The 57,671-nt window shown below is 72.7% G+C and carries 49 protein-coding genes (1 of these 49 running past the window's edge); 9 read left to right on the top strand and 40 right to left on the bottom strand.

The window, feature by feature from the left end; genetic code table 11:
- Positions 1-2,737 carry the 5' portion of a cellulase family glycosylhydrolase gene (locus FB00_RS21085; protein WP_156186370.1) on the bottom strand. The gene continues 707 nt to the left of window position 1, outside the view, so the window shows 2,737 of its 3,444 coding nt (coding positions 1-2,737); the start codon lies at positions 2,735-2,737; the stop codon falls past the left edge of the window.
- 223 nt (positions 2,738-2,960) lie between these two features.
- Here FB00_RS21085 and FB00_RS22730 point away from each other — a divergent pair, with 223 nt between their 5' ends.
- Both FB00_RS22730 and glgB read left to right on the top strand, forming a co-directional pair.
- Positions 2,961-4,469 (top strand): glycosyl hydrolase, encoded by a 1,509-nt coding sequence (locus tag FB00_RS22730; protein WP_082141223.1) that lies wholly within the window; start codon positions 2,961-2,963, stop codon positions 4,467-4,469.
- A gap of 98 nt (positions 4,470-4,567) precedes the next feature.
- Positions 4,568-6,799 (top strand): 1,4-alpha-glucan branching protein GlgB, encoded by a 2,232-nt coding sequence (gene glgB / locus FB00_RS10795; protein WP_047232924.1) that lies wholly within the window; start codon positions 4,568-4,570, stop codon positions 6,797-6,799.
- A gap of 256 nt (positions 6,800-7,055) precedes the next feature.
- Here glgB and FB00_RS10790 read toward each other — a convergent pair whose 3' ends face one another.
- From FB00_RS10790 to FB00_RS10780, 3 genes are read right to left on the bottom strand one after another with little or no spacing between them, the layout of a single operon-like run.
- Positions 7,056-8,006, bottom strand: a complete 951-nt coding sequence (locus FB00_RS10790; protein ID WP_047232923.1) for a tetratricopeptide repeat protein — start codon at positions 8,004-8,006, stop codon at positions 7,056-7,058.
- 20 nt (positions 8,007-8,026) lie between these two features.
- The gene (locus FB00_RS10785; protein WP_052877589.1) at positions 8,027-9,064 is read right to left on the bottom strand and encodes a hypothetical protein; all 1,038 of its coding nucleotides are present in this window, start codon (positions 9,062-9,064) and stop codon (positions 8,027-8,029) included.
- Entirely contained in the window at positions 9,061-10,299 is a 1,239-nt protein-coding gene (locus tag FB00_RS10780; RefSeq protein ID WP_047232922.1) for a hypothetical protein, read from the bottom strand. The genes FB00_RS10785 and FB00_RS10780 overlap by 4 nt, the downstream gene beginning before the upstream one ends.
- A gap of 376 nt (positions 10,300-10,675) precedes the next feature.
- Between FB00_RS10780 and FB00_RS10775 the strand changes: the two genes are divergently transcribed.
- A complete protein-coding gene (locus FB00_RS10775; RefSeq protein WP_047232921.1) occupies positions 10,676-12,109 on the top strand; it encodes a hypothetical protein in 1,434 nt (477 codons plus the stop codon).
- 3 nt (positions 12,110-12,112) lie between these two features.
- The gene (locus FB00_RS10770) at positions 12,113-12,559 is read left to right on the top strand and encodes a hypothetical protein (RefSeq protein WP_047232920.1); all 447 of its coding nucleotides are present in this window, start codon (positions 12,113-12,115) and stop codon (positions 12,557-12,559) included.
- 39 nt (positions 12,560-12,598) lie between these two features.
- Here FB00_RS10770 and FB00_RS10765 read toward each other — a convergent pair whose 3' ends face one another.
- The 3 genes from FB00_RS10765 to FB00_RS10755 form a co-directional block, all read right to left on the bottom strand.
- Positions 12,599-13,387, bottom strand: a complete 789-nt coding sequence (locus tag FB00_RS10765; RefSeq protein ID WP_052877598.1) for an alpha/beta fold hydrolase — start codon at positions 13,385-13,387, stop codon at positions 12,599-12,601.
- Positions 13,388-13,468: 81 nt separating this feature from the next.
- The gene (locus FB00_RS10760) at positions 13,469-14,326 is read right to left on the bottom strand and encodes an alpha/beta hydrolase (RefSeq protein WP_047232919.1); all 858 of its coding nucleotides are present in this window, start codon (positions 14,324-14,326) and stop codon (positions 13,469-13,471) included.
- Positions 14,327-14,359: 33 nt separating this feature from the next.
- Entirely contained in the window at positions 14,360-14,665 is a 306-nt protein-coding gene (locus FB00_RS10755; protein ID WP_047232918.1) for a hypothetical protein, read from the bottom strand.
- A gap of 249 nt (positions 14,666-14,914) precedes the next feature.
- Between FB00_RS10755 and FB00_RS10750 the strand changes: the two genes are divergently transcribed.
- On the top strand, positions 14,915-15,898 hold the full coding sequence (locus tag FB00_RS10750) for an FKBP-type peptidyl-prolyl cis-trans isomerase (RefSeq protein ID WP_047232917.1): 984 nt from the start codon (positions 14,915-14,917) through the stop codon (positions 15,896-15,898).
- 155 nt (positions 15,899-16,053) lie between these two features.
- Entirely contained in the window at positions 16,054-16,614 is a 561-nt protein-coding gene (locus FB00_RS10745; protein WP_082141222.1) for a phosphoribosyltransferase, read from the top strand.
- Between the two features lie 18 nt (positions 16,615-16,632).
- On the opposite strand, the gene FB00_RS10740 is transcribed toward FB00_RS10745, so the two are convergent.
- From FB00_RS10740 to nrdH, 5 genes are all read right to left on the bottom strand, one after another.
- Positions 16,633-17,502 (bottom strand): fructosamine kinase family protein, encoded by an 870-nt coding sequence (locus FB00_RS10740; RefSeq protein WP_047232916.1) that lies wholly within the window; start codon positions 17,500-17,502, stop codon positions 16,633-16,635.
- A gap of 80 nt (positions 17,503-17,582) precedes the next feature.
- Entirely contained in the window at positions 17,583-18,563 is a 981-nt protein-coding gene (gene nrdF / locus FB00_RS10735) for a class 1b ribonucleoside-diphosphate reductase subunit beta (RefSeq protein WP_047232915.1), read from the bottom strand.
- Between the two features lie 137 nt (positions 18,564-18,700).
- A complete protein-coding gene (gene nrdE / locus FB00_RS10730; RefSeq protein ID WP_389352973.1) occupies positions 18,701-20,905 on the bottom strand; it encodes a class 1b ribonucleoside-diphosphate reductase subunit alpha in 2,205 nt (734 codons plus the stop codon).
- Positions 20,875-21,306, bottom strand: a complete 432-nt coding sequence (gene nrdI / locus FB00_RS10725) for a class Ib ribonucleoside-diphosphate reductase assembly flavoprotein NrdI (protein ID WP_021480850.1) — start codon at positions 21,304-21,306, stop codon at positions 20,875-20,877. The genes nrdE and nrdI overlap by 31 nt, the downstream gene beginning before the upstream one ends.
- A gap of 79 nt (positions 21,307-21,385) precedes the next feature.
- On the bottom strand, positions 21,386-21,631 hold the full coding sequence (gene nrdH, locus FB00_RS10720) for a glutaredoxin-like protein NrdH (protein WP_047232913.1): 246 nt from the start codon (positions 21,629-21,631) through the stop codon (positions 21,386-21,388).
- Positions 21,632-22,341: 710 nt separating this feature from the next.
- On the opposite strand from nrdH, the gene FB00_RS10715 reads away from it, so the two are divergent.
- Positions 22,342-23,823, top strand: coding sequence for an APC family permease (locus tag FB00_RS10715; protein WP_047232912.1), 1,482 nt, complete (start codon positions 22,342-22,344; stop codon positions 23,821-23,823).
- Positions 23,820-24,266, top strand: a complete 447-nt coding sequence (locus FB00_RS10710) for a hypothetical protein (protein ID WP_047232911.1) — start codon at positions 23,820-23,822, stop codon at positions 24,264-24,266. Before FB00_RS10715 ends, FB00_RS10710 begins: the two co-directional genes overlap by 4 nt.
- A gap of 78 nt (positions 24,267-24,344) precedes the next feature.
- On the opposite strand, the gene FB00_RS10705 is transcribed toward FB00_RS10710, so the two are convergent.
- From FB00_RS10705 to FB00_RS10655, 11 genes are all read right to left on the bottom strand, one after another.
- Positions 24,345-25,847, bottom strand: coding sequence for an MFS transporter (locus FB00_RS10705; protein WP_047232910.1), 1,503 nt, complete (start codon positions 25,845-25,847; stop codon positions 24,345-24,347).
- Positions 25,848-25,990: 143 nt separating this feature from the next.
- Entirely contained in the window at positions 25,991-27,481 is a 1,491-nt protein-coding gene (locus FB00_RS10700) for a GH1 family beta-glucosidase (RefSeq protein WP_047232941.1), read from the bottom strand.
- Between the two features lie 160 nt (positions 27,482-27,641).
- Positions 27,642-29,939, bottom strand: coding sequence for an alpha-xylosidase (gene yicI, locus FB00_RS10695; RefSeq protein WP_047232909.1), 2,298 nt, complete (start codon positions 29,937-29,939; stop codon positions 27,642-27,644).
- Between the two features lie 58 nt (positions 29,940-29,997).
- A complete protein-coding gene (locus tag FB00_RS10690) occupies positions 29,998-30,927 on the bottom strand; it encodes a carbohydrate ABC transporter permease (RefSeq protein ID WP_082141220.1) in 930 nt (309 codons plus the stop codon).
- Complete coding sequence (locus FB00_RS10685) at positions 30,927-31,916, bottom strand: carbohydrate ABC transporter permease (RefSeq protein WP_082141219.1); 990 nt, start codon at positions 31,914-31,916, stop codon at positions 30,927-30,929. Before FB00_RS10685 ends, FB00_RS10690 begins: the two co-directional genes overlap by 1 nt.
- A gap of 94 nt (positions 31,917-32,010) precedes the next feature.
- Positions 32,011-33,312, bottom strand: coding sequence for an ABC transporter substrate-binding protein (locus tag FB00_RS10680; protein WP_047232908.1), 1,302 nt, complete (start codon positions 33,310-33,312; stop codon positions 32,011-32,013).
- 71 nt (positions 33,313-33,383) lie between these two features.
- Positions 33,384-34,439: a LacI family DNA-binding transcriptional regulator gene (locus FB00_RS10675; RefSeq protein ID WP_052877588.1), complete on the bottom strand. Its 1,056-nt coding sequence runs from the start codon at positions 34,437-34,439 to the stop codon at positions 33,384-33,386.
- A 380-nt stretch (positions 34,440-34,819) separates the two neighbouring features.
- A complete protein-coding gene (locus FB00_RS10670; protein ID WP_047232907.1) occupies positions 34,820-36,097 on the bottom strand; it encodes an N-acetylglucosamine-6-phosphate deacetylase in 1,278 nt (425 codons plus the stop codon).
- Positions 36,098-36,177: 80 nt separating this feature from the next.
- Entirely contained in the window at positions 36,178-36,699 is a 522-nt protein-coding gene (locus FB00_RS10665; RefSeq protein ID WP_047232906.1) for a DUF1990 family protein, read from the bottom strand.
- The gene (locus FB00_RS10660; protein WP_052877587.1) at positions 36,696-37,712 is read right to left on the bottom strand and encodes a YndJ family protein; all 1,017 of its coding nucleotides are present in this window, start codon (positions 37,710-37,712) and stop codon (positions 36,696-36,698) included. Before FB00_RS10660 ends, FB00_RS10665 begins: the two co-directional genes overlap by 4 nt.
- Positions 37,709-38,440 carry a TetR/AcrR family transcriptional regulator gene (locus tag FB00_RS10655; RefSeq protein WP_082141218.1) on the bottom strand — a complete coding sequence of 244 codons (732 nt, stop codon included), beginning with the start codon at positions 38,438-38,440 and terminating at the stop codon, positions 37,709-37,711. Before FB00_RS10655 ends, FB00_RS10660 begins: the two co-directional genes overlap by 4 nt.
- A gap of 177 nt (positions 38,441-38,617) precedes the next feature.
- On the opposite strand from FB00_RS10655, the gene FB00_RS10650 reads away from it, so the two are divergent.
- Positions 38,618-41,998, top strand: coding sequence for an MGH1-like glycoside hydrolase domain-containing protein (locus FB00_RS10650; protein WP_052877586.1), 3,381 nt, complete (start codon positions 38,618-38,620; stop codon positions 41,996-41,998).
- A 124-nt stretch (positions 41,999-42,122) separates the two neighbouring features.
- On the opposite strand, the gene nucS is transcribed toward FB00_RS10650, so the two are convergent.
- From nucS to rho, 17 genes are all read right to left on the bottom strand, one after another.
- The gene (gene nucS / locus FB00_RS10645) at positions 42,123-42,818 is read right to left on the bottom strand and encodes an endonuclease NucS (RefSeq protein WP_047232905.1); all 696 of its coding nucleotides are present in this window, start codon (positions 42,816-42,818) and stop codon (positions 42,123-42,125) included.
- Between the two features lie 64 nt (positions 42,819-42,882).
- The gene (locus FB00_RS10640; RefSeq protein ID WP_047232904.1) at positions 42,883-43,299 is read right to left on the bottom strand and encodes a DUF2550 domain-containing protein; all 417 of its coding nucleotides are present in this window, start codon (positions 43,297-43,299) and stop codon (positions 42,883-42,885) included.
- A 13-nt stretch (positions 43,300-43,312) separates the two neighbouring features.
- Positions 43,313-43,579 carry a F0F1 ATP synthase subunit epsilon gene (locus FB00_RS10635; RefSeq protein WP_047232903.1) on the bottom strand — a complete coding sequence of 89 codons (267 nt, stop codon included), beginning with the start codon at positions 43,577-43,579 and terminating at the stop codon, positions 43,313-43,315.
- 102 nt (positions 43,580-43,681) lie between these two features.
- On the bottom strand, positions 43,682-45,163 hold the full coding sequence (gene atpD / locus FB00_RS10630) for a F0F1 ATP synthase subunit beta (protein WP_047232902.1): 1,482 nt from the start codon (positions 45,161-45,163) through the stop codon (positions 43,682-43,684).
- Between the two features lie 91 nt (positions 45,164-45,254).
- Positions 45,255-46,151, bottom strand: a complete 897-nt coding sequence (locus FB00_RS10625; RefSeq protein WP_047232901.1) for a F0F1 ATP synthase subunit gamma — start codon at positions 46,149-46,151, stop codon at positions 45,255-45,257.
- A gap of 2 nt (positions 46,152-46,153) precedes the next feature.
- Positions 46,154-47,785, bottom strand: a complete 1,632-nt coding sequence (gene atpA / locus FB00_RS10620; RefSeq protein ID WP_047232900.1) for a F0F1 ATP synthase subunit alpha — start codon at positions 47,783-47,785, stop codon at positions 46,154-46,156.
- Positions 47,786-47,894: 109 nt separating this feature from the next.
- The gene (locus FB00_RS10615; protein ID WP_047232899.1) at positions 47,895-48,710 is read right to left on the bottom strand and encodes a F0F1 ATP synthase subunit delta; all 816 of its coding nucleotides are present in this window, start codon (positions 48,708-48,710) and stop codon (positions 47,895-47,897) included.
- Entirely contained in the window at positions 48,710-49,309 is a 600-nt protein-coding gene (locus tag FB00_RS10610; protein WP_047232898.1) for a F0F1 ATP synthase subunit B, read from the bottom strand. The genes FB00_RS10615 and FB00_RS10610 overlap by 1 nt, the downstream gene beginning before the upstream one ends.
- Entirely contained in the window at positions 49,309-49,545 is a 237-nt protein-coding gene (locus tag FB00_RS10605; RefSeq protein ID WP_047232897.1) for an ATP synthase F0 subunit C, read from the bottom strand. Before FB00_RS10605 ends, FB00_RS10610 begins: the two co-directional genes overlap by 1 nt.
- A 110-nt stretch (positions 49,546-49,655) precedes the next feature.
- The gene (gene atpB / locus FB00_RS10600) at positions 49,656-50,450 is read right to left on the bottom strand and encodes a F0F1 ATP synthase subunit A (protein ID WP_231581804.1); all 795 of its coding nucleotides are present in this window, start codon (positions 50,448-50,450) and stop codon (positions 49,656-49,658) included.
- Between the two features lie 229 nt (positions 50,451-50,679).
- On the bottom strand, positions 50,680-51,174 hold the full coding sequence (locus FB00_RS10595) for a hypothetical protein (protein ID WP_052877585.1): 495 nt from the start codon (positions 51,172-51,174) through the stop codon (positions 50,680-50,682).
- Complete coding sequence (locus tag FB00_RS10590) at positions 51,171-52,427, bottom strand: MraY family glycosyltransferase (RefSeq protein WP_047232895.1); 1,257 nt, start codon at positions 52,425-52,427, stop codon at positions 51,171-51,173. Before FB00_RS10590 ends, FB00_RS10595 begins: the two co-directional genes overlap by 4 nt.
- Complete coding sequence (locus FB00_RS10585) at positions 52,424-53,152, bottom strand: L-threonylcarbamoyladenylate synthase (protein WP_047232894.1); 729 nt, start codon at positions 53,150-53,152, stop codon at positions 52,424-52,426. The genes FB00_RS10590 and FB00_RS10585 overlap by 4 nt, the downstream gene beginning before the upstream one ends.
- A complete protein-coding gene (gene prmC, locus FB00_RS10580) occupies positions 53,149-54,138 on the bottom strand; it encodes a peptide chain release factor N(5)-glutamine methyltransferase (protein ID WP_047232893.1) in 990 nt (329 codons plus the stop codon). The genes FB00_RS10585 and prmC overlap by 4 nt, the downstream gene beginning before the upstream one ends.
- Entirely contained in the window at positions 54,131-55,234 is a 1,104-nt protein-coding gene (gene prfA / locus FB00_RS10575) for a peptide chain release factor 1 (RefSeq protein ID WP_047232892.1), read from the bottom strand. Before prfA ends, prmC begins: the two co-directional genes overlap by 8 nt.
- A gap of 163 nt (positions 55,235-55,397) precedes the next feature.
- The gene (gene rpmE, locus FB00_RS10570) at positions 55,398-55,616 is read right to left on the bottom strand and encodes a 50S ribosomal protein L31 (protein WP_047232891.1); all 219 of its coding nucleotides are present in this window, start codon (positions 55,614-55,616) and stop codon (positions 55,398-55,400) included.
- Positions 55,617-55,782: 166 nt separating this feature from the next.
- On the bottom strand, positions 55,783-57,381 hold the full coding sequence (rho, locus tag FB00_RS10565; RefSeq protein ID WP_231581803.1) for a transcription termination factor Rho: 1,599 nt from the start codon (positions 57,379-57,381) through the stop codon (positions 55,783-55,785).
- Positions 57,382-57,671: the final 290 nt, after the last annotated feature.

The raw sequence follows: 57,671 nt of genomic DNA, 5'->3' as shown, positions 1-57,671 counted from the left end.
TCGCGCGGTGCGCGGCGGTGAGCGCCGCGTCGTCGGCGAAGCCCTCGTAGTCCTCGACCACGAGCGGCTCGGTCGGCAGCGCGTCGGTCGCGAAGCTCCGCGGCCCGCCCGTCATGCCCGTGCTCCCGGCCCCGTTCACGGCCTCGACGTGCCACGTGTACGACGTCGCGGGGTCGAGCTCCACGGCCGGGGCGAGGCTCGTGCCGCGCACCTCCGCGGACACGAGCGGCGTGCCGACGGCGTCGGTCCGGGCGAGCGTCACGCGGTAGGTCGCGGCCTGCGCCGCCGGCTCCCACCGCAGGGTCGGCGTGCCGCGCAGGGCGGGCGCGCCGTCGTCGGGTGAGAGGGCCGCGAACGCGCCGGGAGCGGCGAGCTCCCCGCCCGTGCCGAACAGGCGCACGTCGCCGAGCTGTTGCGCCCACTCGGGCGTCGCGGCAGCGGGCCAGACGGCGCGCACCGCGTCGGTTCCCGCGGGCAGGGGCGCGGTGTACGCGAAGCGACCCCACGCGCCGCCCACGGTCCCCGGAGCGCCGGCGACCCCGACCTCGAGACCGCGCCACGCGCCGTCGACCCGCGCCTCGAACGTCAGGTGCGCCGGATCGGCGTCCGGCCAGTACCACCCCGTCGCCTCGAGCCACGTCAGGCCGTCCGCCTCCCACGCGAGCGAGGCCGCGCCGGGCGCGTCACGCTTGGCCCGTCCGGCGTCCCCGCCGAACAGGCCCGGGTTGCCGGTGTCGATGCCGACCGACCCCTCGACGCTCGCCCCCGCCAGGTCGTCCAGAGCGTCGTCGACCACGGGCAGGTCGGCGGCGCCGCGCAGCGTGACGCGCTCGAGCCGCACCGACGAGCCTGCCGGCCATGTGACGCGGAGCTGCCCGCCGTGCGCCGCCGAGACCGCGACGCGGAAGCGCCCGTCCCCGTCCGGCCCGACGACGGTGCTCGCGGCGGCCCACGTCTCGCCGTCGGCGCTGGTCTCCACGACGAGCGCCGCGACGTCGGCGGCGGTCGCCGCCCGCACGCGCAGCTCCGCGCCCGTGAGGCCGTCGTGGGCCCACGTCGCGTGCGCGGGGTCGTCACCGGCCAGGCCGAGGAGCGCGGCGTCGCCGTCAGGCGTGACGCGGAGCCCGGCATGGTCGACGAGCGGGCGCTGCGTCTCGAGCGGGTCGACGACGACCTGCTCGCCCGCCGCGACGACGACCGGCTCGGAGGCCGGGCCGTCCGCGCCGTCCGCGCCGACCGGGACGACGCGGTAGGCCGCGTCGCCGCCCGCGGACGTGTCGAGATACGGCTCACCCGTGTCTGTGAGGCCCTCGGCGACGGCCTCGAACGCGCCGCTCGGGACGCCGTCGGACACCGCCGCGCGCTCCACCCGGTACGTCGCCGCACCAGCAGCGCCGCGCCACGACACCTCGTGGAAGCCGTAGGTGCTGCCGACCGACGTCACGAACGGCTGCCCCACCTCGACGGGGATCGGAGCGCCCGCGAGCGCCGCCGAAAAGCCGCGGATCGCCGCGACGTTGCCACGCATGCGGTCGTCGGTGCCCGGGTAGTGCAGCGTGAAGCCGTCGTCGTGCGGCACGAGGCCGGACGCGTCATCGTGCCCGAAGAGGGACCAGAACATCATGCCCGTGACGTCGGGCTCGGCCGCGAGCGGCTCGAGCAGCTCGGGCGTCGCGGCGGTCGAGGCGTACTCGCCGGCGACGTACACCTTCCCGGCGTCGGTGATGCGGGCCGCGTCCGCGCGGACGCCGCTCGCCGTCGGCGGGTAGTAGTGCACGTCGACGATGTCGACGAGCGGGGAGGCGAGCGTGTCGTCGTCGATGCCGAATCGCTTGCCCGCCGCGACGAGCTGGCGCGGCGCGCGCTCGGAGATCTCGGTGGCGACGTGCTCGATCCACTCCGGCGTCATGCCCTCGAGCTCGTTGCCGAGCTCCCACGCGAGGACCGTCGGGTCGTCCTTGAGCGCGAGCCCGGTGTACGGGTTCACGTGATCCATGACGTGGCGCACGTAGTCCGTGAAGTCCGCGACGACGCGCGGGTCGGAGTAGAACTCCGCGCACGGCGTGAGCGGCGTCGTCGGCGCGCACAGCCCGTACGGGGCCCCGAAGTCGCGGTGCCCGCCGTGGTAGTACGCCCACTCGTCGGTGAGCGGCAGGATCAGACGGATGCCCTTCGACGCGGCGTACGCGACCGCGTAGTCGACGCTCGCGAAGGCCTCCTCCTGGTAGCCCTCCTCCTTCGAGGGCAGGATCGCGAGCTCCGTACCCGTCGACGCGAGCATGTGCGAGCGCACGACCGTCACGCCCAGGTTCGAGGCCGTGTCGAGCGCGTCGCGGATGCGGAAGGCCGTCGGGTAGTCCACCGTGCCGGGCGGGACGTTCTCGTCGAGGCCGAGCCAGTAGATGTTCGTCCCGTTGAAGCGGAACGTCTCGCCGTCGAGGACGAGGCGCGTGCCGTCGCGCTCGACGAACGAGGTGTTGCGGCTCTCGCCGAGGGGTGCGCTCACGGCGGGGATCTCCTTCGTCGGGGCGGCGGCGGTGCTGGCCGGGCTGCCGTCTGCGCTGCCTGCGGCGGCGCCGACGGGGACGACCGTACCCGCGAGCGCCAGCACGACGGCGGTCGCCAGGCCGAGCGGTCGGCGCCCGGCAGGTGGTCGACGTCCGGCGTGCGGTCGGCCTCGGTGGGTGTCGGCGTCGCCCGCGCGGGGCCTCGCCGCACGCAGTGGTCGTGGGGTCATCGTCCGCTCCTTCGCGTCGGTGGCGCGCCGGCCGCCCGACGCAGGGCGACCGTAGATCGTGACGATGCAGTATGTCAACGCTGTCACGATGATACCGCTCCCACGCTCGAGGCTAGAGATACCAGTGCATTAAGCGGTTCATGACAACGGTAGACAGACCTATCGGCACGGTACTACCGTTGCCGCCCGTCAGGCACCACTCACGCAACGACGCGGAGGACGCATGCGACACCTCACCCCAGCCCACGGCAGACCCGGCAACGCATCCGGGCCTCGACCCGACGCGACGACGACCGCCCGCCCGAGCACCCCACGACGAGCCCTCGCCGCGCTCGCCGCGGGCCTCGCGGCCCTGCTCGTGGCCACGCTCGTCCCGACGGCCCCTGCCGCGCACGCCTTCCCGGCGCGTAACAAGCAGGCCGTGATCGACTACCTGCGGTCCATCACCGGGACCTCGATCGTCTCGGGCCAGCACAACAAGGAGCCGGCCTCGGCACCCGGTCAGTACACGCAGCAGGTCCGCGACATCACCGGCCAGTACCCGGGCCTGTGGGGCGGCGACCTGATGTTCCGCGGCGAGGACCAGGCGAACCGGCAGCGCGTCGTCGACCAGGCGAAGACGGAGTGGGCGAACGGATCGCTCGTCGCGCTCACGTGGCACGCGTGCTCCCCGACCGGCCCGGCGACGTGCGAGTTCGAGGGCGGCGTCAAGACGCAGATCAGCCAGAACCAGTTCGAGCAGGTCGTCACGGGCGGCACCGCGCTCAACCAGACCTGGCGCGCGCGCATGGCCGAGGTCGTGCCGTACCTGCGCCAGCTCAAGGACGCCGGGGTGCCCGTGCTGTGGCGGCCGTTCCACGAGATGAACGAGACGTGGAACTGGTGGGGCGGCCGCGCCGGGGTCAACGGCGGCGCGAAGATCTACCAGCAGATGAAGGACTACTTCGACTCCCAGGGGCTCGACAACCTCATCTGGGTCTGGAACGTCCAGGACAACCCGAACGCGAACTGGTCGAGCTACTACCCCGGCAGCTCGTACGTCGACGTCGTGAGCCTCGACGTCTGGTACAAGAACCACCCCAGCCAGTCCGACTACCAGCAGCTCCAGTCCATCGCCGGGAGCAAGCCCCTTGCGATCGCCGAGATGGGCAAGGTCCCGAACGACGCGCTCCTCACGGCCCAGCCGCGCTGGAGCTACTTCATGGTCTGGTCCGAGCAGCTGCGCGGGAGCAACACGAACGCGGAGATCCAGGCGGCCTACTTCCACCCGCGCGTGCTCAACCAGGGCGAGGTGCAGCTCGGCTCCGGCGGCGGATCACCCGACCCCGGCCCGACGCCCGCGACCGGCGCGATCGTCGGGCTTGCCGGCAAGTGCATCGACGTCGCCGCGTCGGGAACCGCGAACGGGACCGCCGTCCAGCTCTACACGTGCGCGCCGGGCGTCGCGCAGACGTGGGAGGTGCGCTCCGACGGCACGATCCGCAACCCGAACGCGGGCAGGTGCCTGGACGTCGCGGGGCAGGGCACGGCCAACGGCACGGTGGTCCAGATCTGGGACTGCAACGGCTCGGGCGCGCAGCAGTGGGTGTACTCGGCCGCGACGCAGTCCCTGCGCAACCCGCAGGCGAACAAGTGCCTCGACGTCACGGGCCAGTCGTCGGCGGACGGGACGCGGCTCCAGGTCTGGGACTGCACGGGCACCGCGAACCAGCGGTGGACCCTGCCGTCCTGACTCCCCGGTCCGGCTCGCCCGGCGGTCGCGAGCGCCCCCTCGCGATCGCCGGGCGAGCCTGTCAGGTGCGCGGCGAGCCGACGTGGAAAGGTTGCCCCATGACCGGGCCAGCCGACTCCACCACCCCGCCCCCCGTCGTCGTGCCGCCGGACGCGCTCGCCGCCGCGGCGGCGGGCCGCACGTTCGACCCGCACGCCGTGCTCGGCCCGCACCTGGCGCCCGACGCCGGCGACGCGCGCGCCGTCGTCCGGGTCCTGCGCCCGCTCGCCGACGAGGTCGTCGTCGTCACGACCGACGGCGAGCACGCGGCAGCGCACGAGCAGGACGGGGTCTGGGCCGCCGTCGTCCCGGTGCACCAGGACGCTGACGGGACCCGGCACGCCCCGGACTACCGCGTCCGGGCACGCTACGGCCACGAGGCCACGACCGCCGACGACCCCTACCGCTTCCTGCCCACGCTCGGCGAGGTGGACCTGCACCTCATCCGGGAGGGGCGGCACGAGGAGCTGTGGCGCGCGCTCGGCGCCAACCTGCGCACGTACCCCAGCACGCTCGGCGACACCACGGGCACGGCGTTCGCCGTCTGGGCGCCCAACGCGCGCGCGGTCCGCGTCATCGGCGACTTCAACGGCTGGGGCGCGACCCACCCGATGCGCTCGCTCGGCTCGACGGGCGTCTGGGAGCTGTTCGTCCCCGGCGTGGGTGCGGGCGCGCGCTACAAGTACGAGATCCTCGGCCCGGACGGCTCGTGGCGGCAGAAGGCGGACCCGCTCGCCAAGGCGGCGGAGGTGCCGCCCGCCACGGCGAGCATCGTCGTGGAGTCGCAGTTCGCCTGGACCGACGACGCGTGGCTCGCCGCGCGGGCCGCGCACGACCCGCACACGCAGCCCCTCAGCATCTACGAGGTGCACCTCGGGTCGTGGCGCCAGGGCCTGTCGTACCGCGACCTCGCCGAGCAGCTCACCGCGTACGTCGTCGAGCAGGGCTTCACGCACGTCGAGCTCCTGCCCGTCGCCGAGCACCCGTTCGGCGGGTCGTGGGGCTACCAGGTCACGGGCTACTACGCACCCACCTCTCGGTTCGGCCACCCCGACGACTTCCGCTACCTCGTCGACCGCCTGCACGCCGCCGGGATCGGCGTCGTCGTCGACTGGGTGCCCGCGCACTTCCCGCGCGACGAGTGGGCCCTCGCCCGCTTCGACGGCACGCCCTGCTACGAGCACGCCGACCCGCTGCGCGGGGAGCAGCCCGACTGGGGCACGTTCGTGTTCGACTTCGGGCGCAACGAGGTCCGCAACTTCCTCGTCGCCAACGCGACGTACTGGCTCGAGGAGTTCCACGTCGACGCGCTGCGCGTCGACGCCGTCGCCTCCATGCTCTACCTCGACTACTCGCGCGGCCCCGGCCAGTGGCACCCCAACGTGCACGGCGGGCGCGAGAACCTCGAGGCCATCGCGTTCCTCCAGGAGGCCAACGCCACCGCCTACCGGCGCACGCCCGGGGTCATGATGATCGCCGAGGAGTCCACGGCATGGCCGGGCGTCACCCGGCCCACCTCCGCGGGCGGCCTCGGGTTCGGGCTCAAGTGGAACATGGGCTGGATGAACGACTCCTTGCGCTACGTCGCCGAGGAGCCGATCAACCGCCGGTACCACCACCACGAGATCACGTTCTCGATGGTCTACGCCTACTCCGAGCAGTTCGTCCTGCCGATCAGCCACGACGAGGTCGTGCACGGCAAGGGCTCGCTCTACGGCAAGATGCCCGGCGACGACTGGCAGAAGCGCGCCGGCGTGCGCGCGTTCCTCGCCTACCAGTGGTCCCACCCCGGCAAGCAGCTCCTCTTCATGGGCAGCGAGATCGGCCAGCACTCCGAGTGGAACGAGGGCCGGTCGCTCGACTGGGACGGCCTCGCCGCCGACCCCGGGCGCCAGGGCGTGCAGCGCGCCGTGCGCGACCTCAACGCCCTCTACCGCGCGACTCCCGCGCTCTGGGAGCTCGACCACGACCCCGCCGGCTTCGAGTGGCTCGACGCCGACGACGCCGACCACAACGTCCTCGCCTACGTCCGCCGCGGGCGCGACGGCGGCGAGGTCGCCGTCGTCGTGAACTTCGCCGGCACGCCGCACGAGGGCTACCGCGTCGCGCTGCCGTCCGGCGGGGCGTGGCGCGAGGTGCTCAACACCGACGCCGAGGTCTACGGCGGGTCGGGTGTCGGCAACCTCGGCGAGGTCGAGGCGGAGGCCGTGCCGTGGAAGGGCCGCGCGCACTCCGCGACCCTGCGCCTGCCCCCGCTCGGCGCGCTGTACCTCGTCCCGTCGCCGAGGTAGAGGTCTGGTCCGCCGACGTCGAGGTCTGGTCCGCCGAGGTCGAGGTCTGGTCACCCTGGGTGGTGGGTGGGGTGGTGGCGCCGGGTCTACCATCCGCCGCTCGTCCCTCGCGGCTCCCGCCAGGCCCGCCACGACCCGGCGCCACCACCCCACCCACCCGGCTTCGTCTCACCTTCCGCGCTGCCTCCTCAGCGCGACGGCGGCCGGTCACCGTGGGTGACCGGCCGCTGATCGTCCGCGTGCAGGTGGAGGTGCGTCAGTAGAGGCTGATCGCGAGGCGCTGGCGGGCCTTGCCGACGCGCGGGTCGGTGGGGCCGACGACCTCGAAGTAGTCGAGGAGGCGCACGCGCAGCTTCTCCTTGGCGTCGGCGTCGGCGCCGGGGAGGAGGTCGAGCAGGCGGCCGAGCGCGTCGTCGACGTGGCCGCCGAGGATGTCGAGGTCGGCGATGGCGAGCTGGGCGTCGACGTCCTGCGGTGCGGCGGCGGCCGCAGCGCGGACGGTCCCGAGGTCGGCGTCGCGCGTGCGCTGGAGGAGCCGCACCTGGGCGAGACCCGCGACGGCGAGCGCGTCGCGCGGGTCCTGCTTGATCGCCTTCTCGTAGGCCGCGACGGCGGCGTCGAGGTCGTCGCGCTCGATCGCGTCGTACGCCTCCTGGTGCAGCGGCGGGAGCTCGGGCTCGGGCTCCGGGGCCGGCTCGGCGGGCACCGGCTCCCCGTCGCCGCCCTGGGCCGGCGCCCGGCCGGTGACGCCGTTCGCCTCGGCGGCCTGGAGCACCTGGTCGATCACCGAGCGCACCTGCTCCACGGGCGCGGCGCCCTGGAAGAGCGGCACCGGCTGGCCCTGGAGGATCGCGACGACGGTCGGGACGCCCTGGACCTGGAACGCGGCGGTGATCTGCGGGTACGCCTGGGCGTCGACGCGGGCCAGGAGGAAGCGGCCGGCGTACTCGTCCGCCAGCGCGCCGAGGTCGGTCCCGAGCTGCGCGTTCGCCTGGTCGGTCGGGATCCACAGCAGGACGACGACCGGGTACTGCGTCGAGTCCTGGACGAGCTGGCCGAACGTCTCGTCCGTGACGTCGACGACGTAGCCTCCGGCCGCGGGCGCGCCGCCCTCCTCCCCCGGCGGCGGGGACTGCGGCCGGTTCAGCGCGGACAGGTCGACCGCTCCGCGCACGTCGAACGCGGGCTGCTGGGTAGGTTCGCTCATGGACGCAATCCTAGGGAGGGTCAGCTGTTCGCGACGGACGTCGCGACGTGCTCGTTGCCCACGACGCGGATCTTCTCCTCCGACCCTGCGGGCGGGACGTAGAGCGCGACGACGTCCTGGTACCCGACCTTGAGCACGTTCGTCGGGGTCTTGTCGCCGTAGAGCGCCTTGATCGTCTCGGTGTCGGGCGGGACCTGCGCCCCCTCCTCCGCCGTCATCGACTCCTGCGACGTCATGGCCCCCACCACGAGCGCGCCGCCGTCCGCGGTGCGGACCGAGCGGACCGGCTCGTCGGCGTTGGGCGTGAACGTCAGCGCGTACTTTCCGGCCGCGGGCTCGAGCGCCGTCGTCCAGGCCTGGGCGCGCTCCGCGAGGAGGGTGCGGAACGAGTCGTCCTCGAACGACTCGGCGTAGCCGGAGCCCGTCCCCAGGTTGAGCACGTCGGCGTACTGCGCGACGGCGTCCGTGGGCGTGACGAGAAGGCTCGAGTCGTCGGGTGCGACGGCTTCGCTCCCGATGCTCGGGTCCGCGAAGCTCGGCATCGTCACGCCGGGGAGCAGCCGGACCCACGCCCAGAGCTGGTAGGGATCCCGCGCGCCGGCCTGCTCGAGCACCGACAGTCGAGGCGTCTGGAGGCTCTCGGGCTGGACGCTCACGGCGTACGAGGTGCGGGGCCAGGTCTGCGTCGTCGGGATGACGACCTGCTGGGCCTCGGTCGGCAGCTCCGTCACAAGGTCTGCGTTGCCGCGTGCGGCCGCGACGGCGAGCTGGCTCGTGCGGATGGCGAGCGCCGGGCCGGTGACGCGGCCCTCGAGCTGCTTGGGGTCGTTCGCCTCGCTCGCCGCGGCGAGCGCCGAGGCGACCGCGTCGAGCACCACGGTCTCCTGCGCCTCGGAGAGGACGGGAGGGGGCGGGTCCTGGGTCGGGTCGGGCTGCGCCGTCGGCAGCGGGGCGGAGCAGGCGGCGAGCAGGAGCGCGCCGACCAGACCGCCGGCCACCCCGGCGAGGTACCGGCGCGCGCCGCGCGGGCGTGCCGTGTCGCGGGCGGTGCTGATCATCGGGTGCTGTCCTTCGTCTCGTCCGTGTCGCGCTGCGCGTCAGGTGCCTCGCCCGACCCCGTGCTGCCCGGGGTGAATCCCCACGCCCGACGCCAGGCGTCGGCACGCGTCGTCGCGCTGTCCTGGGTGGTCGGGTGCCCGTCCGCCGCGTCGACGGCCGGCTGCGCCGCGGTCTTGGGTCGCCGCTCGCCCCGCGCGACGATCGGGATCTGGCCGGTGAGCCACGCGCGCCGGGGCTTCTGGGCGCGCGTCTGCTGCTGGGCGAGCCGCTCGGCCTCCTCGCGCTCGCGCAGCTCGCGTCGCGTGAGCATGCGCACCTGCGCGGTGTCGGTCGGCACCTCGCCGTCGGACGCGTCGCCGTCGCGCTCGCCCGACGCCGTTCCCGGCGCAGCCGCGGCCGGGGCGACCGCAGGAGTGGCCGACGTCGCGGTGCCGCGCCCCGACGGGCCGCGGCGCTTCGGTCGCAGGCTCGCCGCGCCGATCCCGAGGCCCAGGAGGATGAGGACCGCACCGCCGATGACGCCCGGCCACAGGTACGGCGTCTCGACCTGGCGCGGCCAGGAGAGCTCGAGCGTCGGGGCGACGGCACCCTCACCGACGCCGGCCACGAGCAGCTGCCAGCGGCCGGGCTGGTCGGACCAGCGCAGGCTCGCCGAACCCGCGCCCGTCGACTCCTCGAACCACATGTCCGACCCGGCGGGGTCGACGCCGACGACGGCCGTCTCGGCCGGGGTCTCGCCCTCGGCGGGGGTCTCGCCGTCCGCAGGGGTCTCCCCCTCGGCCGCCTCGCCCTCGGCAGGCGTCTCGCCCTCGGCGGGCGCGTCCTCGGCCGGGGTCTCCCCCTCGGCAGGGCTCTCGCCCTCGGCGGGCGTCTCGCCCTCGGCGGGCTCCTCCGCGGCGGCCGGCTCGGCCGCACGGGTCGCGAGCGCGTCCCAGTCGCTGAGCCCGGTGACGACGCCGTGGGCGTCCTCCCCGACCCATCCCGTCACGTCGACCTCGCGGCCGATCGCGAGGGTGACCTGCTGCTCGCCCGGTGCCGTGGCACGGATCGTCACGTCCTCGGCCACGAGGTCCAGGACCCCGGGCTCGGTGACGAGCATGGTGCCGTCCCCCGTGTAGGCCGTGGTCGCCACGACCGTGTCGCTGTCCCGCCACACCGTGGCGGACGCGACGCCGAGGCCGACGGCCACCAGCCCTCCCACGAGCAGGAGGGCGGCGATGATTCGTTGCAGCACCGAGCTTCCCTTCGTCGATCGACGTTCCAGAATAGGTGCGGAACCCCTCGTAGATCGACCGCGGGGCATCGGGCGCGGATCCTCACGATCCGTTCACGAGCCCCTCTCCCCACGGTCCCACGCTCGTCAGCCGACCTTCAGGGAAGGGGGCGCGCGACGCCGCCGGACCAGCCTGCCGCCTCGCCCTGTGCCGTCCGTCCCGCAGCACTGCGACCATCGTCTCACCTGCTCCAATCCGGGTATTCAGGACAGCGCGATCCCCGTATCCTGGTCGGAGCACGGCGGGGCCGTGGCACGACCGCCGCGCCCTCCCTCCTCGCGAGGGACGCCGCCCGGCGGCGGACGCCGCGACGAACCAGCACCGGAGGTCATCGACGTGTCCGACGAGCGCACGCTCTTCCCCATCACGATGCGCGGCTACGACCGCGTCCAGGTCGAGGCTCAGCTCGCAAAGCTGGAGAAGGCCGTGGAGGACGCGCGCTCGCGCGTCGAGGCCGCGGACGCCCGCGCCATGCAGCTCACGAGCGAGCTCTCCGACGCCCAGCGGCAGCTCCGCGAGGCGGAGCGCCCCTCGTACGCCGGCCTCGGCTCCCGCATCGAGCAGCTCATGCGCTCGGCAGAGGAGCAGTCCGCGGACATCCTCTCCCAGGCCAACGCCCAGGCGGCCGACATCATGGCGCGCGCCAAGCTGTCGGCCGGGCAGGTGCGCTCCCGCGCCGAGAACGAGGTCGCGGAGCTTCTCAACAGCGCGCGGCTCGAGTCCGAGGAGGTCCGCGCCACGAGCGCGTCGGAGGCCGAGGGCACGCTGCTCAGCGCCCAGCGCCGGGCCGAGGAGTTCGTCGGCTCCGCCGAGCGCGAGGCCGCGCGCATCCAGAGCGCCATCGCCACCGAGGAGAGCGAGCGCCGCGCGTCGCTCGAGCGCGAGCTCGGGACGCTGAAGGCGACGGCGGAGCGCGAGACGACGGAGCTGCGCGTGACCACCGAGCGCGAGGCCGCCGAGCTGCGCGCCCGTGTGGCGGCGGAGACCGCCGCCCAGCGCGAGTCCGCCGAGCGCGAGTCCGCCGAGCTCCTGGAGAACGCGCGTCGCGAGGCGCAGCGCCAGGTCGACGAGGCGCAGCGCAAGGCGACCGAGGCCGCCAACGCGGTCACGTCGGAGATGGAGGAGCTGCGCGACAAGGCCCGCACCGCGCTCGCCGACGCCGAGCTCGAGGTCGTGCGTCGCCGCGAGGAGGCGGAGCGCGAGAACGCGGAGCGGCACGCCGCCGCCAAGGCCGAGACGGAGAAGCTGGTCTCCACGGCCGAGGAGCACGCGGCGGAGGCCGAGAAGCGCGTCGCGCTCGCGCTGGAGCAGGCCGAGAAGGTCCGCCGGGAGTCCGACGCGTACGTCAAGGACCTCATGTCGACGGCCCGTCGCAACGCGGACCAGATCGTCGCCGAGGCGCGGTCGTTCGCGGACCAGACGGTGAGCGACGCGAAGGCGGAGGCCGAGCAGCAGCGCAACGTGGCCCAGCGCCAGCTCGAGGACCTCACGCGCCAGCACGACTCGATCAACACCTACCTCGACGAGCTGCGGGGGCTCCTCGGCGGCGAGGCCGAGGCCGCGAAGGCTCCCGCCACGAAGAAGGCGGCGGTGCCCGCGGGCACGCCCGCGCAGCAGGCGCGGGCGGCGACGCTCATGACGGCGGAGTTCCCGGTCGTCGCCGACGAGCCGGCCCCGAAGGGCGGGTCGAGCGCCTCGACGAAGCGGGGCTCCGCCGGTCAGGCGGAGGCCGAGGCCGAGTCCGAGTCCGACGCCCCCGCGCCGGCCTGACCGGTGTCCTCCGCGGACCCCTCGGGCCGCACCGGGTCCGCTGCCGACGACTGGCGTCGGCAGCGGACCGAGGCTGCCGCGCACCAACAACGCGAGCTCGACCGCCAGCGCGCGCGGGAGAGCGCAGCAGCACGAGCGCTCCTCGCCGAGTTCGTGGTGCGCGCTCGTGAGCGCGGCCTCGCGCCCGAGCCGCTGCGCGCCCGGTCGTTCGACGGCAGCGCCACGTACCGGACCCCGCTCAAGGGCTGGTACCTGCGCCGCAACCGCAGCGTCGCCGTCGGCGAGCACGGGGAGTTCTACGTCCTCGGGGTGCCCGGCACCGTGCTGGGGCGGCTCCGCGGGGTGGACGTCGAGCCGTCGGACCCGCCGCTCGTGCTGGGCAAGGGCGGCCGGGACGGCGAGTCGATCGACCTCGCGGACGCGCTCGCGCTGGTGCTCGACGGGCGCTGACCGACGGCGGCCCGGGAGCGCCGGGGACGGCCCGACCCGTCAGGTCGCGGCGCGGGCCAGGAGGTCGGCCAGGGCGTCCGCCACGGCCGCGGGGTCCTCGACCGCGCTCATGTGCCCGGCGCCGGGCACGAGGACCAGCTGTGCGGCGGGCGCGGCGTCGGCCATGTGCTCCGCCTCGGCCGCGGGCGTGAGCGCGTCCTCCTCCCCCACGACGACGGCCACCGGGCCGGCGAACCCCTCGAGGACGTGGGTGCGGTCCGGCCGGGCCGCCATCGCGCGCTGCGACCACGCGACGCCGTCGGGCCGCTGGCCGCGGATCCACTCCTCGAGCCGCGCGGTGAGGTGCTTGCGCGCGGCCTTGCTCGTCTCGCCGAGCATCACGCCCGGCATGCCGAGGACGGGGTCGACGGTCTGGGACCGCGCGGCGTCGTCCGCGATCCGCAGCCTGTTCGCGGCGGCCTCGTCGGTGTCGGCCGTCGACTTGGTGTCCACGAGCCCGAGCCCGGCGACCAGGTCGGGGTGCCGCTCCGCGAGCGCGAGGGCGACGTAGCCCCCCATCGACAGCCCCGCGACGACCGCGCGCGTGATCCCGGCCGCGGTGAGCGCGGCGGCGGTGGCGTCGGCGGCGGCGTCGATCGACGGCGGACCGCCCGCGAGCGGGCTCGCGCCGAGCCCCGGGAGGTCGACGGCGACGACGGTGGGCTCGCCCGGCAGCGCGGCCGCGACGTCGGCCCACATACGGTGGTCCAGCGGGAAGCCGTGCAGCAGCACGAGCGGGGTCCCGTACCCCTCGCGCAGCGTGAAGGTCTCGAGCGGGGCCGTCGTCACGTCGTCCTCCTCAGGTCGTGCGTCCGTCGTCGTCGGGTCTCGTCCCACCGTGCCACGACCGCGACCGGCCCGCCGGGGCTGTCAGTCGTCGACGCCGTCCGACCGGCTCGCGTCGTAGCTCGCCTGGTCGGAGTCGGCGGTGTCACGCTCGGCCGTCACGGCCCCGGTCCCGTCGCCGGACCACTCGGTCGGCAGCGGCAGCGGGAACCCGGGGCGGACGTGGCCCACGATCTCGTCGAGCACGCGCCGCACGGACGGCTCCCCCACCCACAGGTGCTTGGCGCCGTCGACGCCGATCACCTCGGCGTTGCGCACGCGCGCGAAGCGTCGGCGCGCCTCGTCGGGGCGCAGGTAGTCGTCGAGCTCGGGGACGAGCACCACGAGCGGCTTGCCGAACGCGTCCCACCGGTCGAGGTCCTCGTCCGTCGCGCGGTGCAGCGGCGGCGACAGCAGGATCGCGCCCTCCACGGCCGGGTCGGTCCCGTGCTTGAGCGCGAGCTCGGTCCCGAACGACCACCCGACGAGCCAGCGGTGCGGCAGGTCGCGGAACTCCGCGAGCTCGATGGCCGCGGCGACGTCGAAGCGCTCGGCCTCGCCGCCGTCGAACGCACCCTCGCTCGTCCCGCGGGGCGACGACGTCCCGCGCGTGTTGAACCGCAGCACCGCGAGGTCGGCGAGCGCGGGCAGGCGCCACGCCGCCTTCCGGTAGACGTGCGAGTCCATGTAGCCGCCGTGCGTCGGCAGCGGGTGGAGGGTCACGAGGGTCGCGACCGGGTCGCGGTCGGCGGGGAGCGCAAGCTCGCCGACGAGCGTCAGCCCGTCCGCCGTGTGCAGCTCGACGTCCTCGCGCCGTGCGGGCAGGACCGTCAGGGACCGGATGGGGGTCGGACCGGCCGGTGCGTCGGCTCCGGCGGGCGCGGGATCGGGTGCGGTGCTCATCAGGGTCGAGCCTAGTTCGTCCACTGCGGACCTCTACCGGGGGCGACGGCGCCCGCGCGCCTGCCAGCACGACGTGTGCCAGTGCCGGCGGTGGTCGAGCGCCGTCTCGGCGCCGAAGAACGAGTCCTCCTGCCACGCCACGACGTGGCCCGTCCCGGGCGGGATCTCCTGGTTGCACCCCGGGCACAGGTAGGTCTTGGACCCGCCGCGCACGGTCCGGACCTGCCACTCGCCGTCGGCCCCGGACTCGCGGCGCGCGCCGCCGAGAGCCCGGTCCAGGTCGAGGGGTGCGGGCTCCGCTCCCCAGGGTCGCTTGCGGGACGGTCGGCGGGACGGCATGCGCCCATTCTCCCCCGGGCGCCGCGCGCGGGGGCGACTGACGGGCGGGGCGACGTACGGGCGCAGCCGTCGGGCCGGCGGCTCCCAGCGGGTGTCCAGGCAGGACCGCTAGAGTGTCCGCGCCGGTGCTGCACCCGGCACGCGGACGCGAGGCGGCCCCGACCCGGGACGCCGACGACCGCCGTCCTGCGGGGTGCGGCCCAGACCCGACGACCCCGCGTCGTCCCACCGACCGAAGGACCCCCTCTCGTGAAGCACCGCACCCTGCGCGGCGTCGCCGCGCTCACCCTGGGCGCCGCCCTCGTCCTCTCCGGCTGCTCGTCGGAGGGCGGGTCCGGCGACGAGACGTCGCCGAGCCCGTCCGAGACCGACAGCGCGGACGCCGCGACGTCGGCGCCCGAGGACGTCGCGGCGCTCGAGGCCGTGACGGTCACCGGCGACCCGGGCGCCGAGCCGACGGTGGAGTTCGAGACGCCGTTCGAGGTGTCGGGCGCGGCCGCGATCTCGCTGAACGACGGCGACGGCGACGAGATCGCCAAGGGCCAGGAGGTCACGCTGCACCAGGCGGCGTACTCCGGCGCGGACGGCTCCAAGGTCGGGTCGACCTGGGTGGACGACTCGGCGCAGTCGGTCCCGCTCGACGACAGCGTGTACCCGCAGCTCATCGAGGTCCTCGTGGGCAAGAAGGTCGGGACCCGCTTCCTGTTCGCCGCGCCGGGCCAGGACGGCACGGCGATCCTCACCGTCGGCGAGGTCACCGCCGTCAAGGACGCCCCGGTCGCCCCCGACCCCGCGGACGTCCCGGACCGCGCCGAGGGCGAGGCCGTCACGCCCGCCGAGGGCCTGCCCGTCGTCACGCTCGACGACACGGGCAAGCCGTCGATCGAGATCCCCGAGGGCTACACCGCGCCGACCGAGCTGGTCGTCCAGCCGCTCATCAAGGGCACCGGCCCCGAGGTCACCGAGGACCAGACCGTCATCGCGCACTACACCGGCTGGAAGCTCGACGGCGAGCAGTTCGACTCGTCGTGGGACCGCGGTGAGCCCTCGACCTTCCCGCTGAGCGGCGTCGTCGCCGGCTGGACCCAGGGCCTGTCCGGCCAGACCGTCGGGAGCCAGGTGCTCCTCGTCATCCCGCCGTCGCTCGGCTACGGCGAGAAGAGCGACGAGAACACGCACGAGCTCGCGGGCGAGACGCTCGTCTTCGTCGTGGACATCCTCGCGGCGTACTGACCCCGCACAGAGCCGACACAGCGCGACGAGGGCCGCACCCCGCTCGGGGTGCGGCCCTCGTCGTGTCGGTAGGGGCGCGGGTCCGGGCCGTGGGTCCCGGACCGCCGGGACCTGGACCGGCAGAGCCCGCGCGTCGCGCGACGTACGCTCGGTCCATGACGGACGCCTCCACGAACCCGGTCCCCGCGGTGCCCGACGACGCGCTGTCGCCGAGCCCCGCCGTCCCGCCCGAGCGCGAGGTGCTCACGTGGGAGACGTTCGGCGTCGCCGCGCGCGAGCTCGCCGAGCAGGTCGTGGCGAGCGGGTTCCGGCCCGAGGTCGTCGTCGCCGTCGCGCGCGGCGGGCTGCTGCCCGGCGGCGCGGTCGCGTACGCGCTCGGGACCAAGGGCGTCGGGACGCTCAACGTCGAGTTCTACACCGACATCGGCCAGACCCTCACCGACCCGCGCGTCCTCCCGCCACTCATGGACACGTCCGACCTGCCAGGTGCGCACGTGCTCGTGGTCGACGACGTCGCGGACTCCGGCCGGACGCTCGCCCTGGTCATGGAGATGCTGAGCACCCACGGCGCCGAGGCACGGTCCGCGGTGCTTTACACCAAGCCGCGCACGATCATCCAGCCGGACTACTCGTGGAAGGACACCGACCTCTGGATCACGTTCCCGTGGTCGGCCGACCCGCCCGTCGAGGGCGCGCAGTCCCGCCCGAACGACTGAGCCGACGATCGTCGTCGGTCAGCGCGCCCGGAAGGGGGCCAGCGTCGCGCGGACAGCCTCCGCCGCGCCCCAGTCGGGCTCGAACTGCGCGATGACGGCCAGGTGCTGCCGGAGCTGGACGACGGGAAGGCGCGCACGCCAGTCGTCGTCGAGACCCGTGAGCTCCGCGTAGAGCCCGAAGAAGACATCGGCCTCGGGCGGGGGCGCGGTCGTCCACACGTGAGCGAGGTCGACCTCCGCCCACGTGTAGGAGACGGCCGGGTCGATCAGCGCCGGGCGGCCGTCGGCGGTCGCCATGACGTTCGACGCCCACAGGTCGCCGTGCGTCAGGCAGGCCGGTCCTCCCGGCAGCACCTCCGGGAGCCGCGCGCAGAGGCGCTCGAGCGCTGCACGGTCCGCGGCGTCGAGCGCGGCGTGGACCCGGGGTTCGTCGAGCCAGCGCAGCAGCCGGTGCTGCGCGAAGAACTCGAAGCCGTCCTCCGTCCACGTGTTCACCTGCCGGCGGCGGCCGAGCCAGCCGTCCTGGTGCCACCCGAAGCGGTCGCTCCGCGTCGTGGTGTGCACGCGCGCCAGCGAGCGGGCGAGCTCCTCCCAGAAGACCGGCGTCGACGGCCGCGGAGCGAGCGCCGACAGCACGAGCAGGTCCCGGCCCGCGTGAACCACCTCGGGGGTCTCCAGCCCGGCTGCGCGGAGCGCAGCCAGGCCCTCGGCCTCGACGGTGAAGACGTCGTCGCCCGGCGCGTCCGCGTCGAACGCCTTGACGAACAGCGGCTCGCCGTCGGCCCGCCGGGCCAGCCCGGCCGTCGCGGCGAGCCCACCGCTCACCGGCTCGACGGAGGTCACGTCGTCGAGGCCCGCGGCGCGCAGCCGCTCCCTGAGCATGCCCATGGCGGGACTATGCCAGACGCCGAGGGCCCGGACCCGCAGCTTGGTGCAGGTCCGGGCCCTCGGCGCGCGATTGGCGACGGTCAGAAGTCCCAGTCGTCGTCCTCGGTGTTCACGGCCTTGCCGATGACGTACGACGAGCCGGAGCCGGAGAAGAAGTCGTGGTTCTCGTCCGCGTTCGGCGACAGCGCCGAGAGGATCGCGGGGTTGACGTCGGTCTCGTCCTTGGGGAAGAGCGCCTCGTAGCCGAGGTTCATGAGCGCCTTGTTCGCGTTGTACCGCAGGAACTTCTTGACGTCCTCGGTGAGCCCGACGCCGTCGTAGAGGTCCTCCGTGTACTGCACCTCGTTGTCGTACAGCTCGAAGAGCAGCTCGAACGTGTACGCCTTGAGCTCGTCGCGCTCCTCCGGGGAGAGCTTCTCGAGACCCTTCTGGAACTTGTAGCCGATGTAGTACCCGTGCACGGCCTCGTCGCGGATGATGAGGCGGATGAGGTCGGCCGTGTTCGTCAGCTTGGCGCGGGACGACCAGTACATCGGCAGGTAGAAGCCGGAGTAGAAGAGGAAGGACTCGAGCAGCGTGCTCGCGACCTTGCGCTTGAGCGGCGAGTCGCCCTTGTAGTACTCCATGACGATCTCGGCCTTGCGCTGGAGGTTCGGGTTCTCCTCCGACCAGCGGAACGCGTCGTCGATCTCGCGCGTCGAGCACAGCGTCGAGAAGATCGACGAGTAGCTCTTGGCGTGCACCGACTCCATGAACGCGATGTTGGTGTACACCGCCTCCTCGTGCGGCGTGATCGCGTCGGGGATGAGCGACACCGCGCCGACCGTGCCCTGGATCGTGTCGAGCAGCGTCAGACCGGTGAACACGCGCATCGTGAGCTGCTGCTCCTCCGCCGTGAGCGTGTGCCACGACTGGATGTCGTTCGACACCGGCACCTTCTCGGGCAGCCAGAAGTTCCCGACGAGGCGGTCCCACACCTCGAGGTCCTTCTCGTCCTCGAGACGGTTCCAGTTGATCGCGCTCACGCGATCGATGAGCTTGAGCTTCCCCGTGGGCGACATCTGCCTTCTTCTCTCCTGCTGACCCCGGACCGACCGGGACGACTTCGTGGGACCGGACCCTGCGCCGTCGGCCACGCCTCTGAGGGACGTGGCCGACGGCGTCGGGCATCGAGGCAACGCACAGTTGCCTCAGGCGACTACAGCATGCAGCTGACGCAGCCCTCCACCTCCGTGCCCTCCAGGGCCATCTGGCGGAGGCGGATGTAGTAGAGCGTCTTGATGCCCTTGCGCCACGCGTAGATCTGCGCGCGGTTGACGTCGCGCGTCGTGACCGTGTCCTTGAAGAACAGCGTGAGGCTCAGGCCCTGGTCGACGTGCTGCGTCGCGGCGGCGTACGTGTCGATGATCTTCTCGTAGCCGATCTCGTACGCGTCCTCGTAGTACTCGAGGTTGTCGTTCGTCAGGTAGGGCGCCGGGTAGTAGACGCGCCCGATCTTGCCCTCCTTGCGGATCTCGATCTTCGACGGCACCGGGTGGATGGAGGACGTCGAGTTGTTGATGTAGGAGATCGAGCCGGTCGGCGGGACGGCCTGGAGGTTCTGGTTGTAGATCCCGTGCTCCATGACCGAGGCCTTGAGGGCCTTCCAGTCGTCCTGCGTCGGCACGTGCACGCCGGCGTCGGCGAAGAGCTGGCGCACGCGCTCGGTCTCCGGCTCCCACACCTGGTCGGTGTACTTGTCGAAGTACTCCCCCGACGCGTACTTCGAGTCCTCGAAGCCGCCGAACGCGCGCCCACGCTCGATCGCGAGGCGGTTCGACGCCGCGATCGCGTGGTAGGCGACCGTGTAGAAGTAGATGTTGGTGAAGTCGATGCCCTCCTCGGACCCGTAGTGGATCCGCTCGCGCGCGAGGTAGCCGTGGAGGTTCATCTGGCCGAGGCCGATCGCGTGGCCCGCCTCGTTCGCGCGCTTGATCGACGGCACCGACTCGATGCTCGTCTGGTCCGAGACCGCGGTGAGCGCGCGGATCGCGGTGTCGATCGTCTTGGCGAAGTCGGGCGAGTCCATCGTCTTCGCGATGTTCAGCGAGCCGAGGTTGCAGGAGATGTCGCGGCCGACGTGGTCGTACGAGAGGTCCTCGTTGAACGTCGACGGCGTCGAGACCTGGAGGATCTCCGAGCACAGGTTCGAGTGGGTGATGCGGCCCTTGATCGGGTTCGCCTTGTTCACCGTGTCCTCGAACATGATGTACGGGTAGCCGGACTCGAACTGGAGCTCGGCGATCGTCTGGAAGAAGTCGCGCGCCTTGATCTTCGTCTTGCGGATGCGCGAGTCGTCGACCATCTCGTCGTACTTCTCGGTGACCGAGATGTCGGCGAACGGCTTGCCGTAGACGCGCTCGACGTCGTACGGCGAGAAGAGGTACATGTCCTCGTTCTTCTTGGCGAGCTCGAACGTGATGTCCGGGATCACGACGCCCAGCGAGAGCGTCTTGATGCGGATCTTCTCGTCCGCGTTCTCGCGCTTGGTGTCGAGGAACCGCAGGATGTCCGGGTGGTGCGCGTGCAGGTACACGGCGCCGGCACCCTGGCGCGCGCCGAGCTGGTTCGCGTAGGAGAACGAGTCCTCGAGCAGCTTCATCACGGGGATGACGCCCGACGACTGGTTCTCGATGTGCTTGATCGGCGCGCCGTGCTCGCGGATGTTCGACAGGAGCAGGGCGACGCCGCCGCCGCGCTTGGAGAGCTGCAGCGCGGAGTTGATGCCGCGCGCGATGGACTCCATGTTGTCCTCGATGCGCAGCAGGAAGCAGGACACGGGCTCGCCACGCTGCGCCTTGCCGACGTTGAGGAAGGTCGGGGTCGCAGGCTGGAAACGGCCCGAGATGACCTCCTCGACGATGTCGAGCGCGGCCTGCTCGTTGCCGTCCGCGAGACCGAGCGCGACCATGCACACACGGTCCTCGAAGCGCTCGAGGTACCGCTTCCCGTCGAACGTCTTGAGCGTGTACGACGTGTAGTACTTGAACGCGCCGAGGAACGTCTCGAACCGGAACTTCTTGGCGTACGCGAACTCGAAGAGGGACTTCACGAACGCGCGGTCGTACTTCGCCAGCACGGCCGGGTCGTAGTACTTGTTCTCGACGAGGTAGTCGAGCTTCTCCTGCAGGTCGTGGAAGAAGACCGTGTTCTGGTTGACGTGCTGGAGGAAGTACGCGCGCGCGGCCTCGCGGTCCTTGTCGAACTGGATCTCGCCGTTCGGGCCGTAGAGGTTCAGCATCGCGTTGAGCGCGTGGTAGTCGAGCTGGGTGCTCGCCAGCGGCACCTGCTGGGGCGCGAGCTCGACGTCACCCGCCACTGCGCTCGCGGAGTTCACGCCGGAATCCGTGACTGTCGTTGCCAAAATCGTCCCAATCCGTCGCGGACGCGCGCGGCGTCCTCGGCTGTTCCCAGGAGTTCGAAGGCGTACAGGTAGGGCACCTGGCACTTCGCGGAGATGATGTCGCCGGCGATGCAGTAGGCCTCGCCGAAGTTGGTGTTGCCCGCGGCGATGACGCCGCGGATCAACGACCGGTTGTGCACGTCGTTGAGGAACTTCACGACCTGGCGCGGGACGGCACCGCCCTCGTTGCCGCCCCCGTAGGTCGGGACCATGAGCACGTACGGCTCCTCGACGCGCAGGAAGCCCTCGGTCGGACGCAGCGGGATGCGCTGCACGTCCATGCCGAGGGCCGGCAGGTCGAGCCGCTGGACGAACCGGTGCGTGTTCTCGCTGACGCTGGAGAAGTACACGAGCGACCCCACGGGGACGCACCTCCGTCCTGCCCTGCTCCGCCTGCTTCCGTACGTGGTCGGGGCGCCTCGCGGCGCCCCGGGAGGCCGGTCAGGCGACGACCGGCGACACCTTCTGCGCGAGGGCGTTGATCTGGTCGGGACGGAACCCGGACCAGTGCTCGTCCCCGGCGACGACCACGGGCGCCTGCAGGTAGCCGAGCCCGCGGACGAGCTCGAGCGCCTCGGCGTCCTGGCTGATGTCCACGACGGAGTACTCGATGCCCTTCTTGTCCAGAGCGCGGTACGTCGCGTCGCACTGAACGCAAGCCGGCTTGCTGTAGACCGTGACGCTCATGGGGTGACTCCTCGTCTCTCGCGCTCTGTCCGGGATCGGTCCTCGGGGAGGGAGAAACGTCTCTGACCTCGAAGGACACCGGTGGAACTACGTCTGTGTGATTCGCCAGAAGGCCTCCGGCCCCCTGGGTGTGCAACCACTATACCTAGTGGTCGACACCGTGCCACCGCACTAGATGTCGTGGTCGAACTTCACCCGTCGGCATGTGGTAAGAGCCATGGATCCATGGTCCCACCCCCCTCTGACACGCCCCTGGAGGGCGTCGTCCACAGCCCGTCGTCCACCGCCGGAGGTGTCCGGAACGGCTCGTTCTCGCGCCCCGCGACGAGCCGTCCACAGGATGGGGACGGCGTCGGTCCACACCCTGTGCGACGCGCCGACACCTCTGCGGGACGCCGGCACGGAGTCGTGCGGGCGCCCGAACCTGCACGACAAACAGCCCAATACGGACGCAGAATCTCGTGATCCTCTCGGCGTGTCGTGCCGTCGGCGTGTCGTACGCCATGCCCGGTCCCTGCCGCCGTGCCCGCACCGGCTCGGGCGCTTCGCCCGGTGTCGCCCGACCGCCAAGTCACCCGGTGCAGGTGATACGCCCGCGCGCTGCCCCGGTGGACGATCGGCTCGTCGGACGTCCACGACTGCGCCGAGGAGGCGGTCGAGATGCACCCAGAGCACGCAGCAGTGCACCGCAGCGACGAGGAGCGGGCGACATGAGCGCGGCAGACGCCGCCGAGGGGCCGGCGGTACCCGCCACGTCGTCCCGGGCGCGCGCCGCCATCCCGGCGAGCAACTACATCTCGTGGATCGCCCTCGCGATGATGACGACGAGCTCCGTCGCGAGCCTGCGCGCCGCGCCCACGATGGCCGTCTACGGGCTGGCGTGCGTCTTCCTCTATCTCCTGCCCGCCGTGGTGTTCCTCCTTCCCACGTCGCTCGTCTCCGCCGAGCTGGCCTCCGGCTGGAGCGGCGGCGTCTACAAGTGGGTGTCCGAGGGGATCTCGAAGCCGATGGGCTTCCTCGCGGTGTGGTGCCAGTTCGCGATGACGATCTTCTACTACCCGAGCCTGCTCGGGTTCGTCGCGAGCACGCTGGCCTACGTCATCAACCCGAGCCTCGCGAGCAGCGGCGTGTGGACGGCGATCGTCATCGTCGTCGTCTACTGGTCCGGCGTGTGGGTCTCGTCGCGCGGCACCAAGGGCGTGGCGGGGCTCGCGAGCGGCGGGCTCATCATCGGCACGCTCATCCCGGGCGTGATCCTGGTGACGCTCGGCGTCGTGTTCCTCGGCCAGGGTAACGCGTCCGCCGCGCCGATGGACGCCGAGCACCTGCTGCCCGCCTGGGCCGGCCTGTCGAGCCTCGTGCTGATCGTCAACAACTTCCTGTCGTACTCCGGCATGGAGATGAACGCGGTGCACGTCGGGTCGCTGCGCAACCCCGCACGCGAGTTCCCGCGCTCGATCTTCCTCGCCATGGGCATGGTGCTGCTGATCTTCATCCTCCCCGCGCTCGCGATCAGCTGGGTCGTCCCGGCCGAGCAGCTCTCCCTGACCGCGGGCATCATGCAGGCCTTCGACGCCGTGTTCGCCTACTTCGGCTCGCAGTGGCTCACGCCGATCATCGGGATCATGCTCGTGACGGCGTCCGTCGCCGGCATGCTCACGTGGTTGGCCGGGCCGTCCAAGGGCCTCCTGCTCATCTCGCGCCAGGAGGGCTACCTCCCGCCGTTCCTCCAGAAGCTCAACAAGAACGGCGTCCAGCAGAACATCCTCGTCACGCAGGGCGTCGTCACCACGGTGATCGCGCTCGGCTACGCGCTCATCCCGAGCGTCTCGAGCGCGTACTGGATCTTCTCGGTCATCACGACCCAGGTGTACCTGATCATGTACCTGCTCATGTTCGTCGCGGCGATCCGCCTGCGCCGCCAGCAGCCCGACCACGCACGCGGGTACCGCGCACCGATGCTCGGGGCGCTGTGCGGGGTCGGCTTCGTCGCGTCGCTCGCCGCGCTGCTGGTCGGGTTCATCCCGCCGTCGCAGTTCGGGTCGGGGAGCCCCGGCTCGTACCTCGTCATCGTCGCCGGCGGGGCCCTCGGCCTGGGCCTCCTGGTGCCGTACCTGTTCTACCGGTTGCGCAAGCCGTCGTGGAGGCTCCCGGACGCGACGACGCAGGAGAAGGAGGCGAGCGCACCATGAGCGAGGTCACGGAACGGCAGCCGCGCCGCGAGCGCCGGACCATCTACGTCGTCGCGGCCGTCGTGGTCGTCGCGCTCGTCGTCGTCGCGCTGCTGGTACGTGGCGAGCGGCAGACGACGACGGAGGCCGAGCAGAAGGCGGAGCAGCTCCTCACCGCGCTCGCCGCCGCGGGCGCGCCGACACCGCAGGTGGACCAGGTCGTGCGGGTCCTCGGGGACGACGGCGGAGCCACGTGCGAGGACCCCGGTAGCGCGCTGGGCCGGGCGACCCTCCTGGGTCAGCTCGTCAACGGGGCCGCGGGCCCGGGCATCCGGCCCGTCGTCGCGGACAACCGCGTCGTCGAGGGACAGCTCCTCATCATCCAGATCTACTGCCCGGACGAGCTCGCCGGGTTCCAGGACGTCGTGGACGGTCTGCACCTCGACGACACGGTCAAGGGCTGACCCCGCGCCGGGGCCGGCACGGTCCCGGGGACGGGGAGAGGGCGAGGGCGAGGGCGAGGGCGAGGGCGAGGGCGACGGTCAGTCCGTCGCCCTCGCTGCGACCGGCGTGGCCGACGTGGGCAGGGTGTGCGTCACCGCGGCGGCGGCCGACGCGGCGTCGTGCACCGTTCCTCGCTCGGCCCGGTACCGCCGTCCCATGACGACCGCCATGACGACCCCGAGCGCGCTGGTCCCGGCCATGACCCAGGAGGCGGTGCCGAGGCCGGAGGCGAGGGCGTCGGCGGTCGTCGCACCCGCGGCGGTGCGGTCCGCGACCACCGCCGCGTAGATCGAGGCCACGACCGCCGTCGCGACCGCGGCGCCGACGTAGCGCGCCATGTTGGAGACGCCCGACGCGGCGCCCACCTCGTTCGCGGAGACGCACGCCGTGGAGGCGGAGGACGCCGGCCCGTTCGACAGGCCCATGCCGACGGCGATCGCGATCAGGGGGAGGACGAAGGCGCCGTACCGCCAGTCGGCCTGGACGACGCCGACGACGCCGAACCCGACGGCGGTGAGCAGGAACCCGAGCCCGACGACCTGCCGTCCCCCGACCTTCGCCGCGAGCTTCGGCACCAGCGGCGCGACGATCACGAGGCCCGCCGTCGCGGGCAGCGTCGCGAGCCCCGCCTCGAGGGGGCTGAGGCCCAGGGTGGCGGGGTCCTGGAAGTAGATGCTCAGCAGGTACATGAGCCCGTTGATCGTGCCGGAGCCGATGAGGATGGCCATGGTCGCGCCGACGAGCACGCGGTTGCGCAGGAGGGCGAGATCGAGGAGCGGGACCGCGACCCGGCGCTCGACCACGACGAACAGGCAGCCCGCCACGACGGCGACCGCGAGGCTGCCGAGGGTCGCGAGCGAGCCCCACCCCCAGTCGCTGCCCTTGCTCAGCGCGAGGATGAGAGGAGCGAGGGTGAGCGCGACGAGCACGGTGCCCGCGTAGTCGATCGAGCGCGAGCGGTCGGGGTCGCGCGACTCGGACACGACGACGTACGTCAGGACGACGCAGGCCGCGGCGACGACGGCGTCGACCCAGAAGAGGCCCTGCCACCCGGTGAGGTTGACGAGCACCCCGCCGAGCAGCGGACCCGCCGCGGCACCGACGGCGGACGCCGCACCCCACAACGACACCGCCCGGAGCTGGGCGTCGCCGCTGTTGGCCACCGACAGCAGGCTCAGCCCGCACGCCACGATCGTCGCCCCGGCCGCACCCTGGACGAAGCGCCCGGCGATGACCATGCCGCCCGACGGGGCGAGCGCGATGAGCACGCAGGACGCGACGAAGAGCAGGAGCCCGAGCTGGAACACCCGCTTGCGGCCGAACACGTCGCCCAGGGCTCCCGAGGTGACGATCACGGCGGCCCCGACCAGGGAGTAGCCGGTGACCGCCCACTGGAGGGTCGTCACGCTCGTGCCCGTGTCCTCGCTGATCGCGGGGAGCAGGATGCTCACCGCCGACGTGTTCGCGTTGACGACCAGCGTCGACAGGCACGCGGCGGCGAGCACCCCGCCCGTCCTGGTCTTGACCTCGACATCGCTCATGGCTGCGAGGCTAGGGAAGGTCGCCTGGGTCGCGCCTCACCCCGTCCGGGCGAGACGGAGGCCGCCCGCACGGGCCGCGGTGCACGACGAGGGCCCGCCCGGTGCGACCGGACGGGCCCTCGCGCGGGCGACGAGCAGATTCGTCAGGCGGTCTCGTCCACCGTGGGGAGCGTGTTCGACGTCGCGAGCCGGCGGTACCAGTGCGCGGAGTCCTTCCACGTGCGCTCGAGCGTGTCGTAGTCGACGCGGATGATGCCGAACCGGCGGTCGTAGCCGTAGCCCCACTCGAAGTTGTCGAGCAGGGACCACGCGAAGTACCCGCGCACGTCGGCGCCCGCGTCGACCGCGGCACCGACGGCGTCGACGTGGTCGTGCAGGTACGCGACACGGCGGTCGTCGTGCACGCGGGCGGTGCCGTCGGCGTCGACCGTGACCTCGTCGGCGAACGCGGCGCCGTTCTCGGTGACCATCATCGGCTGGTGCGGGTACGTCCTCGCCACGGACACGAGCAGCTCGGTCATGCCGGCGGGCTCGATGTTCCAGCCCATCGCGGTGTACGGGCCGGGCTGCTGGACGAACTCCACGTCGTCGACGCCGATCCACGGGCTGTGGCTCGACGCGCCGTGGCCGTCGTTCTCCGACCGTTCGCCGTCGCCGGAGAAGTGGCGCACGCGCACGGTCGAGTAGTAGTTGACGCCGAGGATCGACAGCGGCTGGCGCACCGTCTCGAGGTCGCCCTCCTGCACGAACGACCAGTCGCTCACGTGCGCGGTGTCGGCGAGCAGGTCGGCGGGGTACTCGCCGTCGAGCATCGGGGCGAGGAACGCGCGGTTGGCGAGCGCGTCGATCTTGCGCACCGCGTCCAGGTCCGCCGCGGACGACGGGTCGTCGGGCCGGATGACGTGGAGGTTGAGCGTGACGGACGTCCTCGCGTCCTCGCCGAGCTCGTCGCGGATCGCCTGGACGGCGAGGCCGTGCGCGAGGTTGAGGTGGTGCACGGCCGCGAGCGCCGCGGCCGGCTCGGTGCGGCCGGGCGCGTGCACGCCGGAGCCGTAGCCGAGGTAGGCGGAGCACCAGGGCTCGTTGAGCGTCGTCCACGTGTCGATCCGGTCGCCGAGCTCGCGCGCCATGTGGCGGGCGTACTCGGCGAACGCGTACGCGGTGTCGCGGTTGGCCCAGCCGCCGGCGTCCTCGAGCTCCTGCGGGAGGTCCCAGTGGTAGAGCGTGACGACGGGCTTGACGCCCTTCTCGAGCAGCGCGTCGACGAGGCGCGAGTAGAAGGCGACGCCCTCGGGGTTGAGCGGGCCGGTGCCGCCGGGCTGGACGCGGGACCAGGAGATCGAGAAGCGGTACGCGCCGAGGCCGAGGTCGGCGATGTGCTGCACGTCCTCCTGCCACCGGTGGTAGTGGTCGTCCGCGACGTCGCCCGTGTCCCCGTTGAGCGTGCGGCCCGGGGTGTGGGAGTAGGTGTCCCAGATGGACGGCGTGCGGCCGTCCTCGGCGGCGGCGCCCTCGATCTGGTACGCGGCGGTGGCAGAGCCCCAGAGGAAGTCGGTCGGGAACGTGCGGCGGCCCGACGACGCGGGCGCGGCCTGGGCGTCGACGTCGACGGGGGCGGTGGTGTCGGTGGTCACGAGGGTCCTCGCTGCTCGGTCGTCGGACGACGCGGTCCGCGACGGGTGGTCGGTGGGTGCTCGTGCGGTCTCGGCGGGTGCGAGCGGAGCACGCGCGGGGAGTGCACGGGCGAGCATGCCATGGGAGCGCTTCCATGACATGCTCGCCCAGGATACGTCGTCAGCCGAGGTCGATCGTCACGCTGGTCGCACCGTGCGCCTCGGCCGTCGCGGAGCCGGCCCGCACGGACCACCCCGCCACGGCGTCGTCGGACGAGACGGTGAGCGTCGCGCCCGACCGCCGGATGCGGAACGTCGCCCCCGGAGCACCGTCCGACGGCGGGACGACCACGAGCTCGTCGTAGCCCTCCGGCAGCTCGAACGCGTGCAGTGTGACGCCGTCGGCCCAGTCGTAGTCCGGCCGGTCGGTGCGGGCGCCCACCGGGAGGACGGTGCCCGGGCGCACGAGCACCGGGAGCGAGTCGAACCCGTGGGTCTCGGTGACCCAGCGCGGGCCCGTGACGGTCTCGCTCAGGGCGGGGCCGTCGTCGGGCTGGACGAGGCGCGTCCACGTGCCCTCCGGCACGTAGTACTCCACGCGGCCGTCCGCGCGGAACACGGGCGCGACGAGGAGCGCGTCGCCCAGCAGGTACTGCGTGTCCGCGGTGAACCCCGCGCGGTCGTGCGGCAGCTCGAGCGCGAGCGGGCGCATCATCGGCACGCCGTCGGTGTGCGCCTCCTCGGCCACGCGCCCGAGGTACGGCATGAGCGACAGCTTGAGGCGCGTGAACTTGCGCGTGACGTCGACGGCCTCGTCGTCGAACGCCCACGGGACCCGCACCGAGCCCGAGCCGTGCAGGCGCGAGTGCGACGAGAGGAGGCCGAACGCCGTCCAGCGCTTGAACACGCCCGGGTCGGGCGTGCCCTCGAAGCCGCCCATGTCGTGGCTCCAGTAGCCGAACCCGGACATCGACATCGAGAGGCCGCCGCGCAGCGACTCGGCCATCGACGCGTACGTCGAGTCGCAGTCGCCGCCCCAGTGCACGGGGAACTGCTGCCCGCCCGCGGTCGCGGACCGCGCGAACAGCACCGCGTCGCCCTCGCCACGCTTGCGCTCCAGCAGGCGGAAGACCGCCTCGTTGTAGAGCTGGGCGTAGTAGTTGTGCATCTTCTTCGGGTCGGAGCCGTCGTGCCACGCGATGCCGTCGACGGGGATCCGCTCGCCGAAGTCGGTCTTGAAGCAGTCGACGCCCTGGTCGAGCAGGCCCTCGAGCTTGCCCACGTACCACGCGGTCGCGTCAGGGTTGGTGAAGTCCACCAGGCCCATGCCCGCCTGCCACAGGTCCCACTGCCACACGGACCCGTCCTCGCGCTTGACGAGGAAGCCCTGCTCCGCGGCCTCCGCGAAGAGCGGCGAGCGCTGCGCGACGTACGGGTTGATCCACACGCACACCTTGAGCCCCCGGTCGTGCAGGCGGCGCAGCATGCCCTCGGGGTCGGGGAACGTGCGCGGGTCCCACTCGAAGTCGACCCACTGGTACTCGCGCATCCAGAAGCAGTCGAAGTGGAACACCGACAACGGCAGGTCGCGCTCGGCCATGCCGTCGATGAAGCCGTTCACGGTCTGCTCGTCGTAGCTCGTCGTGAACGACGTGGTGAGCCACAGCCCGAACGACCACGCCGGGACGCGCGCGGGGCGGCCGGTGAGCGCGGTGTACCGGCGCAGCACGTCCTTGGGCGTCGGGCCCTGGATGACCAGGTACTCGAGCGACTGGCCCTCGACGGAGAACTGGACGCGCGTGTTCACCTCCGAGGCGACCTCGAACGACACCTTCTCCGGGTGCTCGACGAACACGCCGTAGCCCTTGGTCGTCAGGTAGAGCGGGACGGACTTGTACGCCTGCTCGCTCGACGTGCCGCCGTCCTCGTTCCAGATGTCGACGACCTGGCCGTTCTTGACGAACGGGCCGAACCGCTCCCCCAGGCCGTAGACGAGCTCGCCCGGCTCGAGCGCCAGCTGCTCGTGCGTCCAGGCGCGGCCGTCGTCGGCCGTGACGTGCCCGACCGACTTGGGCAGCGACGAGGTCAGCACCTCGCCGTCCGCCTCGAAGTCGACGCGCCACCGGTCGCCCCGGTGCACGCGCACCGCGAGGTCCTTGGACCGCAGGACCGCGACGTCGTCGTGCACCTCGACCTCGGGACGGAACCCGGGCTCGCCGGTCACCTGGAACGCCGGGCCGCGGCGCACCGCGCCCTGGTGGTGCTCGACGCGCACGCGGATCACGCCGGGCGCGGGCGAGGAGTACGTCGTCGTGAGCATCGGGCGGTTGAGCGTGTCGCCACGACCGCGGATCTTCGCCGTCGGCGCGTACACGGTGAGCGTGCCGGCCGCCTCGTCCGCGCGGACGTCGTCGACCTCGACCGCGTAGAGGGGGTGCATGCCGGGCCGGACCTGCCAGTACCCGTCGGTGAACTTCATGGGTGGTGCTTCCTTCGTCGGTGCGTTCAGGAGTCTCGGGGGCGGCCGCGGGCCGCGGTCACTTCACGGCACCGGCCGTGACGCCCCGGGTGAGCGTGCGCTGGAAGATGAGGAAGAAGATCAGCGCGGGGATCAGCGAGACGAGCGCGCCCGCGTTCGTCGTCGGGGCGTCCATCATCCGGTCGCCTTGGAGCGACGCGAGGGCGATGGGGATCGTCTGGGTGTCGTTGGTCGTCAGCATGACCAGCGGGATGAAGAACTCGTTCCACGTCCAGATGAAGAAGAAGATCATGAGGACGCCGAGCGTGGGCTTGACGATCGGGTAGACGACCTGCCACAGGATGCGCCAGCGGCCGGCGCCGTCGAGCTGGGCGGCCTCGAGCAGCGCGGGCGGGAACGTGCCGAGCACGGACGCGAGCAGGTACGTGCCGAACGCCGCCTGGATGACCGTGAAGATGATGATGATCGACCACTGCGAGTTCGACAGGCCCACCTTCTGCGCCATGTCGAACAGCGGGTAGATGAGCGCCTCCTGCGGCAGCATGTTGGCCACGAGGAAGAGCGTGACGATCCACAGGCGACCCTTGATGCGGCCGACGCCGATCGCGTAGGCGCTGAGCAGCGACAGGAGCGTGCCGAACACGGCGACGAGTGCCGAGATGAAGACGGAGTTCCAGAGCTTCTGCGGGAAGTTCGTCCGCGTCCAGAAGTTCTGCACGCCCTCGAGGTAGAGCTCCTTCGGGATGCTCAGCGGACCGTCCTGGGAGTACTCGGCCGGCGACTTGAACGCGTTGAGCACCATGATGACGAACGGCGACAGCATGAGCAGGGCGACGAGGATCGCCGCGGCGAGCACGAACCAGCGACCGACGCCGCGGCGGTAGCGCTCGTCCTGGCGCGTGGCCCGCAGAGGGCGGCGGGAACCGGACGACGGCGCGGGCGCCGCGGGCGTGCCGCCCGCGGTCGGGGTGGTGGTGACGGTGGACATCAGCGGCCCTCCTGCTCACGACGCTCGGCGCGGCTCTGCAGCGCGAGGATCACGACGGCGACGACGATGATGACGAGGGTCAGCACGGTCGCCACCGCGGCGCCGTAGCCGACCTTCGACTTGTCGAAGAAGTTGAGGTACGAGTAGTAGCTCGGGACGAGCGTCGAGCTCTCGGGCCCGCCGCGCGTGAGCACGTAGATGGGGCCGAACACCTTGAGCGCGGCGACCGTGCACGTGAGCGTGACCACGAACGTCTCCGGGCGGATCTGCGGGATCGTGATGGCCCGGAAGCGGCGCCACCAGCCCGCGCCGTCGAGCTCGGCCGCCTCGTACAGCTCGGGGTCCACGCGCTGGAGCGCGGACATGAAGATGACGACGGGGTAGCCGATCTGCACCCAGATGAGCACGAGCATGACGCTCGGCAGCGCGGTCGTCGTGTCGCCGAGCCAGTTCGGCGGGTTCTCGATGCCGATCCCGCGCAGGATCACGTTGAGCGCGCCGGTCTGGGCGTTGAGGATCCAGTTCCACAGCACGCCGGCGACGGCGACGGGCAGGATCTGCGGCAGGTAGTACGTGGCGCGCAGGAACGCCGCGACGCGCGGGCCGAAGCGCCGGCCGAGGTAGTCGAACAGCACGGCCGCGAGCACGAGCCCGATGAGGGTCGGCGCGACGACCATCGCGAGGATCATCGCGATCGAGTTCTGGAACGAGGTCCAGAACGCCGAGTCGTTCATGAGGTCGGCGTAGTTGCCCAGCCCGTACCAGCGCATCGGCGCCATGCCGCCGCGCCACTTGAACAGGCTGTAGTAGACGTTCATCACGAACGGGTAGCCGATCACGACGACGAACGCCACCGCGCCGGGCAGGAGGTAGGGCAGGTACGGGAGCCAGGCGGGCCGGCGACGGCGGCGGGGCGCCGCGGTCGCGCGCGACGCCTCGCGCGCGGGGCCGGGCCCGGCGTCGGGCACGGTGTCGGTGCGGGTGGTCATGACGGTCTCTTTCGCGGGAGGTCCTCGGGTGGGGGCCCGGGCCGGCCGGGGCGATCCTGGGATCGGCCCCGACCGGCCGGGCGCGTGCGTCCGCTCAGCTGTCGAGCAGGTCCGCCTTGCCGTCCACGTACGCGGACTCGAGGCCGTCGAGCACCTCGGTCGGCGACTTCGACTGGTTGATGAGCGACTGCAGCTCGCTGACGATCACGTCGTAGTAGCCGGGCACGGGCCAGTCCGGGTAGAACGCGAGGCCGTCGTCGTCGAGGATCGCCTGGAAGTTCTCGGTGAGCTGCTGCGTGCGCTCGTCCGTGATGACGGACGCGTCACCGGCGACGGGCAGGCCGCCCTTCTCCGCGAGGATGTTCTGCACCTCGGGGCGCAGCGTGATGTCGATGAACTCCTCGGCGAGGTCGGGCGAGTCCGCGTTCGCGGGGACGACCCAGAGGTTGCCGGACGAGCCGACCTGGAGCGTGTTGCCGGGGAAGTTGAACTGGCCCCAGTCGGCGTCCATCTCCTCGACGATGCGGCCGAACCACCACGAGCCGGAGACCATCATCGGGTAGGTGCCGTTGATGAACGACACGCCCATGTCCTCGGCGGTCAGCGCGGCGGAGTCGGACGCGACGTACCCGGACTTGATCCAGGAGTCGAGCTTCTCGGTCGCCTCCGTCATCTCCGGTCCGTGGAAGTCCGGGTCGCCGTCGAAGAGCTGGTACTGGTCGATGAAGTCGCGCTCGGAGTTCGCCAGCACGAGCTCGTACCAGAGCTGGCCCATCGGGTACTCGGCGCCGGCCTCGGCCAGCGGGGTCACGCCCTGGTCCTTGAAGGCCTGCATGACGGTCTCGAGCTCCTCGAGCGTCGTCGGCACCTCGAGCCCGTACTGGGCGAACATGTCCTTGTTGTAGTAGACCTGCACGAACTCGCCGTAGTTCGGGACGCCGTACCAGTCGCCCGAGCCCATGAGGCCCTGGTCGTCGTAGGTCGCGGTGGTCTGGAGCGAGCCGCTGAGCTTCTCGTCCCAGCCGCGCTCGGTCGCCGCGTCGGTGAGCGGGGTGAGCAGGCCCTGCGCCGCGAGCTGGCCGGCGGTCGCGTTGCCCTTGTTGTACTCCATGACGTCGGGCACGTCGTTGCCGGTGAGGACGATCTTGGCGTTCTTCTGGATCTGCTCGAACGTCTGCTTCTCGACGACGACGTCGACGTCCGGGTTCTCCTCCTCGAAGATCTCGATCGCCTTGGCCCACGCCTGGCCCATGGCGGAGTCCTCGTTCTCGTAGTGCCAGATCGTCAGGGTCTGGTCGTCGGACCCGCCGCTGCCGCCGGAGCCCCCGCACGCCGCCAGGGCGAGTGGGAGCGCTGCCACGGCAGCGACGAGCGAGATCTTCCGGGATCGCAGCATGTGCGTGTCCTCCTCATCGAGTTCCGGCGCTGGAGCCGGAGGGTGACCGGGGCGTCGCCCGGCCGGTCGGTTCAGCGAGCCTCGGGCTCGCGGTCGTCGTCGTCCGGGGCCCGGCCGGCCGCGGGGGCGACGCTGCTGCCGGGTTCGAGGACGCACGGGATGAGCACGTTCGGCGTGCTCGGACGGGAGCCGTCCACGAGGGACAGCAGCTTCTGCACGCCCAGGCGGCCGAGCTCGGCCCCGGGCGCGTGCATCGTGGTCAGCGGCGGGTTGCTCATCTCCCCGACGCCGGGCGACGTGACGATCGACAGGATCGACATGTCGGTGGGGATCGCGACGCCGCGCTGCTGCAGCTCGGCGACGACGCCGAACGTCGCGATCTCGTTCATGGTGACGAAGGCCGTCAGGCGCGGCTCTCGCTCGAGCAACGTCGCGACGGCGTCGCGGCCCGCGCGCGGGGACTCGTCGACGCGCAGCGCGATCGGTTCGAGCCCGCGGCGACGCATGGCCGCCTCGAAGCCCTCCTCGGCGCGGAACGTCGGCGCGTAGCCGTCGTCCGCCGTCGCCTGCGAGTGGTTCACGAGGGCGACGTGCCGGTGCCCCAGGTCGACGAGGTGCTGGACCGCGTCGTCCGTCGTGCGCTCGAAGTCGATGTCCACGGACGGCCGGTCCGTGACGTCGCGCGTCCGGCCGATCATCGTGTACGGGACGCCGGCCTCGTCGAGCACGTCGACGCGGTCGTCGTCGAGCGCGACCTCCATGAGCAGGACGCCGTCCGCCATCCCCTGGCGCACGAGATCGCGGACCTCCGGGGCCTGGGTCGTGCGGAAGGGCCACAGCACGAGGTGGTAGCCGTTCTCGCGCGCCGTCTCCGCGGCGGACGAGACGAACTCGGCGACCGTGCCGCCGAGGCCCTTCTCCATCGCGGGGTAGATCAGCGCCAGCACGTGGCTGCGGCGCGACGCGAGCCCGCGGGCCATCGCGTTGGGCTGGTAGCCGAGCTCGGACATCGCGTCCTCGATGCGACGGCGCGTGGCGTCGGAGACGGGACGGGTCCCGGACAGCGCGTAGGAGACCGTGCTCAGCGAGACCTGCGCGCGTCGCGCCACGTCCTGCATCGTCGCCATCGCCACCACTCCCCTGTGGTCCGGTCCGTCGCCTCGTCCGTCGAAGCGCTTCGTCGAAACGCATCGTCGAAGCGCTTCGCTGTTACGAGTATTGGATGAACAAATGAGGAGAGTCAAGCCCGCGGAGCGAGAACGCGCTCTCTGGTTGAGGGCACCCCCGCCGACCTGGGCCGACGCGGGAGACGACCCGCCAGCCCTGCGGAGCGCCGAACCCGGGCATATCGGTGGCTTCGACCCGCAGGTCGCCCGCGCCCCCGGGTTCGCCGCGCTCCCCCGACCGGACGAGACCGGGGTCGCTCCTCACGGGACGGGCTGGGTGAGGAACGACCCCGGGTTCGGCGGGTGCGGTCGGCCGCGCGACGGGTGCGGGCGCGGGCGGGTCAGGGCGCGAGGTCGACCGGGTCGCCCGCGCGCAGGACCTCGCGGACACGCAGGTCGGCGTCCGTGACGACGACGTCGGCGCGGCGGCCCGCGACGAGGCCGCCGCGGTCGTCGAGGCCGAGCACGCCGGCTGGCGTCCACGACGCGGCACGGACGGCGTCGACCAGCGGCACGCCGGCCTCGACCGTCTCGCGCACGACGTCGAGCAGGTGGTACGTGCCGCCCGCGATGGAACCGCCCTCGGTGAGCCGCGCGACGCCGTGCGCGACGGTGACGCGCATCGGCCCGAGCTCGTAGGCGCCGTCCGCCATGCCCGCCGCGGCCATGGCGTCGGTGACGAGCGCGACGGCGTCCGGCCCGGCGACGGCGCCGTCGGCACCGACGTGCGACCCCACGAGCTCGACGACGCTGCGGATCGTGCCGTGCGCGAGGTGCGTGCCGTCGGCCACGAGCTCGACGACCAGCTCGCCGCGCGCGGCCGCCGCGAGGCACGCCGCGATGGGGCCGGGCTCACGGTGGTGCAGCGGCCGCATGCCGTTGAACAGGTGCGTCGCGGTCAGCCGCGCGCCGGGCCGACCGGCGGCCGCGAGCGCCGCGACGCCTGCCGCGATCGCCGCCTCGGTCTGCTCCGTGCTCGCGTCGGTGTGCCCGATCGACGGTAGCGCCCCGACCTCGACGAGCGTCTCGATCACTCCCCCGGCGCCCACGACGCCCGGCACCTCGGGCGCGACGGTCATGGTCCGCAGGTACCCGCGCGCCGCGGCCGCGATCGCGCGCACGAGGTCCGGGTCGCCCTCGAGCATGTCGTGCGGGTTCTGCGCGCCGCACCGCACCTCGGAGAGGAACGGCCCTTCGAGGTGGATGCCGACGATCTCGCCCGCGTCGGCGAGGTCCGCGAGGTTCGCCGTGCGCTCGAGCAGGACGTCGCGCGGGGCCGTGACGAGCGAGGCGACGAGGCTCGTCGTGCCGTGGCGCAGGTGCTCGCGCGCGGCGACGCGCGCCTCCTCGACGCTCGTCGCGTCGGGGAAGCTCGACCCGCCCCCGCCGTGGTCGTGGACGTCGACGAGCCCGGGGAGCAGCGTCGCCCCGTCGCCGGCGGGCACGTCGGCGTACCCCGCGGCCGCGGCGTCCGCTCGGGCGCCCACCCACGCGACACGCCCGTCCTGCACGGCCACGACGCCGTCGTCGAGCACTCCCGTGGGGGTGACGACGCGGCCCACGAGGACTCGCGCGGTACCGGGCTGCTGGTCGGGACGAGGGCTGCGGGCGTCGGTCATGGGCTCATTCTGGCGCACTTCGTACACCTGGCGTGCAAACTCGTGCGGCCGTGGACGCGCGGGGGTCGGGAGGCGAGACGTCAGCGGTCGCGCGAGGCGAGCAGCCGCCTCGCGCCGCGGCCGAGGTGCAGGGCGAAGAGCCGCTGGAACGTCGGCACGGCGAAGGCGAGCGGGCGCACCCACCACAGCACCGGGCGGCTGAACACGTCGATGCTCCACCACAGGTCGCCCGCCTCGTCGCGCTCGACGGCGAAGCGCTCCTCCCCCACGAACGCGTGCCCGGGGAGGGTGCCGTACCCGAATGCGACCCGGTACGCGGACCGCTCGACCCACACGACCTCGCACGGCTCGTGCAGGCGGAGCCGCCCGACACCGAGCAGCGTCGTCACCCGCGCACCGGGCTCGGCGACCGGCGCCCCCGTCTCGAGCCGCACGCGCGCCGCGGCGTGCACGCGCCACGTGAGGAGCTGCTCCCCGAGCCACGCGAGGTCGTCAGGCGTCCGGGGCCGATCCGTGAGCCGACGGCGCACGTGCAGGTGGCGATACCCCGCGGGCCAGCTGTCCGTCCGGGTCGCGCCGACCTCCGGGTACGTGAACGTCATGCCGCACTCCCCTCCGGGGCCCGCCCGGGCCCGCGTGTCGTGTCCTGTCCCGCGTCGCGACGCCCCTCGTCCACACCCTCGACCTCGTGCGGAAGCACCTGCCGGGCCGCGAGGACCCGCAGCCCGAGGAGGGTGCAGAGCACGAATCCGAGCGCGTTCGCGACGCCGTGCGTCGCCGCCATGACGTCGAGGCTCGGGTGCGCGAAACCGAGCGCCTCGCCCGCGGCCCACCAGAGCGCGAGCAGCATCGACAGCCCGACGACGACGGCACCCGTCCCGACCAGCGCACGGGCGCCCGCCGTGCTCGCCGGGCTCCCGGGAGCCGCGAGGTGCCCGCCTCCGGCCGCACGCGCCGGACCGGAAGGTCGCGCGAGAGAGCGGACCGCCGCGACCGCCGTCGCCCACAGGGCGAGCGTGAGCACTCCCGCGCCGACGAGCTCGGCCACGTCGCCGACGAAGTAGCCGGCGAGCACGAGCACCGTCCCGACCGGCACGCCCCACGCGCCGGCGACCGCGAGCCGGTCGGTGACCGCGAGGTGCGCGACCGTGCCCGCGACCAGTGCCGCGCCGAACCCGGCGTAGAGCATGTGCGGGACCGTGAGCGCGAGATACGTCCCGGAGAACCCGAGGAGCCCCCACCCGGCACGCTCGGCGACCAGCGCGCTGGCCCCGACCGCCGGCATGACCAGCGCGGTCGCGGTCGCCGCGCGCGAGGCAAGTCCCGCCGCGGCGACCCGCCCGTCGCGGACGTCGCGCACCGTGCGCACCGCCAGCCGCGCGCCCGCGCCGGCGAGCACGACGGTCGCCGCCGCGAAGACGAGCGCGAGGAGAACGGACACGGTGCCGTGCGGGAGCACCACGGCGGCGGCCCCCGCGACCCCCGCGAGGGGCCACGCCACGCTGCGCGCCGCGGGGACGACGTCGGGCCCCAGGAGCCGGAGGCCGAGCGGCAGGACCACGACCATGCCGAGGACGACCAGGCCCGAGACGAGGGCCGCGCCGGCGGGGCTCACGCGCCCACCTCCTGCTCGCCCCCGCGCCCGCGGGCCGCGTCCGCCGGGACCGTCGCCCCGGGCGTTCCCGGGTGGACCGCGCGCACGAGGCCCAGGACGCCGTCGACCACACCGCGCGCGACGGGCAGCCGGGCGAGCCGGACGAGGCTGCCGACGAGCGCCGCCCCGCCGTCGACGAGCCGGCGGGTGCGCGCGAACCCGGGCGAGGTGTCGTGCACCCAGAAGAGCGTGATGCCGAGCTGGGCGAGCCACAGCAGCTCGGGGAGCTGGGCGCGCAGCCGCTCGGGGACGCGCGTCGACGTCCCGGCGACGACCTCCTCGAAGAGGGCGCGCGAGAGGTCGCGCGAGCCGGAGGAGGCGGCGGAGAAGGGGCTCGCGTCCGAGCCGGGGCGGATCGCGACCGACACGAACTCGCCTCCGAACGCGTGGAAGGGGGCGAACGCGTCGACCGACGCCCCCCAGACGCCGCGCAGCCGGTCGGCGAGCGAGCCGCCGCGGGCGAGCACGGGGGCGGCGCGCTCCGCGTGCTCGCGCTGCACCTCGAGGTAGAGCTCCTGGACGAGCGCGTCCTTGGACGGGAAGTGGTAGTACGCGTTCCCCGTGCTCACGCCGGCCTCGGCGGCCACCGCGCGCATGGTCGTGCGCTCGTACCCGACGTCGCGCAGCATCCGCACCGCGACGTCGCGCAGGTGCGCGCGCGTGCGCTCGGACTTCGGCGTCGCGCTCATGCGCCGAGGCCTTTTTTGAACATGTTCAAAACCTACCATGCGCCTGGCCGCCGGCGGACGCGGGAGGCTACGGCTGTTGTTTTCTGTTTGCTCTTGTGGGAATCTGTGGCCGACAGCGCAGTCACGTCCCCGTGCCTGGACCACGCGGGACCCGCTCTTCGACGACGAAGGACACGCATGCGACGACCACGCTCGACGGGCGCCCTGGCGCTCGCCTCCGGCCTCCTGGCCCTCGCCCTCGCGGCACCGGCGGTCGCGGCGACGCCGCCGGTCCCCGCGGCCGTCCCCGCCACGTCCCCGGCTGCCACGACCGGCGACCCGACGACGCCCCTCGACCGGCCCGAGGTCGGGCCGGGGACCTCGTTCGTCGACGTCCGCGAGAAGCTCGACGGCTACGCCGACCCCGACTGGTACGCAGCCAACGTCCCGGTCGTCGACCTCCCCGACGCGGACGCCGAGGCGGTCTACTACTACCGCTGGCGCGTGCTCAAGGAGCACCTGCGCTACACCGAGCCCGGCACGGGCTGGGTGCTCACGGAGTTCCTCGACTGCTGCGGCTACGCCGCGCCGTACCAGGCCATCAACGCCGCGGCGGGCCACCAGCTCGCCGAGGGCCGCTGGCTGCGCGACCAGCGCTATCTCGACGACTACGAGGACTACTGGCTCACAGGCCCCGGCCAGATCGAGCCGGCGCAGAACCCCGAGGCCGCCGACTGGGCGCACCAGTACTCCTTCTGGGCGGTCACCGCGATCGTCGAGCGCGCGAAGGTCACCGGCAACCTCGACCGCCTGCGCGCGCTCCAGCCCGAGCTGGAGACCTTCGTCGAGGACTGGGGGAACCAGTTCGACGCCGACCTCGGGCTCTACTGGCAGACGCCCGAGTACGACGCCAAGGAGAGCTCGCCCGCGTCGTACGTGACCGACCGCGACTACGCGGGTCGCCACACGTTCCGGCCGTCGATCAACGCCTACCTCTACGGGGACATGCTCGCGCTCGTCGAGGTCGCGACGCTCAACGGCGACGAGGCGACCGCGACGGAGTACCGCGACCGCGCCGCCGCGCTGCGCGAGGCCGTGGACACCTACCTCTGGGACGACGAGCGCGACTTCTTCTACGACGTCGTGGACTGGGAGAACCCGGACCACGAGCGGCTGCGCGACCGGCTCGACGTCGGGTTCGTGCCGTGGAAGTTCGGCCTCGCCACGCCCGAGCAGGCGGTCGCGCTCGACCAGCTCCTCGACCCGCAGGGGTTCGCGGCGCCGTACGGTCCGACCGTGACCGAGCGCCGCTCCCCCGACTTCTGGCGCTCGTCCGACCAGGGCTGCTGCAAGTGGGACGGGCCGTCGTGGCCGTTCTCGACGTCGCTCACGCTCGACGGCGTCGCGACGGCGCTGCGCGACGACGCCGCGGGCGACCTCACGCGCGCGGACTACCTCGACCTGTTCGACACCTACGTCCGCACGCAGTTCCGCGACGGCGAGCCGTACGTCGCCGAGGCGCACCACCCCGACGAGGACCGCTGGATCTACGACGGGAACAACCACTCCGAGGACTACCTGCACTCCAGCTACGTGGACCTCGTGCTCCAGGACCTCCTCGGCCTCCAGCCGCAGTCCGACGACTCGCTCGTGCTCGACCCGCTCGTGCCCGCCGACTGGGACTGGTTCGCCGCGGAGAACGTGCCCTACCACGGGCGCAACGTCACGGTCCTCTTCGACCGCGACGGCTCGCGCTACGGGGCGGGCGCGGGCCTGCGCGTCTACGTCGACGGCGAGCAGGTGCTGCACGCCGACGCCGACGCGGTCGCCGAGGGCGCCGACCCGGTCGAGGTCCCGGTGCCGAGCGGCGACCCGCAGCGCCTCCCCCACGCCGTCAACACGTCGGCGAACCCGCTCCGGAACGCCTACCCGCGCCCCGTCGCCTCCTCCACGTGGCGGTACGACGACGCGTGGCGGGTCCTCGACGGCAAGGTCTGGTACGACGAGGTGCCGCAGAACACGCGCTGGTCGAACTACTCCTCGCCGAACGCGCGCGACTGGCTCGGGGTCGAGTTCGCCGAACCGACGACGATCGGCGACGTCCGCTTCCACGGCTACCAGGACGCCGACGCCGTCCAGCCCGCTGCCGGCTACGAGCTCGAGTACTGGGACGGCGCGGCCTGGCAGGTCGTCCCCGACCAGACGCGCGTGCCCGAGCAGCCCGTCGGCAACGGCCTGAACCGCATCACGTTCCCGCCGCTCCGGACGACGAGCTACCGCCTCACGTTCGACGCCGCCCCCGGGAAGTCCGTCGGGGTGACCGAGCTCGAGTCCTGGAGTCCCGTGTCCCGCGCCGTCTCGGCACGCGTCGAGGCCGCGGAGCCCGCCGTCGGGCGCGCCGCGCGCGTCGACGTGACGATCTCGACGCGCGACGACGCCGTCGCCGGCGCCGAGGTCTCGCCCGACCTCCCGGCCGGCTGGACCGCCGTCGCCGTGGGCGCGGAAGGCCCGCTCGACCTCGGCGCGTGGGACCGGGCGACCCGGTCGTGGGACGTCACACCCGGGCCCGACGCCGTCCCCGGCAGCGAGGTGCGGATCGGCGCCGTCGTGCGCTGGGGCGGGTCGAGCACGCCGGAGGAGGCACACGCGACGACGACCGCCCGGCTGACGTTCGACCCGGCCTGGTACGACGACGTCGTGCTGCACGACGACTTCGACGCCGACACGACCGCGGACTGGACGACGCTGCGGCCCTCCGGCGAGGCGCTGCCGGCCGTCGCGGCCGGCGACGGGGTGCTCGCCGCGTCCGGCGACGCGCGCTACTGGGGGCTGTACGGGCACCGCACGGCCCGCGCGACGCCGACGTCCGTGGTCATCGCGGAGATCGGCGCGTTCTCCGGAGCGGGCACGCAGGAGGACTCGCTGTTCCTCGGCCTCGCCGCGGCGGACCGCACCTACGCGCTCGCGTGGTTCAACCACACGAACGTCGCCTCGGGCCTCGACTACGTCGGGGGCGCGGACGGGTCGTCACCGTACTTCGGCCTGCGGGGCTACGGCCCCGGCGACCGGATCGCCCTCCAGGTGAACGGCGCGCGCGTCGACGTGTTCGCCGAGGAGGACGGCGGGTGGACCTGGTACGGCGGCACGACGACCGGCGGCGCGCTCGACACGTCCGACCCGGACGTGCTCGCCGAGCTCCTGCCGACGATCGGCTTCCGGGCCGACCGCGGCACGGTGAGCGTCGCGTCGTTCGAGGTGAGGTCCCGCACCACCGACGTGCCCACGCCCCAGGTCGACGTCACCGCGGTGCCGCGCTGCCTCGCCGGCACGGCGTACGTCGCGGTCCGGGCGTCGTACGTCGGGACGGGCGGCCCCGGGGCGGGCGGCCCGGTGGACGTCGAGCTCGTGACGCCGTTCGGGTCGCGCACGATCACGGGCGTCGCCCCGGGCGCCAACGCCTACCAGTCGTTCTCCGCGCGCGCCGCGTCGATCCCGGCGGGCTCGGCGACGGTGCAGGTGACGGACGCCGCCGGGACGGTCACCGAGCACGCGGCGCCGTTCGCGGCCCTCACGTGCTGACCGGTCGGCCGAGCCCGCGGTCCTGACCCCTCGACCAGGCGGTCGTGGCCCTTCTCCGCTGCGAGACGCGCCACGACCGCCTGCTCGTCCGGGTGGGCGGCTCCCGCGCCGGAAGTCTCGCGCGTCAGAAGAGGCGGGAGTCCACGTCGTCGACGCCGCGCATCGCGTCGTAGTCGAGCACGAGGCAGCCGATCCCCCGGTCCGTCGCGAGGACGCGCGCCTGCGGCTTGATCTCCTGCGCGGCGAACACGCCGCGCACGGGGGCGAGGAGCGGGTCGCGGTTGAGCAGCTCGAGGTAGCGCGTGAGCTGCTCGACGCCGTCGATGTCGCCCCTGCGCTTGATCTCGACGGCGACGGTCGCGCCGCTCGCGTCCTTCGCGAGGATGTCCACGGGGCCGATCGCGGTCGGGTACTCGCGGCGCACGAGCGTGTGCCCCGAGCCGAGCAGCTCGATCTGCGCGGCGAGCATCTCCTGGAGGTGGGCCTCCACGCCGTCCTTGACGAGGCCCGGGTCGATGCCCAGGTCGTGCGAGCTGTCGTGCTGGACCTCGTGGAGCTCGATCTCGAGGCGGTCGTCGCTCTTGGCGTGCTGCACCGCCCAGACCTCGGTCACGCCGCGCTCGCGCGCCTCCTCGGACGGCTCGCGGACCGCGAGCGAGCACGGAGGGCTCATCCAGTTGAGGGGCTTGTACGAGCCGCCGTCGGAGTGCAGCAGCACGCTCCCGTCGGCCTTGACGATGAGCACGCGCGTCGCGAGCGGCAGGTGGGCCGAGAGACGGCCGGTGTAGCGGGCGGAGCAGCGGGCGACGACGAGACGCATGAGGCAGGTCCTCCGGGTCGATGGTGGGCGGTCCGGGACGCGGCGTCAGCCCACGGGCGACGCCTCAGACGACGACGTCGCGCCGACCGGGCGGCGCGGCCTCCAGCCAGGAGGCGAGCCCCTCGTACGCGGCGCGCGACATCGTGAGCTCGAAGTCCTGGCCGTGGTAGCGGCACCGGACGAGGTAGGTGTCGGGGCCGTCGCCGACGAACGGCTCGCGGCCCGCGATGACGAGGTCGTAGCGCGACCACGTCCGGGCGGGGCGGATCGACACCGACCACAGCCGCCACCAGTCGATACGACCGACGCCGTAGTGCGCGATGCCCGCGACCCAGGGGGCACCGGCCGCGCCCGCGCGCCGTGCACCGCACTCGAACGAGCCGACGCGGTGGGACAGGGCGCGCAGACGCCACGCCCCCAGCCCGATCGCGAGAAGGACGAGGACGAGCAGTCCGATCGCGAGCCAGGCCAGGGGCGTCATGGTCGTGCGAGGGTCAGCGGGCCGGTACGGACTCGACCGAGTCCGCGACGATCGTGACCTGGTTGGAGTCGACGGAGAGGAACCCTCCGCTGACGCGCACGTCGAGGGTCTCACCCTCGGCCACGATGCGCACCGAGCCCTCGCGCAGCACGGAGAGCAGGGGCGAGTGGTCCGCGAGGATGCCGATCTCACCGTCCGCCGCAGGGGCCGTGACCCGCTGCGCGCGGCCCGACCAGATCTTGCGGTCCGCCGCCACGAGGTCGACGTTCAGCTGTGCCACGGGAACTCCTTCATGGGCGGTTCATGCCCGGCGTGGTGTCCGGGTCCGGGTGCGACGCCCGCGGGGCCGGGCCGAGCGGCCCGGCCCCGCGTCTGCGTCGGATCAGGCGCCGTACTCCTGCTGGATGCGCGCCCAGTTGCGCTCGAGGTCCTCGAGGCCACCGATGTTGAAGAACGCCTGCTCGGCGACGTGGTCGAACTCGCCGTCCGCGATCTTCTTGAACGCCTCGATGGTCTCGCTCAGCGGCACCGTCGAGCCGACGACGCCCGTGAACTTCTCGGCCATGTAGGTGTTCTGGGAGAGGAACTGCTGGATGCGGCGCGCACGCGCGACGACCGTCTTGTCCTCCTCCGAGAGCTCGTCCACACCGAGGATCGCGATGATGTCCTGGAGCTCCTTGTTGCGCTGCAGGATCGACTTCACGCGCGTCGCGACGTCGTAGTGCTCCTGGCCCACGTAGCGCGGGTCGAGGATGCGGCTCGTCGACGCGAGCGGGTCCACCGCGGGGTACAGACCGCGCGAGGCGATCTCACGGGAGAGCTCGGTCGTCGCGTCGAGGTGCGCGAACGTCGTCGCCGGCGCCGGGTCGGTGTAGTCGTCCGCCGGCACGTAGATCGCCTGGAGCGACGTGATCGAGTGACCACGCGTCGAGGTGATGCGCTCCTGGAGCAGACCCATCTCGTCCGCGAGGTTCGGCTGGTAGCCGACCGCGGAGGGCATGCGGCCGAGCAGCGTCGACACCTCGGAGCCCGCCTGCGTGAAGCGGAAGATGTTGTCGATGAACAGGAGGACGTCCTGCTTCTTCACGTCGCGGAAGTACTCCGCCATGGTCAGCGCGGAGAGCGCGACGCGAAGACGCGTGCCCGGGGGCTCGTCCATCTGGCCGAAGACGAGGGCGGTCTTGTCGAAGACGCCGGCCTCCTCCATCTCGACGATGAGGTCGTTGCCCTCACGCGTGCGCTCGCCGACGCCGGCGAACACGGACACGCCACCGTGGTCCTGCGCCACGCGCTGGATCATCTCCTGGATGAGGACGGTCTTGCCGACGCCCGCACCACCGAAGAGGCCGATCTTCCCACCCTGGACGTACGGGGTGAGGAGGTCGATGACCTTGATGCCCGTCTCGAACATCGTGGTCTTCGACTCGAGCTGGTCGAACGCCGGGGGCTTGCGGTGGATCGGCCAGCGCTCGGTGACCTCGACCGTCTCGCCCGGAGCGCCGTTGAGCACGTCGCCCGTGACGTTGAAGACCTTGCCCTTGGTGACGTCGCCGACGGGCACGCTGATCGGCGCGCCGGTGTCGGTGACCTGGGCACCGCGGACGAGGCCGTCCGTCGGCTTGAGGGCGATGGCGCGCACGAGCGAGTCACCCAGGTGCTGGGCGACCTCGAGCGTGAGCGTGAACGACTTCTCGCCCTCGCCCTGCGACGAGAGGTCGATCTCGACGGTCAGCGCGTTGTAGATGTCGGGGATCGCGTCCGCCGGGAACTCGATGTCCACGACGGGGCCGATCACACGAGCGACCCGGCCCACGCCGGGACCGCTGGAGTGCTCGACCTGTGCTTCCACGGTGGTGGCGGTCATTGCTGGCCTCGCTTCGCAGTGCCGGAGTGGTCCCCGGCGGTGTCGGTCAGGATGTCGGTGATGGTGCTGGCCGCGCGGGCCGTGCGGCCCGTCATGACGCCGCCAGGGCGTCGGCACCCGAGACGATCTCGCTGATCTCCTGGGTGATGTCCGCCTGACGCGCCTGGTTCGCCAGCCGCGTGTAGTTGCGGATGAGGTCCTCCGCGTTGTCCGTCGCCGTGTGCATCGCGCGCTGACGTGCCGCGAGCTCGGACGCCGCCGCCTCGAGGAGGCAGCTGAAGATCCGGCTGCGCACGTAGCGAGGGAGCAGCTCGTCGAGCACGGCCTCGGGCGAGGGCTCGAAGTCGTACAGCGGGAGCACGTCGTGCTTGCCCGCCGGGGCGACGCCCTCGACGACCTCGAGCGGGAGCATCCGCACGACGCGCGGGCGCTGCGTGACCATGTTGACGAACTGCGTGTACACGATGTGCAGCTCGCTCACACCGCCCTCTGCCGCCGGCGCGAGGAACGCCCCGAGCAGGGCGTCCGCGATCTCGCCCGCGACCTCGGAGTTGGGCGCGTCCGACCCGTACGACCACGACCCGGCGAGCTCACGCCCGCGGAACGTGTAGTACGAGATCGCACGACGACCGGCCCCGTAGAGCGCGACCTCCTTGCCCTCGGCCACGAGACGCTCGACGAGGCGCTCCGTCTCGCGGATGATCGACGCCGAGTAGGCGCCGGCCATGCCGCGGTCGGAGGCGACGACGAGCACCGCGACGCGGTTGGTGTCCGTGCGCTCGCTCGTCAGCGGGTGCTTCGTCGACGTGTGGGTCGCGACGGCCGACACGGCCCGGGTGATCGCCCGGGCGTACGGCGACGCGGCGGCCGTGCGGTCGCGCGCCTTGCCGATCCGCGACGCGGCGATGAGCTCCTGCGCGCGGAACATCTTCTTGAGCGACTGCGTCGACTTGATCCGCTGCTTGTAGACGCGCTGGGATCCGGCCATCGTCAGGCCCTCTTCTGCCGGACGATCTGCTCCTGCTCGATCTCCGTCTCGGCCTCGTCCTCGGTGTCCCCACCGACGAGCGGCGTGCCGTCACCCGTGAGGAAGCCGGACCGGAACGTGTCGACCGCCGAGGAGAGCTGGGCCTCGGTCTCGTCCGACAGCTTGCCGGTCTCCGCGATCGTCGACAGGACGTCCGTGTTGCGGCGCAGGTGGTCGAGCAGCTCGGACTCGAAGCGACGCACGTCCTCGACCGGGACGTCGTCGATCTTGCCCTTGGTGCCGGCCCAGATCGACGCGACCTGGTCCTCGACCGGGTACGGCGAGTACTGGCCCTGCTTGAGCAGCTCCATCAGGGCCGCGCCGCGCTTCAGCTGGCCGCGCGACGCCGCGTCGAGGTCGGACGCGAACATCGCGAACGCCTCGAGCGCACGGAACTGCGCGAGCTCGAGCTTCAGCGTGCCGGAGACCTGCTTCATGGCCTTGACCTGCGCGGCACCACCGACGCGGGACACCGAGATGCCGACGTCGACGGCCGGGCGCTGGTCGGCGTTGAACAGGTCGGACTGGAGGAAGATCTGGCCGTCGGTGATGGAGATGACGTTCGTCGGGATGTACGCCGAGACGTCGTTCCCCTTGGTCTCGATGACCGGCAGGCCCGTCATCGAGCCGGCGCCGAGCTCGTCCGAGAGCTTCGCGCAACGCTCGAGCAGGCGGGAGTGCAGGTAGAAGACGTCACCGGGGTACGCCTCGCGGCCCGGCGGGCGGCGCAGCAGGAGCGACACGGCACGGTAGGCCTCGGCCTGCTTCGACAGGTCGTCGAACACGATGAGGACGTGCTTGCCGCCGTACATCCAGTGCTGCCCGATGGCCGAGCCGGTGTACGGGGCGAGGTACTTGAAGCCCGCCGGGTCGGACGCGGGAGCCGCGACGATCGTCGTGTACTCGAGCGCGCCGGCCTCCTCGAGCGCGCCGCGCACCGACGCGATCGTGGAGCCCTTCTGGCCGATGGCGACGTAGATGCAGCGGACCTGCTTCTCGGGGTCGCCCGACTCCCAGTTGGCCTTCTGGTTGATGATCGTGTCGATCGCGATCGCCGTCTTGCCCGTCTGGCGGTCACCGATGATCAGCTGGCGCTGGCCGCGGCCGATCGGGATCATCGAGTCGATCGCCTTGAGGCCGGTCTGGAGCGGCTCGTGGACCGACTTGCGGTCCATGACGCCGGGCGCCTGGAGCTCGAGGGCGCGGCGGCCCTCCGTCGCGACCTCGCCGAGGCCGTCGATCGGGTTGCCCAGCGGGTCGACGACGCGACCGAGGTACCCGTCGCCGACGGGGACCGAGAGGACCTCGCCGGTCCGGCGGACCTCCTGGCCCTCCTCGATGCCGGTGAACTCGCCGAGGACGACGACACCGATCTCGCGGACGTCGAGGGTGAGGGCGAGACCCAGGGTCCCGTCCTCGAAGCGCAGCAGCTCGTTGGCCATCGCGCCCGGCAGACCCTCGACCTGGGCGATGCCGTCGGCGGCCAGGGTGACCCGGCCCACCTCCTCGGACACGGCGCCCTCGGGCTCGTAGGACTTCACGAAGCTGTCCAGAGCGGCCCGGATCTCCTCCGGCCGGATCGTCAGCTCAGCCATTGCTCTTCTCCTGTCGTGGCCGCACCTCGTGGTTCGGGTGCGGTCGAACGTTTGTCGGTTGTGCGGCCGGTGGCCGGCAGGACGGTCGTCGGTCGGAAGGGTCGGCTCGTCAGCTCACGAGGCGACGGCGCGCGTCGGCGAGCCGGGAGAGCACGGTGGAGTCCACGACGTCGGCACCCACCTGGACGCGCAGCCCGCCGAGCACCGTGGGGTCCACGGTGACGTTGAGCTGCACGGCTCGCCCGTAGGCCCGCTCGAGCAGTCCCGCGAGACGGTCGAGCTGCGCCTGCGTGAGCACCGCGGCCGACGTGACCGAGGCGACGAGGCGCTGGCGACGCTCGGCCGCGATCTCCCCGATCCACCCCAGCGTCGGGACGAACCGGCGACCGCGCAGCGCGCGCGTCGCGTGGACCGCGAGCACCTCGGTGACGCGGTCGACCTTGCCGTCGAGCAGCGCGTGCACGAACGCGGCACGGCGCCCGGGGTCGGTCGTGTCGTCCGAGAGGACCTGCCGCGCCTCGCGCTGCCCGACGAGCGCGCGCGAGGTCCGGAACAGCTCGTCCTCGACCTTCTCCAGCGCACCGCGGGCCTCGGCCGACGCGAGGACCGCGTCCAGGCCCAGGCGCTCGGTCGCGTCCGCGAGGTCGCCCTCGCGGGTCCAGCGGGACCGGACCAGGCCGGACACGAGGTCCACGACCCGCTCGTCGAAGCCCGACGCGAGGACGGCGGACACGAGGGCCGCCTTGTCCGCGCCGGACCGCGACGGGTCCGCGAGCGAGCGCCGCAGCGGCGCCGACTCGTCGAACGCCGCGGTGACCGCGAAGAGCTGCTCGCCCAGCGCGAGCGCGCCCTCGCCCGCCGAGCGCAGGACCGGCTCGAACCGGTCCCGCGCCTGCGTCAGGGACTCGCCGCTCGTTCCGCGCATCAGCGCTCCTCGGAAGCCGTGCCCGCCGCGCTCGCCGCCGCGGGACCCGCGGCCTCGAGCTCGTCGAGGAAGCGGTCGACGACGCGGCTCTGGCGCGCCGAGTCGGCGAGCGACTCGCCCACGATCTTCGAGGCGAGCTCCGTCGCGAGCAGACCCACGTCGTTGCGCAGCGAGACCGCGGCCTGCTGGCGCTCGGCCTCGATCTGGCGGTGCGCCGTCTCGACGATGCGCGCGGCGTCGTCCGACGCCTTCGCCCGCAGGTCGGAGACGATGGCCGAGCCCTCGGCCCGTGCCTCCTCGCGGATCTTCGCCGCCTCCGTGCGCGCCTCCTGGAGCTGCTGGTGGTACTCCGCCAGCGCCGCCGCGGCCTCCGCCTGGGCGGACTCCGCCTTGGCGAGGCCACCCTCGATCTTCGCGGTGCGCTCGTCGAGCACCGCCTGGAACTTGGGCAGGATGGCCTTGTAGAAGACGATCGCGATGACGACGAGGACGACCGCCGACCAGAGCAGGTCGTAGCCGGCCGGCAGGAAGAGGTCGATCCCCTCCGGCTCCTCCGTCTGCGCCACCAGCGAACCGGCGGCGCTCGTCAGCGCCGACATCACGCCGCGGGGAAGAGGAAGCCGGCGACGAGACCCAGCAGGGCGAGGAGCTCGACGAACGCGACACCGAGGAACATGGTGGCGCGGAGCTGGCCGGCGACCTCGGGCTGGCGGGCGATGCCCTCGATGGTCTTGCCGATGAGGATACCGAGGCCGATGCCCGGGCCGATCGCGGCGAGGCCGTAGCCGACCGAGTTGAGGTTACCGGTGACCTCGGCGAGGGTGGTGACGTCCACGATGGGTGTTCCTTCCGTTGGGCGCCGGCCCTGGGTGGTCCGGCGTCGCGTGGGTTGATGCGTCTGGAGCGAGCTGGTGGTGCGAGCGGCGAGGTGCGCCGACCGTCAGGTCAGTGCTCTTCCTCGAGCGACATGTTGATGTAGACCGCCGCGAGCAGGGCGAAGATGTACGCCTGCAGCGCCGCGACCAGGATCTCGAAGAGCGTGAAGGCGAAGCCGCCGGCCAGGCTGAGGACGCCGAGCGCCTTCATCGCGGGAGCCGCCTCGAAGAAGAAGTACTGCGTCGCCGCGAAGCAGAGCACGAGCATGATGTGCCCGGCGACCATGTTGGCGACGAGACGGATGGCCAGCGAGGCCGGCCGGATGATGAGGATCTGGAGCAGCTCGATCGGCGTGACGATCAGGTAGATCGGCGCCGGGATCCCCGGGGGGAACAGGTTGCTCTTCAGGTAGCCGCCGAGGCCGTGCTTCTTGATGCCGACGTACCAGTAGGTCACGAAGACCCACAGGGCGAGGAGCAGCGGGATGCCGATCCGGGCGGTGCCGGCCATGTTGAGGCCGGTGATGATGCCCGTGATGTTGAACGCGAGGATCGCGCAGAAGATCGTCGTGATCATCGGCACGAAACGCTTGGCGTTCTCCTTGCCCATGATCTCCTCGACGACCTGCACGCGCACGAAGTCGAGGATCATCTCGATGGCGTTCTGGAACCGGCCGGGGACGAGCTTCGCGCGGCGCGCCGCGATGACGAAGATCGCCAGCAGGGCGACCGTCGCGACGACGCGGACGATCCAGATGCGGTCGATCTGGAAGATCGTGCCCTCGAAGAGGATGGCCGGCGGGAAGAAGTCGGCGATCGACGGCGCGTGGAAGCCACCTTCGCTCTCGGAAGCAGCGAGGAGCACGGGGGTCGCAAGCGTGGACAGGGTGGACTCCCAATGGTCGTGTGGTCCGGGCAGCCGTCACTCGTTGGTGGGCACGCCGTCGGACCTGGCCGTCATGGATTCGCCAGTAGCCTAACGTATGGATCGGCGTGCTCACGCCGATCTGGCGGCGCTTGTGACATTTTGCTCATGCGCTCCGGGCAACTGGTCCCTGGCCCGGGCGCCGCCCTCCTGGTAGGGGCGCGGTCGGTCAGCGGGCGTCGGGCTCGACGTAGGGGATGCGCCCCCTGCTCACGGCCCGGTAGTCGAGCACCGCGGAGCCGATGACGCCGACGAGCAGGACCCCCGCGAAGACCCAGCGGTCGTAGAAGTCCATGCCGCGCAGGACCACGAGGATCACGATGAGCACGACCATCTTCGCGAGCCAGCTCCCCATGACGACCGCCGCGGTCGTCGTCGGGCTGGCGTCCACCGTGCGGAGCATCGCCCAGACCGTGGTGGCCGAGAAGAGCAGCGCCACGCCCACGCCGAGGAGGGCACCCCACACGCCCGGCAGACCGGCGACGAGCGCACCGATCGCGACGCCGAGGACCGTGAGCGCGCCGAGCAGGACGAGCACGTCCCGCAGCGCGGTCCGGAAGACCGCGCGGACGGCCTGCCCGTGCGGGCCGATCGTCTGCTCGGCGGACTTCTCGGCGGGCTCCGCGCCGTCCGGCTGGGCGGGTTCGGGCTGGCTCGTGGTCATCTGAGGGCTTCCTTCGGCGGGGTCGTGACGGCGGGCGAGGACGGCGGGGCGGCCTCGCTCGGGTCGTCGTCGGAGGTGGTGGTCGTGACGGGCACGGACGACGTCGTGGTCGCGGCGTCGTCGTCGAGGAACCGGCCGCGCGTGCGCAGCGGGCCGAGCGTGAGGACCGCGGAGACCAGGACCGCGACCGCGAGGCCCACGGCCACGCCGTGCCAGTGCCACTGGACGAGCGCGACCGCGGCGAACGCGAACACCGACGTCCAGACGTAGAGGATGAGCACGGCGCGCCGGTGCGAGTGCCCGATCGCGAGCATCCGGTGGTGCAGGTGCATGCGGTCCGGGTGGAACGGCGACTTCCCGCGCGCTACCCGGCGCACCACCGCCATGCCCATGTCGAGCAGGGGCAGGAGGATCACCGCGAGCGGCAGCAGGATCGGGATGAACGCCGGGATCTGCTGGGCGCCGGAGAGCGCGTCGGGATCGATCTTGCCCGTCACGACGATCGCCGCGGCGGAGAAGACGAGCCCGAGGACCATCGACCCCGAGTCCCCCATGAAGATGCGCGCCGGATGGAAGTTGTGCGGCAGGAAACCCACGCAGATGCCGACGAGCACGGCGATCACGAGGGTCGCGAGGCTCGAGTAGTCGTCGGCGCTCGCCTTCTGCGTGAGCACGTAGGAGTAGACGAAGAACGCCGCACCGCCGATCGCGACGAGCCCGGCCGCGAGACCGTCGAGGCCGTCGACGAAGTTCACGGCGTTCATCGCGACGACGACGACGAGGATCGTCGCGGCGAGCTGGAGGCGCGAGGACCAGATGAGCTGCTGCTCGCCGATCCCGAGGGGGAGCGTGAAGAGGACGACCCCCTGGGCCGCCATGAACCCCGCCGCGAGCACCTGCCCCGCGAGCTTCGTCATCCAGTCGAGGTCCCAGATGTCGTCGGCGATCCCGAGCAGGCAGACGATCGCGGCCGCGCCGACGATCCCCCACGCCCGCGAGTCCGCCACGAGCCGGCCCGCGACCTCGCTGACGAACACGCTCTCGAGGAACGGCATCTGCGACGCGAAGACCACCGCCACCACGAGGCCCAGCAGCATGGCGAGCCCGCCGAGCCGGGGGGTCGGGATCGTGTGGACGTCGCGGTCGCGCACCGCGGTGATCGCGCCGGTGCGCAGCGCGACCCAGCGCGCGAAGGGCGTCGCGAGGAACGTCACCACGGCGGCGACGAGCATCACGAGCAGGTAGACCCTCACCCGCCGTTCGCCTCCGGCTCCCCGGCGTCGTCGGTGGTCTGAGCGTCGGTGGGCGCGTCGGTGGGAGCGCCGGCGGGCGGGTCGTCCGGGCCCGCGACGTCCGCGACCTCGCGGAGCCGGTCGAGCGTGACCGCGCCCTGGCGCACGACGCGCAGCGTGTCGGACGTCGCGTCGACGATGGTCGACGCCACCCCGCCGGGCGCCACGCCGCCGTCGAGGTAGACCGTCACGGAGTCGCCGAGCTGCGCCTGCGCGTCGTCGACGTCGAGGGCCGCGGGACGGCCGGTCGCGTTCGCCGACGACACCGCGAGCGGCCCGGTGCGGCGCAGGAGCGCGAGCGCGGCCGGGTGGTCGGGCATGCGCAGCGCGACGGTCCCGTGCGTCTCCCCCAGGTCCCACGCGAGCGAGGGCTGGGCACGCAGGATGATCGTGAAGCCGCCGGGCCAGAAGGCCTCGACGAGGCGGCGCGCCGCGTCGGGCACGTCCGTGGCGAGGCCGTCGAGCGTGCGGGCGTCCGGCACGAGCACGGGCGGGGGCATCTGTCGGCCACGGCCCTTGGCCGCGAGCAGCGCGGCGACGGCCTCGGCGTCGAAGGCGTCGGCGCCGATGCCGTAGACGGTGTCGGTGGGCAGCACGACGAGGCCACCGCGGGAGATCGCGTTGACCGCCTCGTCGATGCCGGCGCCCCAGGTGTTCGGGTCGGTCACGGGGTGGACGGAGCTCACGGGTCCATCCTTCCACGCCCACGGGCGGGCTCCGGGTCACCGGCGCGCTCGGGTCCGGAGCGCCGGGCCACGACCATGCGGTCGCGTCCCGCAAGGTCGACGACGGTGCGGACGTCGGCGAACGCGCCGGTCGCCGCGACCATGTCGCGCGCGGCCGCGGCCTGGACCTCGGCGTGCTCCATGACGTAGAGACCGCCGGGGCGCAGGAGCCGCGCGGCCGCGGCCGTGATCCCCCGCGGCACCTCGAGACCGTCCGGCCCGAGGCCGTAGAGCGCCACGCCGGGGTCGTGGTCGGCCACCTCCGGGTCGCGCGGGACGGCACCGGGGGGCACGTACGGCGGGTTGGACACGACGACGTCGACCGTGCCGTCGAGACCGCCGTCGGCGGCAGGCCCGGCGAGCGCCGTGCGGGCGTCGCCCCGCACCAGGTGCACGACGACGCCGCTCGCCTCGCGCACGGCCGTCACGTTCCGCTCGGCCCAGGCGTGGGCGGCGGCGTCGAGCTCGACCGCGTGCACGTCGGTCCCGGCGACCTCCGTCGCGACGGCGAGCGCGATCGCCCCCGAGCCGGCGCACAGGTCGACGACGGTCGCGCGCCCCGATCCGGCCACGACCGCGCGGGCCTCGTCGACGGCGACCTGCGCGACCTGCTCGGTCTCGGGCCGCGGGACGAAGACGCCCGGCCCGACGGCCAGCTCGAGGTGCCGGAACGGCGCGGTGCCCACGAGGTGCTGGAGCGGCACGCGCCGCGCGCGCCGGGCGACGAGCTCCGCGAGGGCGGGCGCCACGTCGTCGGGGACGGGCGTGCCGAGGATCGCGCGACGTGCCACGTCGCTCCGGGGCACCGAGAGCGCGTGGGCGAGCAGGAGCTCGGCGTCCGCACGCGCCGAGGGCACCCCCGCGGCGTCGAGGACGGCCGTCGCCCAGCGGAGCCAGGTGGAGGTGCGGGCGTCCGACGGCGGGTTCGGAGCGACCGGCTCAGGCATCGCCGGCGCTCGCGAGGCGGGCCGCCTCGTCGGCCTCGACCGCCGAGCGCACGACGGGGTCGAGGTCGCCGTCGAGCACCTGGTCGAGGTTGTAGGCCTTGTACCCCGTGCGGTGGTCCGCGATGCGGTTCTCCGGGAAGTTGTACGTCCGGATGCGCTCGGAGCGGTCGACCGTGCGGACCTGGGAGCGGCGCAGGTCGGCGGCCTCCGCGGCGGCGGCCTCCTGCTGCGCGGCGAGCAGGCGCGCGCGCAGCACGCGCATCGCCTGCTCGCGGTTCTGGAGCTGCGACTTCTCGTTCTGCATCGACACGACGATCCCCGTCGGCAGGTGCGTGATGCGCACGGCGGAGTCGGTCGTGTTGACGGACTGCCCTCCGGGTCCGGACGAGCGGTACACGTCGATGCGCAGGTCGTGGGGGTCGATCTCGACCTCGCCCGCGTCCTCCACCTCGGGGAACACGAGCACGCCGGCCGCGGAGGTGTGGATCCGGCCCTGCGACTCGGTCACCGGCACGCGCTGGACGCGGTGCACGCCGCCCTCGTACTTGAGGTTCGCCCAGACGCCGTCGGCGGGGTCGGTCGGCGTGCTGCGCGCCTTGACCGCGACCTGGACGTCCTTGTAGCCGCCGAGGTCGGACTCGGTGGACTCGAGGACCTCGGTCTTCCAGCCACGACGCTCCGCGTACCGCAGGTACATGCGCAGCAGGTCGCCCGCGAACAGGGCGGACTCCTCGCCGCCCTCGCCCGCCTTGATCTCGAGGATGACGTCGCGCCCGTCGTCGGGGTCGCGGGGCACGAGCACGCGGCGCAGCCGCTCGCGCGCCTCCTCCTCCGCGGCGCGCAGGCCCGGGAGCTCCGCGGCGAACGCGTCGCCGTCCTCGCCCCCGAGGGCCACGAGCTCGGCGGCGGCCTCGGCGTCGTCGCTCGCCTCGCGCCACGCGCGGTACGCGCCGACGACCTGGTTGAGCTCGGCGTAGCGCCGCCCCAGCGTGCGCGCACGACCGGTGTCCGCGTGGACGGCGGGGTCGGCGAGCTGGCCCTCGATGTCGGCGTGCTCGGCCAGCAGCGGCTCGACGGCGGCGAACGACTCGGTCACGGACTGCTCCTCGGTGGCGGGCTGGGTCGCGGCCGGCGCGCCGGGGCGGCGACCGCGCGAGGATCGGAGGATCGCTCGGGCAAAGCAACAGCGCCGGTGGTCCGAGCTCGCCGACTGCCCCTGGAGAGGTTGTCGGGCTCGGACCACCGGCGCTGCGGAGCGGCTACTTGCCGGCGTCCTTCTTGCCGTAGCGCGCCTGGAAGCGGGCCACGCGGCCACCGGTGTCGAGGATCTTCTGCTTGCCCGTGTAGAACGGGTGGCAGGCGCTGCACACGTCAGAGCTGATCTTGCCCGACGCCTCGGTGCTGCGCGTCACGAAGGTGTTCCCACAGGTGCAGGTCACCTCGGTGACGACGTACTCGGGGTGGATACCAGACTTCACGGTTTTCTCCTTGGGGTGACGTCTCCGGGTCAGGTGCGGCGACCGCGCCTGTGAACCGGCGACAGGCGGCCTGACGATCGCAGGCCGACGAACTATTGTGCCAGAACGCGCGGGCGCCCCGAGAACTTCCCGGGGCCGCCCGCCGTCGGCTCCTGCCGGACGACCGTCAGATCGTGCGGCCGACGTTGTCGTCGTCCGCCAGACCACCGGGCGTGGTCTTCTGGACGTGGAGCAGGAACTCGACGTTCGTCTGGGTCTTCTTGAGCTGGCCGAGCAGCAGCTCGATCGCCTGCTGCTGGTCGAGGGCGCCCATGACACGACGGAGCTTGTAGACGATCTTCAGCTCGTCCTGCGACAGGAGGATCTCCTCGCGGCGCGTGCCGGACGCGTTGACGTCCACGGCCGGGAAGATGCGCTTGTCCGCGAGGTTGCGCGACAGGCGGAGCTCCATGTTCCCCGTGCCCTTGAACTCCTCGAAGATGACCTCGTCCATCTTCGAGCCCGTCTCGACGAGCGCCGAGGCGAGGATCGTCAGCGAGCCGCCGTTCTCGATGTTGCGGGCCGCGCCGAAGAACCGCTTGGGCGGGTAGAGCGCGGACGCGTCCACACCACCGGACAGGATGCGGCCCGAGGCGGGCGCCGCGAGGTTGTACGCGCGCGACAGGCGGGTGAGCGAGTCGAGGAGCACGACGACGTCCTGACCGAGCTCGACCAGGCGCTTCGCGCGCTCGATCGCGAGCTCGGCGACGATCGTGTGGTCGGACGCGGGGCGGTCGAACGTCGAGGCGATGACCTCGCCCTTCACCGTCCGCTCCATGTCCGTGACCTCTTCGGGCCGCTCGTCCACGAGCACCACCATGAGGTGGACCTCGGGGTTGTTGGCCGTGATCGCGTTCGCGATCTGCTGCATGATGATCGTCTTGCCGGCCTTGGGCGGCGCGACGATGAGGCCGCGCTGGCCCTTGCCGATCGGCGCGACGATGTCGATCACGCGCGGCGTCAGACGCGTCGCCTCGGTGTTCTCCAGGCGCAGGCGGTCCTGCGGGTACAACGGCGTGAGCTTGGTGAACTCGGGGCGCTGGCGCGCCTCGTCGGGCGACATGCCGTTGACGGTGTCCAGGCGCACGAGCGCGTTGAACTTCTGGCGCGCCGTGCTGCCCTGGTTCTCGCCCTCGCGCGGCTGGCGCACGGCGCCCGTGACCGCGTCGCCGCGGCGCAGGCCGGCCTTCTTCACCTGGCCGAGCGAGACGTAGACGTCGTTCTGGCCCGGCAGGTACCCGCTGGTGCGCACGAACGCGTAGTTGTCGAGGATGTCGAGGATGCCCGCGACGGGGAGCAGCACGTCGTCCTCGTTGACCTCGATGTCGTCGAGGCCCGCGACGTCCGGACCCTGGCGGTTCCGGCCGCGCTTGCGGTCGCGCTCGCGGCCGCGGTCGCGGCCCCGGCGCCGGCGGCCGCCGCGCTCGTCGTCCAGCAGCTGGCGGTCGTCCCGCCGGTCCGCCTGGCGCTCGCCGCGGGTCTGCTGGCCGCCGCCCTGCTGCTCGCGCTGCTGACCGCCCTGCTGGTCGCGCTGGCGCTCGCCGCCCTGCTGGTCGCGCTGACGGTCGGCGCGCGTCGCGTCGCCGTCGCCCTCCCCGGTCCGGGGGGCGCCGGCGCCGCGGCCCGCACGGCGCGAGCCCCGCTCGCCCGTGACGAGGCCGACCGCCGCGGCGGCGCGCGCGGCGCGCTCGTCGGCGGACTCGTTCGAGGTGTCGCGCGTGCGCACGCCCTGCTCGCCGAGCGCCTCGGCGACCGCGGCGGCGGCCTCCGAGCGGGAGTCGCGACGGCCGTCGCGACGCTCCCCCCCGCTGGTCCGTGCGCTGCTCGTCGGCGCGCACGGGCAGGTCGAGCACGGGAGCGGCGGTGCGCTCCTCGCGGCTCGCGGCCGAGGGCGCGTCCTGACGCGCCGTCGTCGCGGTGTCGGTGGTGCCCGCCGGGCTCGCGGCGGGGCGCTCGGCGCGGCGGCTGCGGCCGCGCCCGGAGGCGGCGGGCGCCTCGCTCGTCTCACGGCCCGCG

The sequence above is a fragment of the Cellulosimicrobium funkei genome, assembly GCF_001019615.1.
In the GTDB taxonomy this organism is placed as follows: Bacteria; Actinomycetota; Actinomycetes; order Actinomycetales; family Cellulomonadaceae; genus Cellulosimicrobium; species Cellulosimicrobium cellulans_E.
This window is presented reverse-complemented; position numbering and strand designations above follow the sequence as displayed.

Excerpts from the sequence above, each read along its gene's own strand:
- FB00_RS22730 (WP_082141223.1), top strand. The coding sequence starts at position 2,961 with ATGCGACACCTCACCCCAGCCCACGGCAGACCCGGCAACGCATCCGGG.
- glgB (WP_047232924.1), top strand. The coding sequence starts at position 4,568 with ATGACCGGGCCAGCCGACTCCACCACCCCGCCCCCCGTCGTCGTGCCG.
- FB00_RS10790 (WP_047232923.1), bottom strand. The coding sequence starts at position 8,006 with ATGAGCGAACCTACCCAGCAGCCCGCGTTCGACGTGCGCGGAGCGGTC.
- FB00_RS10785 (WP_052877589.1), bottom strand. The coding sequence starts at position 9,064 with ATGATCAGCACCGCCCGCGACACGGCACGCCCGCGCGGCGCGCGCCGG.
- FB00_RS10760 (WP_047232919.1), bottom strand. The coding sequence starts at position 14,326 with ATGAGCACCGCACCCGATCCCGCGCCCGCCGGAGCCGACGCACCGGCC.
- FB00_RS10755 (WP_047232918.1), bottom strand. The coding sequence starts at position 14,665 with ATGCCGTCCCGCCGACCGTCCCGCAAGCGACCCTGGGGAGCGGAGCCC.
- FB00_RS10745 (WP_082141222.1), top strand. The coding sequence starts at position 16,054 with ATGACGGACGCCTCCACGAACCCGGTCCCCGCGGTGCCCGACGACGCG.
- FB00_RS10740 (WP_047232916.1), bottom strand. The coding sequence starts at position 17,502 with ATGGGCATGCTCAGGGAGCGGCTGCGCGCCGCGGGCCTCGACGACGTG.
- nrdF (WP_047232915.1), bottom strand. The coding sequence starts at position 18,563 with ATGTCGCCCACGGGGAAGCTCAAGCTCATCGATCGCGTGAGCGCGATC.
- nrdH (WP_047232913.1), bottom strand. The coding sequence starts at position 21,631 with ATGAGCGTCACGGTCTACAGCAAGCCGGCTTGCGTTCAGTGCGACGCG.
- FB00_RS10715 (WP_047232912.1), top strand. The coding sequence starts at position 22,342 with ATGAGCGCGGCAGACGCCGCCGAGGGGCCGGCGGTACCCGCCACGTCG.
- FB00_RS10710 (WP_047232911.1), top strand. The coding sequence starts at position 23,820 with ATGAGCGAGGTCACGGAACGGCAGCCGCGCCGCGAGCGCCGGACCATC.
- FB00_RS10705 (WP_047232910.1), bottom strand. The coding sequence starts at position 25,847 with ATGAGCGATGTCGAGGTCAAGACCAGGACGGGCGGGGTGCTCGCCGCC.
- yicI (WP_047232909.1), bottom strand. The coding sequence starts at position 29,939 with ATGAAGTTCACCGACGGGTACTGGCAGGTCCGGCCCGGCATGCACCCC.
- FB00_RS10690 (WP_082141220.1), bottom strand. The coding sequence starts at position 30,927 with ATGTCCACCGTCACCACCACCCCGACCGCGGGCGGCACGCCCGCGGCG.
- FB00_RS10685 (WP_082141219.1), bottom strand. The coding sequence starts at position 31,916 with ATGACCACCCGCACCGACACCGTGCCCGACGCCGGGCCCGGCCCCGCG.
- FB00_RS10680 (WP_047232908.1), bottom strand. The coding sequence starts at position 33,312 with ATGCTGCGATCCCGGAAGATCTCGCTCGTCGCTGCCGTGGCAGCGCTC.
- FB00_RS10675 (WP_052877588.1), bottom strand. The coding sequence starts at position 34,439 with ATGGCGACGATGCAGGACGTGGCGCGACGCGCGCAGGTCTCGCTGAGC.
- FB00_RS10670 (WP_047232907.1), bottom strand. The coding sequence starts at position 36,097 with ATGACCGACGCCCGCAGCCCTCGTCCCGACCAGCAGCCCGGTACCGCG.
- FB00_RS10665 (WP_047232906.1), bottom strand. The coding sequence starts at position 36,699 with ATGACGTTCACGTACCCGGAGGTCGGCGCGACCCGGACGGACAGCTGG.
- FB00_RS10655 (WP_082141218.1), bottom strand. The coding sequence starts at position 38,440 with ATGAGCGCGACGCCGAAGTCCGAGCGCACGCGCGCGCACCTGCGCGAC.
- FB00_RS10650 (WP_052877586.1), top strand. The coding sequence starts at position 38,618 with ATGCGACGACCACGCTCGACGGGCGCCCTGGCGCTCGCCTCCGGCCTC.
- nucS (WP_047232905.1), bottom strand. The coding sequence starts at position 42,818 with ATGCGTCTCGTCGTCGCCCGCTGCTCCGCCCGCTACACCGGCCGTCTC.
- FB00_RS10640 (WP_047232904.1), bottom strand. The coding sequence starts at position 43,299 with ATGACGCCCCTGGCCTGGCTCGCGATCGGACTGCTCGTCCTCGTCCTT.
- atpD (WP_047232902.1), bottom strand. The coding sequence starts at position 45,163 with ATGACCGCCACCACCGTGGAAGCACAGGTCGAGCACTCCAGCGGTCCC.
- FB00_RS10625 (WP_047232901.1), bottom strand. The coding sequence starts at position 46,151 with ATGGCCGGATCCCAGCGCGTCTACAAGCAGCGGATCAAGTCGACGCAG.
- atpA (WP_047232900.1), bottom strand. The coding sequence starts at position 47,785 with ATGGCTGAGCTGACGATCCGGCCGGAGGAGATCCGGGCCGCTCTGGAC.
- FB00_RS10615 (WP_047232899.1), bottom strand. The coding sequence starts at position 48,710 with ATGCGCGGAACGAGCGGCGAGTCCCTGACGCAGGCGCGGGACCGGTTC.
- FB00_RS10610 (WP_047232898.1), bottom strand. The coding sequence starts at position 49,309 with ATGTCGGCGCTGACGAGCGCCGCCGGTTCGCTGGTGGCGCAGACGGAG.
- FB00_RS10595 (WP_052877585.1), bottom strand. The coding sequence starts at position 51,174 with ATGACCACGAGCCAGCCCGAACCCGCCCAGCCGGACGGCGCGGAGCCC.
- prmC (WP_047232893.1), bottom strand. The coding sequence starts at position 54,138 with ATGCCTGAGCCGGTCGCTCCGAACCCGCCGTCGGACGCCCGCACCTCC.